General features: G+C 65.1%; 52 protein-coding genes (2 of these 52 running past the window's edge). 33 read left to right on the top strand and 19 right to left on the bottom strand.

Translation table 11 applies throughout. The features are described 5' to 3' along the window. Positions 1 to 1,195: the 3' portion of a 5-methylcytosine restriction system specificity protein McrC gene (locus AC5RVY_RS14755; RefSeq protein ID WP_493955451.1), read on the top strand. Its footprint begins 44 nt before the window's first position; only the last 1,195 of its 1,239 coding nucleotides appear in the window; its start codon lies off the left edge, out of view; the stop codon is at positions 1,193 to 1,195. A gap of 28 nt (positions 1,196 to 1,223) precedes the next feature. Here AC5RVY_RS14755 and AC5RVY_RS14760 read toward each other — a convergent pair whose 3' ends face one another. Beyond that, complete coding sequence (locus tag AC5RVY_RS14760) at positions 1,224 to 2,879, bottom strand: ATP-binding protein (protein ID WP_493955452.1); 1,656 nt, start codon at positions 2,877 to 2,879, stop codon at positions 1,224 to 1,226. Between the two features lie 94 nt (positions 2,880 to 2,973). Here AC5RVY_RS14760 and AC5RVY_RS14765 point away from each other — a divergent pair, with 94 nt between their 5' ends. Beyond that, positions 2,974 to 3,741: a response regulator transcription factor gene (locus AC5RVY_RS14765; RefSeq protein WP_493955453.1), complete on the top strand. Its 768-nt coding sequence runs from the start codon at positions 2,974 to 2,976 to the stop codon at positions 3,739 to 3,741. Here AC5RVY_RS14765 and AC5RVY_RS14770 read toward each other — a convergent pair. The 5 genes from AC5RVY_RS14770 to bioB all read right to left on the bottom strand — a co-directional run bounded on the left by AC5RVY_RS14770 (position 3,714) and on the right by bioB (position 6,699). Continuing rightward, complete coding sequence (locus tag AC5RVY_RS14770; protein ID WP_493955454.1) at positions 3,714 to 4,124, bottom strand: Hpt domain-containing protein; 411 nt, start codon at positions 4,122 to 4,124, stop codon at positions 3,714 to 3,716. The genes AC5RVY_RS14765 and AC5RVY_RS14770 overlap by 28 nt on opposite strands. A 303-nt stretch (positions 4,125 to 4,427) precedes the next feature. Beyond that, positions 4,428 to 4,880, bottom strand: coding sequence for a very short patch repair endonuclease (locus AC5RVY_RS14775; RefSeq protein WP_493955455.1), 453 nt, complete (start codon positions 4,878 to 4,880; stop codon positions 4,428 to 4,430). Positions 4,881 to 4,903: 23 nt separating this feature from the next. Beyond that, a complete protein-coding gene (locus tag AC5RVY_RS14780) occupies positions 4,904 to 5,332 on the bottom strand; it encodes a pyridoxamine 5'-phosphate oxidase family protein (protein WP_493955456.1) in 429 nt (142 codons plus the stop codon). Between the two features lie 60 nt (positions 5,333 to 5,392). After that, complete coding sequence (gene bsaP, locus AC5RVY_RS14785; RefSeq protein ID WP_493955457.1) at positions 5,393 to 5,689, bottom strand: biotin synthase auxiliary protein BsaP; 297 nt, start codon at positions 5,687 to 5,689, stop codon at positions 5,393 to 5,395. Then, on the bottom strand, positions 5,686 to 6,699 hold the full coding sequence (gene bioB, locus AC5RVY_RS14790) for a biotin synthase BioB (RefSeq protein ID WP_493955458.1): 1,014 nt from the start codon (positions 6,697 to 6,699) through the stop codon (positions 5,686 to 5,688). Before bioB ends, bsaP begins: the two co-directional genes overlap by 4 nt. Positions 6,700 to 6,910: 211 nt before the next feature. Here bioB and AC5RVY_RS14795 point away from each other — a divergent pair, with 211 nt between their 5' ends. From AC5RVY_RS14795 to AC5RVY_RS14810, 4 genes are all read left to right on the top strand, one after another. Then, on the top strand, positions 6,911 to 8,638 hold the full coding sequence (locus AC5RVY_RS14795; RefSeq protein ID WP_493955459.1) for a purine-cytosine permease family protein: 1,728 nt from the start codon (positions 6,911 to 6,913) through the stop codon (positions 8,636 to 8,638). A gap of 282 nt (positions 8,639 to 8,920) precedes the next feature. Continuing rightward, positions 8,921 to 9,508 (top strand): DUF6318 family protein, encoded by a 588-nt coding sequence (locus AC5RVY_RS14800; RefSeq protein ID WP_493955637.1) that lies wholly within the window; start codon positions 8,921 to 8,923, stop codon positions 9,506 to 9,508. Positions 9,509 to 9,510: 2 nt separating this feature from the next. Further along, on the top strand, positions 9,511 to 10,437 hold the full coding sequence (locus tag AC5RVY_RS14805; RefSeq protein WP_493955460.1) for a hypothetical protein: 927 nt from the start codon (positions 9,511 to 9,513) through the stop codon (positions 10,435 to 10,437). Between the two features lie 142 nt (positions 10,438 to 10,579). Further along, a complete protein-coding gene (locus AC5RVY_RS14810; protein WP_493955461.1) occupies positions 10,580 to 11,650 on the top strand; it encodes an alkene reductase in 1,071 nt (356 codons plus the stop codon). 230 nt (positions 11,651 to 11,880) lie between these two features. On the opposite strand, the gene AC5RVY_RS14815 is transcribed toward AC5RVY_RS14810, so the two are convergent. Next, entirely contained in the window at positions 11,881 to 12,177 is a 297-nt protein-coding gene (locus tag AC5RVY_RS14815; protein WP_493955638.1) for a hypothetical protein, read from the bottom strand. Between the two features lie 131 nt (positions 12,178 to 12,308). Between AC5RVY_RS14815 and AC5RVY_RS14820 the strand changes: the two genes are divergently transcribed. Then, positions 12,309 to 14,735, top strand: coding sequence for a Tex family protein (locus AC5RVY_RS14820; RefSeq protein WP_493955462.1), 2,427 nt, complete (start codon positions 12,309 to 12,311; stop codon positions 14,733 to 14,735). Here AC5RVY_RS14820 and AC5RVY_RS14825 read toward each other — a convergent pair. Then, the gene (locus tag AC5RVY_RS14825) at positions 14,661 to 15,200 is read right to left on the bottom strand and encodes a ZIP family metal transporter (protein ID WP_493955463.1); all 540 of its coding nucleotides are present in this window, start codon (positions 15,198 to 15,200) and stop codon (positions 14,661 to 14,663) included. The genes AC5RVY_RS14820 and AC5RVY_RS14825 overlap by 75 nt on opposite strands. 86 nt (positions 15,201 to 15,286) lie before the next feature. Between AC5RVY_RS14825 and AC5RVY_RS14830 the strand changes: the two genes are divergently transcribed. The 10 genes from AC5RVY_RS14830 (at position 15,287) to AC5RVY_RS14875 (ending at position 24,418) form a co-directional block, all read left to right on the top strand. Then, positions 15,287 to 15,622 (top strand): hypothetical protein, encoded by a 336-nt coding sequence (locus AC5RVY_RS14830; RefSeq protein WP_493955464.1) that lies wholly within the window; start codon positions 15,287 to 15,289, stop codon positions 15,620 to 15,622. A gap of 285 nt (positions 15,623 to 15,907) precedes the next feature. Further along, positions 15,908 to 16,705, top strand: coding sequence for a glycosyltransferase family 2 protein (locus AC5RVY_RS14835; RefSeq protein ID WP_493955465.1), 798 nt, complete (start codon positions 15,908 to 15,910; stop codon positions 16,703 to 16,705). 1 nt (position 16,706) lies between these two features. Beyond that, positions 16,707 to 17,702, top strand: a complete 996-nt coding sequence (locus tag AC5RVY_RS14840) for a glycosyltransferase family 2 protein (RefSeq protein WP_493955466.1) — start codon at positions 16,707 to 16,709, stop codon at positions 17,700 to 17,702. Between the two features lie 144 nt (positions 17,703 to 17,846). Beyond that, positions 17,847 to 18,938, top strand: a complete 1,092-nt coding sequence (locus AC5RVY_RS14845; protein WP_493955467.1) for a hypothetical protein — start codon at positions 17,847 to 17,849, stop codon at positions 18,936 to 18,938. 4 nt (positions 18,939 to 18,942) lie between these two features. Continuing rightward, entirely contained in the window at positions 18,943 to 19,764 is an 822-nt protein-coding gene (locus AC5RVY_RS14850) for a glycosyltransferase (RefSeq protein WP_493955468.1), read from the top strand. 23 nt (positions 19,765 to 19,787) lie between these two features. Beyond that, on the top strand, positions 19,788 to 21,044 hold the full coding sequence (locus tag AC5RVY_RS14855) for a lipopolysaccharide biosynthesis protein (protein WP_493955469.1): 1,257 nt from the start codon (positions 19,788 to 19,790) through the stop codon (positions 21,042 to 21,044). Further along, positions 21,041 to 22,819 carry a glycosyltransferase gene (locus AC5RVY_RS14860; RefSeq protein ID WP_493955470.1) on the top strand — a complete coding sequence of 593 codons (1,779 nt, stop codon included), beginning with the start codon at positions 21,041 to 21,043 and terminating at the stop codon, positions 22,817 to 22,819. Before AC5RVY_RS14855 ends, AC5RVY_RS14860 begins: the two co-directional genes overlap by 4 nt. Further along, positions 22,816 to 23,151 carry a hypothetical protein gene (locus AC5RVY_RS14865; protein WP_493955471.1) on the top strand — a complete coding sequence of 112 codons (336 nt, stop codon included), beginning with the start codon at positions 22,816 to 22,818 and terminating at the stop codon, positions 23,149 to 23,151. Before AC5RVY_RS14860 ends, AC5RVY_RS14865 begins: the two co-directional genes overlap by 4 nt. Continuing rightward, positions 23,148 to 23,366 (top strand): hypothetical protein, encoded by a 219-nt coding sequence (locus tag AC5RVY_RS14870; protein ID WP_493955472.1) that lies wholly within the window; start codon positions 23,148 to 23,150, stop codon positions 23,364 to 23,366. Before AC5RVY_RS14865 ends, AC5RVY_RS14870 begins: the two co-directional genes overlap by 4 nt. Next, a complete protein-coding gene (locus AC5RVY_RS14875; protein ID WP_493955473.1) occupies positions 23,363 to 24,418 on the top strand; it encodes a metallophosphoesterase family protein in 1,056 nt (351 codons plus the stop codon). The genes AC5RVY_RS14870 and AC5RVY_RS14875 overlap by 4 nt, the downstream gene beginning before the upstream one ends. Positions 24,419 to 24,437: 19 nt before the next feature. Here AC5RVY_RS14875 and AC5RVY_RS14880 read toward each other — a convergent pair whose 3' ends face one another. The 4 genes from AC5RVY_RS14880 to AC5RVY_RS14895 all read right to left on the bottom strand — a co-directional run bounded on the left by AC5RVY_RS14880 (position 24,438) and on the right by AC5RVY_RS14895 (position 27,740). Further along, the gene (locus AC5RVY_RS14880; protein ID WP_493955474.1) at positions 24,438 to 25,349 is read right to left on the bottom strand and encodes a glycoside hydrolase family 16 protein; all 912 of its coding nucleotides are present in this window, start codon (positions 25,347 to 25,349) and stop codon (positions 24,438 to 24,440) included. Between the two features lie 161 nt (positions 25,350 to 25,510). Continuing rightward, positions 25,511 to 25,906: a DUF1622 domain-containing protein gene (locus AC5RVY_RS14885; protein ID WP_493955475.1), complete on the bottom strand. Its 396-nt coding sequence runs from the start codon at positions 25,904 to 25,906 to the stop codon at positions 25,511 to 25,513. Between the two features lie 49 nt (positions 25,907 to 25,955). Continuing rightward, entirely contained in the window at positions 25,956 to 26,810 is an 855-nt protein-coding gene (locus AC5RVY_RS14890; RefSeq protein ID WP_493955476.1) for an SDR family oxidoreductase, read from the bottom strand. Positions 26,811 to 26,813: 3 nt separating this feature from the next. Next, positions 26,814 to 27,740 carry an MSMEG_6728 family protein gene (locus AC5RVY_RS14895; RefSeq protein ID WP_493955477.1) on the bottom strand — a complete coding sequence of 309 codons (927 nt, stop codon included), beginning with the start codon at positions 27,738 to 27,740 and terminating at the stop codon, positions 26,814 to 26,816. A 155-nt stretch (positions 27,741 to 27,895) separates the two neighbouring features. Between AC5RVY_RS14895 and AC5RVY_RS14900 the strand changes: the two genes are divergently transcribed. Continuing rightward, complete coding sequence (locus AC5RVY_RS14900) at positions 27,896 to 28,486, top strand: hypothetical protein (RefSeq protein ID WP_493955478.1); 591 nt, start codon at positions 27,896 to 27,898, stop codon at positions 28,484 to 28,486. Positions 28,487 to 28,638: 152 nt separating this feature from the next. Here AC5RVY_RS14900 and AC5RVY_RS14905 read toward each other — a convergent pair whose 3' ends face one another. Next, a complete protein-coding gene (locus AC5RVY_RS14905; RefSeq protein ID WP_493955479.1) occupies positions 28,639 to 29,280 on the bottom strand; it encodes a transglycosylase family protein in 642 nt (213 codons plus the stop codon). Positions 29,281 to 29,473: 193 nt separating this feature from the next. Then, the gene (uvrA, locus tag AC5RVY_RS14910; protein WP_493955480.1) at positions 29,474 to 32,029 is read right to left on the bottom strand and encodes an excinuclease ABC subunit UvrA; all 2,556 of its coding nucleotides are present in this window, start codon (positions 32,027 to 32,029) and stop codon (positions 29,474 to 29,476) included. Positions 32,030 to 32,077: 48 nt separating this feature from the next. On the opposite strand from uvrA, the gene AC5RVY_RS14915 reads away from it, so the two are divergent. From AC5RVY_RS14915 to AC5RVY_RS14925, 3 genes are all read left to right on the top strand, one after another. Continuing rightward, positions 32,078 to 33,139 carry an adenosine deaminase gene (locus AC5RVY_RS14915; protein ID WP_493955481.1) on the top strand — a complete coding sequence of 354 codons (1,062 nt, stop codon included), beginning with the start codon at positions 32,078 to 32,080 and terminating at the stop codon, positions 33,137 to 33,139. Positions 33,140 to 33,403: 264 nt separating this feature from the next. Further along, on the top strand, positions 33,404 to 34,336 hold the full coding sequence (locus AC5RVY_RS14920; RefSeq protein ID WP_493955482.1) for a pullulanase X25 domain-containing protein: 933 nt from the start codon (positions 33,404 to 33,406) through the stop codon (positions 34,334 to 34,336). A gap of 114 nt (positions 34,337 to 34,450) precedes the next feature. Continuing rightward, positions 34,451 to 34,780, top strand: a complete 330-nt coding sequence (locus AC5RVY_RS14925; RefSeq protein ID WP_493955483.1) for an acylphosphatase — start codon at positions 34,451 to 34,453, stop codon at positions 34,778 to 34,780. Between the two features lie 24 nt (positions 34,781 to 34,804). Here the strand turns inward: AC5RVY_RS14925 and AC5RVY_RS14930 are convergent, their stop codons facing one another. Then, positions 34,805 to 38,431: a TM0106 family RecB-like putative nuclease gene (locus tag AC5RVY_RS14930; protein WP_493955484.1), complete on the bottom strand. Its 3,627-nt coding sequence runs from the start codon at positions 38,429 to 38,431 to the stop codon at positions 34,805 to 34,807. A gap of 85 nt (positions 38,432 to 38,516) precedes the next feature. Next, positions 38,517 to 39,239 carry a GntR family transcriptional regulator gene (locus AC5RVY_RS14935; protein ID WP_493955485.1) on the bottom strand — a complete coding sequence of 241 codons (723 nt, stop codon included), beginning with the start codon at positions 39,237 to 39,239 and terminating at the stop codon, positions 38,517 to 38,519. Between the two features lie 192 nt (positions 39,240 to 39,431). Between AC5RVY_RS14935 and AC5RVY_RS14940 the strand changes: the two genes are divergently transcribed. The 6 genes from AC5RVY_RS14940 (at position 39,432) to eda (ending at position 46,250) form a co-directional block, all read left to right on the top strand. Next, on the top strand, positions 39,432 to 40,823 hold the full coding sequence (locus tag AC5RVY_RS14940) for an MFS transporter (protein WP_493955486.1): 1,392 nt from the start codon (positions 39,432 to 39,434) through the stop codon (positions 40,821 to 40,823). Beyond that, complete coding sequence (locus AC5RVY_RS14945) at positions 40,820 to 41,851, top strand: L-idonate 5-dehydrogenase (RefSeq protein WP_493955487.1); 1,032 nt, start codon at positions 40,820 to 40,822, stop codon at positions 41,849 to 41,851. Before AC5RVY_RS14940 ends, AC5RVY_RS14945 begins: the two co-directional genes overlap by 4 nt. 95 nt (positions 41,852 to 41,946) lie before the next feature. After that, positions 41,947 to 43,158: a D-mannonate dehydratase ManD gene (gene manD / locus AC5RVY_RS14950; RefSeq protein WP_493955488.1), complete on the top strand. Its 1,212-nt coding sequence runs from the start codon at positions 41,947 to 41,949 to the stop codon at positions 43,156 to 43,158. A gap of 35 nt (positions 43,159 to 43,193) precedes the next feature. Continuing rightward, the gene (locus AC5RVY_RS14955) at positions 43,194 to 44,177 is read left to right on the top strand and encodes a PfkB family carbohydrate kinase (RefSeq protein WP_493955639.1); all 984 of its coding nucleotides are present in this window, start codon (positions 43,194 to 43,196) and stop codon (positions 44,175 to 44,177) included. Between the two features lie 65 nt (positions 44,178 to 44,242). Beyond that, positions 44,243 to 45,631: a mannitol dehydrogenase family protein gene (locus tag AC5RVY_RS14960; RefSeq protein WP_493955640.1), complete on the top strand. Its 1,389-nt coding sequence runs from the start codon at positions 44,243 to 44,245 to the stop codon at positions 45,629 to 45,631. Next, entirely contained in the window at positions 45,624 to 46,250 is a 627-nt protein-coding gene (gene eda, locus AC5RVY_RS14965) for a bifunctional 4-hydroxy-2-oxoglutarate aldolase/2-dehydro-3-deoxy-phosphogluconate aldolase (protein WP_493955489.1), read from the top strand. The genes AC5RVY_RS14960 and eda overlap by 8 nt, the downstream gene beginning before the upstream one ends. On the opposite strand, the gene AC5RVY_RS14970 is transcribed toward eda, so the two are convergent. Both AC5RVY_RS14970 and AC5RVY_RS14975 read right to left on the bottom strand, forming a co-directional pair. Beyond that, on the bottom strand, positions 46,251 to 47,456 hold the full coding sequence (locus AC5RVY_RS14970; protein WP_493955490.1) for a TerC family protein: 1,206 nt from the start codon (positions 47,454 to 47,456) through the stop codon (positions 46,251 to 46,253). Between the two features lie 37 nt (positions 47,457 to 47,493). Beyond that, positions 47,494 to 49,197, bottom strand: coding sequence for a RecQ family ATP-dependent DNA helicase (locus AC5RVY_RS14975; protein WP_493955491.1), 1,704 nt, complete (start codon positions 49,195 to 49,197; stop codon positions 47,494 to 47,496). A gap of 238 nt (positions 49,198 to 49,435) precedes the next feature. Between AC5RVY_RS14975 and AC5RVY_RS14980 the strand changes: the two genes are divergently transcribed. Beyond that, on the top strand, positions 49,436 to 51,763 hold the full coding sequence (locus AC5RVY_RS14980; protein ID WP_493955492.1) for an FdhF/YdeP family oxidoreductase: 2,328 nt from the start codon (positions 49,436 to 49,438) through the stop codon (positions 51,761 to 51,763). Between the two features lie 70 nt (positions 51,764 to 51,833). Here AC5RVY_RS14980 and AC5RVY_RS14985 read toward each other — a convergent pair whose 3' ends face one another. Next, complete coding sequence (locus AC5RVY_RS14985) at positions 51,834 to 52,163, bottom strand: DUF6457 domain-containing protein (protein ID WP_493955493.1); 330 nt, start codon at positions 52,161 to 52,163, stop codon at positions 51,834 to 51,836. Between the two features lie 347 nt (positions 52,164 to 52,510). On the opposite strand from AC5RVY_RS14985, the gene fdhA reads away from it, so the two are divergent. The 5 genes from fdhA to AC5RVY_RS15010 form a co-directional block, all read left to right on the top strand. Continuing rightward, positions 52,511 to 53,728, top strand: a complete 1,218-nt coding sequence (gene fdhA / locus AC5RVY_RS14990; RefSeq protein WP_493955494.1) for a formaldehyde dehydrogenase, glutathione-independent — start codon at positions 52,511 to 52,513, stop codon at positions 53,726 to 53,728. A gap of 137 nt (positions 53,729 to 53,865) precedes the next feature. After that, positions 53,866 to 54,216, top strand: a complete 351-nt coding sequence (locus tag AC5RVY_RS14995; RefSeq protein WP_493955495.1) for a GNAT family N-acetyltransferase — start codon at positions 53,866 to 53,868, stop codon at positions 54,214 to 54,216. 119 nt (positions 54,217 to 54,335) lie between these two features. Continuing rightward, complete coding sequence (locus AC5RVY_RS15000) at positions 54,336 to 55,250, top strand: serine hydrolase (protein ID WP_493955496.1); 915 nt, start codon at positions 54,336 to 54,338, stop codon at positions 55,248 to 55,250. A gap of 48 nt (positions 55,251 to 55,298) precedes the next feature. Beyond that, positions 55,299 to 56,660 carry an MFS transporter gene (locus AC5RVY_RS15005; protein ID WP_493955497.1) on the top strand — a complete coding sequence of 454 codons (1,362 nt, stop codon included), beginning with the start codon at positions 55,299 to 55,301 and terminating at the stop codon, positions 56,658 to 56,660. A gap of 36 nt (positions 56,661 to 56,696) precedes the next feature. After that, positions 56,697 to 56,841: the 5' portion of a hypothetical protein gene (locus tag AC5RVY_RS15010; protein ID WP_493955498.1), read on the top strand. 62 nt of this gene lie beyond the right edge of the window; the window shows 145 of its 207 coding nt (coding positions 1–145); its start codon is at positions 56,697 to 56,699; its stop codon lies off the right edge, out of view.

The following is a 56,841-nucleotide window of genomic DNA, read 5'->3' on the forward strand; positions in this document are numbered from 1 at the left end:
GGATGAACTGTCCCGGGGCATCGTGGAACGGCTGGACCCGGCCAGTGCATCGTTCCTGAACTCCAGTGGCCTGGCGAAGGCGTCACCGATGGGTATGGGGCTGTACCGGATTGAGCCTGTGGGCAAGGTGGGCTCGGTGCGGACTCCCACACTGCAGCTGGACGTCCGGCCCAAGGACCGGCTGGGGCTCAGCCGGCTGCTGTTCCTGCTCAGCTACGCCGGTGAACAGGGTTTCCGCCCAGAAACCGTGGCAGCCACCGAGGACCGCGAGCTGTGGAGCGCCCTGGCTGAGTCCATGGCGCTGCTGGCCGAGCGGGCGCTGGGGCGCGGGGTCCTGCAGGGCTACCGCACCGTGGATGAGTCGCTCCGCACGGCCAAGGGCCGCATCCGGATTTCGGACCAGATCTCCCGACGGCCCGCCATGCTGGTGCCGCTGGAAGTGTCCTACGACGAGTTCAGCGAGGACATCGCCGAAAACCGGATCTTGCGGGCGGCGCTGGAGCGGATGGGTAAGGTGCCGCACGTCCGCCCGGAGGTGTTGAGCCGGCTGCGCCAGCTCGAGGGAAAGCTCGACGCCGTCACCCCCCTTCCCGCCGGCGCCCCGCTGCCGCCGTGGACGGCCACCCGGATGAATGTCCGCTACCACGCCGTCCTCCGCCTGGCGGAGCTCATCCTGCGGAACGCCTCCGCCGAAGCGGGCCAGGGCAAGCAGCAGACCGCGTCTTTTGTGGTGGACATGGGACACGTGTTTGAGGACTTCGTTGGCAAGGCGCTTCGCCATGCGATGGCGGCATACCCGGGGGAACTCCGGCTCCGGTACAACGCCCTCCTGAGCGAGGCCGTGCGGGACGCGGACCGGTTGTCCGTGCGGCCCGACGCTGTGCACCTGCTGGGCGGACGGCCGGTGGTGGTGTACAACACCAAGTACAAGGCCGCGTCGGACTTCGGCGCATCCCTCACAGCCGACCACTACCAGATGCTCGCCCACTGCACAGCGTTGGCCGTGCCCACCGCGTGGCTGGTCTATGCGGGTGCGGGAGAGGTCAAGCTGCGGCGCATCCTGAACACCGACATTGACATCGTGGAGTTCCCGCTGGACCTGTCCCGGCCGCCGTCGGAAATCCTTGCCGCCATCCAGGAACTGGCACGGCAGTCCTGGGGCGAGGTGATCCGGCAAGCCACCGCCGCGAGGTAAGGGTCTTAGGGTCGCTGGTGGGTGGGGATTAGACCGGCACCCGGAACGTGAACGTGGTTCCCTCGCCGATGGTGCTTTCCACGTCGATGGTGCCGCCGTGGGCTTCGACGATTGCCTTGCTGATGGGCAGGCCCAGGCCGACGCCGGGAATGGCAGTCCGGCGCACGTTGCTGGTGCGGAAGAACTTGGCGAAGACTTCTGATGCGTCCTCGGGTGTCATGCCCATGCCGGTATCGCTGACCCGGCAGGCTACGTGGCCGCCCTCCTGCGCCAGCGAAATCAGTACGTTGCCGCCGTCGGGGGAGTACTTGATGGCGTTGGACACCAGGTTGTCCAGGACCTGGGAGATGCGGGGCCCGTCCACGTGCGCTTCAAGCCGGTCCGGCGTCTTGGCTGACAGCAGCACACCGGACGCGGCCGCTTTGGGCATGGCGGAGGAAACACTGCTGCGGACCAGTTCGGCCACGTCCACGGCGTGGGGTGTGACGATCAACTGGCCGTTGCGGCTGGACAGCAGGTCTGAGACCAAGGTCAGCAGCCGCTCCGAGTTCCTGCGGATGATCTCCAGCATTTTAGCCTGCGACTCCTCGGGCTCGTCGCCCAGGAGGATCTCCACATAGCCAAGTATTGAGGTCAGTGGCGTGCGGAATTCGTGCGAGACGCTGGAGACGAAATCGTCCTTGGCAGTGAGTGCGTTGACGAGGTCTGTCACGTCGCTGAACGCGATCACGGAGCCGGCGAACTTCCCGTCGTTGTCCTTCATGGCCCGGGCGGTGGTGACGAAGGCACGCTGTTCCTTGCCGGAGCCCAACCAGACGAGGTAGTCGGTGAAGGTTTCCCCCAGTACGGCCCGGCGGACCGGGCGCTCCTGCACCGGCACCGGGGTCTTCCGGTCCGGGCCAAAGACCAGGAGTTGGGACTCGTTCGGATCGGCAATGTCCTTGGGCCGGGCCAGCTCGTGGTTGATCCGCTGCTTCCGGTTCATCAGGACGTCGTGCCCGCCGGCGTCCACGGCGAGGACGCCCAGGTGGACGGTGTCCAGGACGGTGTTGAGCAGCGATTCCTGCCGCTGGCTGATCCGCAGGTTGGCCTGCAGTTGGGCGTCCTTTTCTTCCAGCTCGCGCTGCTGCCGCATCATGCTGAGCGTCAGGACGCTCACGGAAACGCCGATGCCGAGCATCATCACCGGCAAAAGCAACGACCTCGCCAGGTCCTGCCCTGTGGGTGCGCCCTTGACCAGCAGGGGGACCCAGATGATCGCCAGCGGTCCAAGAAAGGACAGCCACAAGGAGGCCCGGGGGTAAAAGCCGGACGCGCACAACCAGATGACCGGGAAGACGGCAAGCAGGCTGATGCCCGTCAAGCTTTCCTGCCCGCCTTCCCGGCCCAATGAAATGGAGACGAAATCCAGCAGCGGAAGGATCAGGAAACTTGTGTACGGCAGCCGCTCCCAGGGAACCAGGTAGCACAGGGCCATGATGGCGATTTGTGACACCAGGAAGGCCACAAACAGCGGGTTGCCCATGGTGGCGGGAAAGAAGGCCCAGATGAGTAACGCCGTCAGCAAGGTGGTCACGAACAGCGGCATCTGGCTGAGGGCCACGCGCTCGGTCAGGCTGTACTCATGGAAGGGCCGCCGGAAAAACCTCAGTTTCCCTGTGGACCACGCGATGGGGTCAGTCATTGCGTGGAAACTTAGGGGGCAAGGTGCGCAGGGCCATAGCAGCAGGATATCGGCAGCCAGCTATACTTCTGACGTCGGCTGCTGAGGGGGCGCTATGAGTGATGCACGAGTGGGACTGGTCATCGAGGATGACCACGACATTCGGGAACTGGTCCGGACCGTGCTGACGCAGGCCGGCTTTGACGTGACTGTGGCCAGCAGCGGCGCCGAAGGCGTCCTGACTGCCAAGACCCTGAACCCTGATGTGATCACCCTTGACCTCGGCTTGCCGGACATCGACGGCTTTGAGGTGTCCCGGCAAATCCGCGAGTTCTCCGATGCCTACATCGTGATGCTCACGGCCCGCACCGAGGAACTGGACACGCTCATCGGACTCGAGTCCGGCGCAGATGATTACCTCACCAAGCCGTTCCGGCCCCGTGAGCTGCGTGCCCGCATCGCCGCCATGATGCGGCGCCCCCGTTCGGTTCCGGATCCGGCGGAAGCACAGGGCGTTGAGGCCTCAGCGGATGCTGCCGCGCATCCCGAGCGGGGAAACTACTCCCACAACGGACTGGACTTGAGCTATGCGTCCCGCACCGTGACCGTGGATGGCACAGAGATGAACCTGACCCGCACCGAGTTTGAACTCCTGCATGCCCTGCTCGAGGCTGGCCGGACAGTCCGGACCAAAGCGGACCTGGTGCGCCGGCTGCGGGACGAGGATTACGACGTCGGGGGCTACATCAGCGAGGCGGACGAACGGTCCGTGGAGGTCCACATGGGCAACCTGCGCAAGAAGCTCGGGGATTCACCGCAAAAGCCGCGATGGCTCCAGACAGTGCGTGGCGTGGGTTACAGGCTGGCGCCCGGCGAGCACTGAGCCTGCAGCCGGTGCATGGTTTGCCGGCTGCACTGGTTGATCGGCCACAGGAAGGACGCCGCGAGCCGGGGGAGTACGACGGCCACATCGGCGTCGTACGCTTGAGTGCGGATTACACCCTCCAGGGCCATTGCCAGGCCGGCCAGCCGTTCGGCCCCCACCATCTGGCTTGATGTCTTCAGGCTCAGGACCGCATCCACTGATCCATCCAGGTCCCCTGTGGTCAGGGCAAGCCGGAGTCGACCAATCCGGTGCGGGAGATACTCGATGAAGTTTCCCACGAAGACTTTGCAGTAGCCCTCGTTCTCGTCGAGTTCAGCACGCAGCCGGTCCAGGACTGACTGGTCCACGAGCGGCCTGCCGGCATCACCAGACGGCGTCATCACGGTCCTTTCGGCTGGAATTTTCCACCTTTGGGATGCGGCGGATATCACGGGAATTTGTTCTTCTTCAGATTAGGTGTGTTCCTTTTGCGCATAAGCGTTTCGCCGGAGAATTGTGGGTTTCTTGATGGGGACTGTGGACTTCTGCGGTTAATGCCCAAACCAGTGGATTCCGTCTAAAAGGCGCACGTCCGGGTGGAAAATGAAATGACCATTGCCGATAATCAAGGCAATTTATCCATTGTTCCGAAACTGCCTCAAGAATAGCCGCGACAAATCCTAAAGATTGCATCAAGAATTGCATCACGCCCGACTGGAATAGTGCCCCGGGCCGGGGGTTTCCAGGAATTGCACCAACTGGGTTTCGAGTGCTGAACCGTTCTTGAGACCGCACTCCCAGACGGTGAGCACCTCCCAGCCGGCCTCCTCCAACCGGCGGCGCTGGCTCGCGTCACGCTCGCGCGTGCGTTCCCGCTTCGCCGCCCAAAACTCGGCATTGGCTTTGGGCGCATGCTGGCCGACGCGGCAGTCATGGAAGTGCCAGAAGCAGCCGTTGACGAAGATCACCTTGCGGCGGCCCGCGAAAACCAGGTCGGGGTTTCCGGGAAGCCGGGTGCCGCCGGCCTGTCCGTGGAGGCGGTACCTATACCCCTTGGCGTGAAGGAGCCGACGCACCAGCAGCTCAGGCTTGGTGTGCTTGCCCCTGATCCGGGACATGTTCCAACTGCGTTGCTCCGGGGTGAGCTTATCCGCCATAGTTCCAGTCTAAAATCCCGGACTTAGCGCTCCGGCTGCTCCCCAAGCCGGAAATGGCGCCCGCTGATGGATGTGGGCTCGATCTCGACGTAGAAGTCCTTCAGCGTTGGTACCCACGATTTCAGCCCCAGCTCCTCCACCTCGGCCAGCTCCGCCGAAGTGTTGAGCACCCGCGCATTACCCCGAAGGACCACCGACCACGCCTCGTCCGAGAGGATGCCGTCAGCCTCGAAGAGCACGGCCGGGTTGATAGTCAGCTGGGCGAGTTTGTTGCCTGGCGCCGTCCTCAAATACAGCCTGCCATTGGCGCTGACGTAGTTGACCGGAAAGATGTCCGGCTCCCCGGCGACGGAGACCACCAGCCGTCCGTGCTGTGTGCTGTGGAGCAGGCGCCAGGATTGCTCGTCATCGAGTTCCAGGACCGGGTTTCTTTCTGCGTGTTCAAACATCATGGCGCCATTCTTCTACGTTATGTAGAAATGCGCTAGCCGTTTTCCGTCTTTTGGCTGCCGTCAGCTTCTTCCCTCTCCGTGTCGGGAACAGCTCGCCTTCCAGCCGAAGGGCGAAACCTGCACCTTGAGCCGCCGTCCGCACTCGGCGCAGTAGCGCGGTGGTTCCAGCTGGAGCCGAACCCCGCACCCTTGGTGAAGGTCCGACGGCGGCCCGCTTCCGCCGTCGGACGCTTCCGTTTCAAGAGGCACGCCGCAGAGGGCGCAAAAGCCGCCGGTCGTTGAGCTGGTCGACCTTGGGGCCGCGGCTGCCGGTTTGCGTCGCGGGGCATGCGGGGTGAGGGAGCCGGTGGGGATCATAGTGTCTTTTGCAGTTCCTTGATGGGCATGTTGAGGTCCACCAGCAGGTTGAGGTCTGCAGTTGCGGGGCGGCCAAGGGTGGTGAGGTAGTTGCCCACGATGACGGCGTTGATGCCGCCCAGCAGGCCGTCACGTGTGCCAAGGTCGCCGAGGGTGAGCTCGCGGCCGCCGGCGTAACGCAGGACCGTGCGGGGCATGGCCAGCCGGAAGGCCGCGATGGCTCGGAGGGCGTCCTTGCCGTCCATGATGCCCTGGTTTTCCAGCGGCGTCCCGGGCCGGGGATTGAGGAAATTCAGCGGGACTTCGTGGGGTTCCAGGGCGGCCAGTTGTGCGGCGAGTTCCGCGCGCTGCTCCAGCGTTTCGCCCATGCCGATCAGGGCTCCGCAACACAGCTCCATCCCGGCGTCCTTGACCATGGCGCACGTCTCCAGGCGTTCCTCGTAGGTGTGGGTGGTAACCACTTGCGGGAAGTAGCTGCGCGCAGTTTCGAGGTTGTGGTTGTAGCGGTGGACGCCCCAGTCCTTGAGCTGGTCCACCTGTCGCTGTGTGAGCATGCCCAGGGAGCAAGCAATGTTGATGTCCACTTCTTCGTTGATGCGGTCGATGGCGAACTTGATCTGGTTCATCAGCTTGATGTCCGGCCCGCGCACGGCAGCCACGATGCAGAACTCGGTAGCCCCGGTGGCGGCGGTTTCCTTGGCGGCCTTGACGAGTTCCGGGATGTCCAGCCAGACGCCGCGGACGGGGGAGTCGAAGAGCCCGGACTGGCTGCAGAAGTGGCAGTCTTCGGGACAGCCGCCGGTTTTGATGGAAATGATGCCTTCCACCTCCACGTCCTCGCCGCAGTGCCGGAGCCGGACCTGGTGCGCCAGGTCGAGGGCGGCGGGAAGGGCGTCGTCCGGGAGGCGGAGGATCTCCACCAGCTGCGCCTCGGTGAGCCCCACACCTTGCTCCAGCACTTGGATGCGTGCGGTCTCGAGGATGGGATGTGCCTGCGGTTCAGGTGTCATTGGCGTTCCTTAGGGTCTGGCGGCCTGTCTTTTGACCGTACTTCCGCGGCTGTTTGCTGTTTCTGTAGAGGGACAACAACTAGCGGCAGCCCTTTTTGTTGACAGAAAAAGTCAAGGATTAACGCCGAGGAAACAAGGCTGTGACCGGGCTGTCGCTGAGGCTGGATAGCGTCGCAGGCAGATCATTCCGGAAACGAAAGCGACGCAATCAATGAGCAATGACAAAGTAGCCACGCAATTGCTGGAGCCGACGGCGCAACCAAGCCCCGTCGTCGTCGGCAATCCAGAGGCGGGTGAAACGGCAGGCAACGCCGCGGCACTGAATGCCACCAGGGAAAGCCTGGAGGATTACACGCTCCGGTTCGCGCCGCGGTCATACCGGAAGTGGAGCGCGGCGGTGGTGGCGACCAGTGCGTTGGGCGGCATCGCATACCTGGCCGACTTCTCGATTGGCGCGAACATTGGCATTGCCTACGGAACCGTCAACGCCATCTTTGGCATCCTGGTGGCGGCCGTGATCATTTTCGCCACGGGATTCCCGCTGGCCTACTACGCCGCCCGGTACAACATCGACCTCGACCTGATCACACGCGGCTCCGGCTTCGGCTACTACGGGTCGGTGGTCACGAATGTCATTTTTGCCACCTTCACGTTTATCTTCTTCGCGCTGGAGGGCTCCATCATGGCGCAGGGGCTGGAGGTTGGGCTGGGCGTGCCGCAGTGGATCGGGTACGCAGCGTCCACCATCATCATCATTCCGCTGGTGATTTACGGAATGAACACGCTGGCCAAGCTGCAGGTGTGGACCACCCCGCTGTGGCTGCTCCTGATGGTGGTGCCGGTCGGGTACCTGCTGGTTTCGCATCCGGAGAGCATCAACAGCTTTTTTGCCTACACTGGCGCATCCGGCGCCGGCGGTCCGAACGTCGCGTCCGTCATGCTGGCCGCGGGTGTGTGTTTGTCCCTGATGGCGCAGATTGCCGAGCAGATCGATTACCTCCGGTTTATGCCGCCGCGTACCGCGGCTAACAAGGGTGCCTGGTGGCGCGCCGTGATCCTCGCGGGGCCGGGCTGGGTGATTTTTGGGGCGCTCAAGCAGATCGTGGGGCTGTTCATTGCCATCTACCTGATTGCCTCCCTGGATCCCGCCGCTTCCGCCACCGCAAACGAGCCGGTGCACCAGTTCCTGGGCGTCTACCGGGAGATGATGCCGGCCTGGCTAGCCATGACCCTCGCCGTGGTGTTGGTGGTCATTTCGCAAATCAAGATCAATGTCACCAACGCCTATTCCGGTTCTTTGGCCTGGACCAACTCGTTTACACGGATCACTAAGACCTACCCGGGCCGGATGGTTTTTGTGGTGGTGAACCTGGTCATTGCCCTCATTTTGATGGAAGCCAACATGTTCGACTTCCTCAACACCATCCTCGGCTTCTACGCCAACTGCGCCATGGCATGGGTTGTTACCGTCGCCTCGGACATCGCCATCAATAAGTACCTGCTGAAGATTTCACCCAAAGTGCCTGAGTTCCGGCGCGGAATGCTGTACGCAGTGAACCCGGTGGGATTTGTGTCCATGCTGGCCTCGGCCGGAATTTCGATTGCTGTGTTCTTTGGTGCTTTTGGGACAGCCATCCAGCCGTTCTCGCCGATCTTCGCGGTGGGCCTGGCGCTGGTCCTTCCGCCGCTGCTGGCTTTGGCCACCAAGGGCCGGTATTACCTGCGCCGCACTGACGACGGTATCGACCTGCCCATGTTCGACGCCGACGGGAACCCCAGCGATACCAAGCTGCTCTGCCACGTGACAGGGATCGAGTTTGAGCGGCCCGATATGGTCCGGTCCGCCCAGGATGCGCCCGACGGCGGCCCGCAGTACGTTTCGTCCCTCGCCCTTTCGACGGACAAGACGGGGGAGTTGGTCCTTCCCGCGCATCCCTAGCGCTACGAAGGTTCGTGGAGGCCGGCGCAGCAGGCGCGCCGGCCTCCTTTTTGACTTTCTGTTGGCCACCGCCAGTGGTAGAACCGGGGAGCGTGCCTGTGGATAACTCTTCTCGCTGAAATGTGACGTGGGCTACCCTTAAGTCACTGTCCGGAACATGCCGTCTTGAAACTACTGGGGGAATAGCGGCCCATGACATTGCACAACACTCGTACGTCCCGTGACTGGCGCCGCGGAGTCGCGGCCACCGCTCTCACGGCCTTCGTAGTTGCAGGCGCGCTCATGCTGGCCGCTTGTTCGGGCGGGGCGCCGGCTGATCCTGGCACTGCATCCCCCACAGCTGCGGAGTCCACTTCGTCCAGTGCCACGCCCACTCCCACCGCAACGCCCAGCGCCGTGTACAAACCGGCCGACGCGTCCGGCCCGGCGCAGAACGTCCCCGTTCCCGTGCTGCCAGAGGTGGCAAAGACGGAGACGAAGGAGGGGGCGGAAGCATTTGCGAAGTATTGGTTTAGCGTCCTCAGCTATTCCTACGAAACAGGTGACGCTGCGCTGTTTGAGAGCATAGCCCCAGTTCCATGCGAGTCGTGTCAAAAGGTAAGTAAGGTCATCAAGGACTGGCATTCCGAGGGCCGTTGGTTAGTTGGCGGTAGGTTATCAACCCCTGTGGCAGACACCACTTTTATCAAAGGTCAGGACGGCCACTATCAGGTGGCCGCTCAAGTTCACCAGGAGCCCTTGTCCTATTTGCGAGCTGATGGGACTGTAGCTCGTGTAGATCCGCAAGCGCCTGATCAAGGCAACCTGCTCATCCTTGCCTATGAAAACAACGGATGGTCAGTAGTTGAAGTCGGAAGCATTGTTGGTTAGCCGTGCTCGGCTCCAGACTGTTCAGCCTGCTCCTTGCAACGGTCATAGCTCTTGGTCTAAGTACTCTGTCTGCGGAAGGTGATGAGGGCGGGGACCCAGCATTTGGCGGTAAATGGGATCCTGGTCTCAGCATAGGTGGTCACGTCTGGGACAGTTCGAGCAACGCGTTTGTTCGAGCTGACCCTAATGCCCCGATCACCGACCCCAACGAGTACAAGTACGAGCTGCAGTGCCACCTCGGCGGGGGCGACTTCGATACCCCCTGCCTGGGCCGGCAGTTGGAGTGCAAAGACGGGCCGGATGGCGAAGACGGCATTCCTGTCATCTGGCACTCACGGCCGCGCGGCGTTCCGGGCGCCGTCTGGGCCATCCATTCCGGTCCAACCTGTCTCTACGACGCCAAGCCGGAGGACCTGCTGCCTCGAATCGCTGCCGACATCCAGCGCCAGTTCCAAAGCCTCCCCGTCAACGCCGGAGTGGTGGTGGCGCAGCCCAGCCCGCATACGCTGAGGGGTGCTGAGACCAACTTTTATGCCGAAGCCGCTGAGCAGCAGTTCGATGTCACCATGTTCGGGCAGCAGGTGCACATCGTCGCGACGCCCGTTCAATACACGTGGAACTACGGCGACGGTACTGTCTTTGGTCCCCAGCCCTCGATGGGAGGCCCCTTGCCGCAGGACCGATGGGGTGAAAAGACCAGGACAAGCCATGCCTATGGCGCCACCGGCGACTTCCAGGTTGTTTTGACCACATCCTTCCAAGGAACGTACTCGGTCAACGCTGGCCCTCCACTGCCCATCCCCGGTCAAGGACAGTTCAACGCGCCGCCGCAGACCATCAGCGTGTGGCGGTCCCTCACCCGCAACTACGCCGACGACTGCAACGCCAACCCGCAGGGCCAGGGCTGCCCGGGAGCCGGGGCGCGCTAAGAAGTTCAACCAACTCTCCGGGCGTGCCCTAAAGCAGCCGGCCCCGGGAAAAAGCACTGTGATCCGTGCCGCATCCGGAATAGTTGCATACGCCAGCCAGTTGGGCCTTACAGAACCGTTGAAACACCGAAAGGAACTGCGCATGCTGTTTTCCCCTCTGGCCCTTGGCGAACTTGAACTCCCGAACCGCCTTGTAATGGCACCCCTGACGCGGCTGCGTGCAGGCGAGGAAGGTATTCCCGGTCCTCTGCTCGCCGAGCATTACCGCCAGCGGGCCTCCCTCGGCTTGATCGTCAGCGAAGGAACCTACCCCAGCCCCGCGGGCCGTTCCTACCCGGGCCAGCCCGGCATCGTCACCCAAGAGCAGATTGCCGGCTGGAAGAGCGTCACGGATGCCGTCCATGCCGAAGGTGGGCGCATGTTCGCCCAGATCATGCACGGCGGCCGGGTTTCACATTCCGACATCACGGGCGGCCACGCCATCGTCGCCCCCAGCGCCGTTGCCATTGAGGGTGAGGTCCGCACTCCGCAAGGCAAGCAGCCGTACCCGGTGCCGCACGCGCTGACCACCGATGAACTGCCTTTGGTCAAGCAGGAAATCGTGGACGCCTCCCTGAACGCCATCGAGGCTGGCTTCGACGGCGTGGAGCTGCACTCAGCCAACGGCTACCTCCTGCACGAGTTCCTGGCGCCGAACTCGAACGTCCGCACTGACAGCTACGGCGGGTCGCCGGAAAACCGGGCACGGTTCGTCATCGAGACGGTCAACGCCGTGGTGGCAGCTATCGGGGCAAGCCGCGTTGGCATCCGCATCTCGCCCGAGCACAACGTCCAGGGCATTGCCGAGCTTGACGCCGCAGACGTCCGTGCCACCTACGAGGTGCTGGTGGACAGCATAGCCCCGCTCAACCTTGCCTACCTCAGCATTCTGCACGACGAGCCCGCTGGCGAGTTGGTACAGGATCTCCGTGCGCGCTTCGGCGGCACCTTCCTGGTCAACACCGGCTTCGGGGTTATTACCACCCGCGAGGAAGCCGTGGCCCTGGTGGCCGAGGGCCACGCGGATGCAGTGGTGGTGGGCCGTCCCGCGATCGCCAATCCTGACCTTGCCAGGCGCTGGAACGAGGGCCTGCCGGTGAACGAACCTAATCCGTCCACGTTCTACGCGGAAGGCGCCGAGGGCTACACGGACTATCCGGCATACGCAGGCTAGAAGCGCGGTCTCAAGCAACCGGCTGAGATGGACGACGGCGGCACCCGGCCTGGGTGCCGCCGTCGTTTGCTGCTCGGTGTGCTGTCCCGGCAGCGGGCGCCAAAGGACATCCGACGTTCTTTGGCTGGTGAAGTTGGCCCGCCGGGCTCCTCGGGGAAGCCGGCGGTGATCAGATGCTACTCCAGCAAATGGATTTTTGCCAGAGCCCGGGTTGGCCCCTCCGGAAAGGGCTACAGGACCGCCTCCCGGCCGGTTCCTTCCGTCAGAACAAGCTTCCCGTCCTGGATGTTAACGAGGACACTTTTGGGTTTTCCGCTGACCTTTGTGATGGCCTTCAGGCCCCGGTTGGTCACCTCAACACCAACATGGGCGCCCTTCGCAGGCAGCTCCACCGACACTTCGTTCGCGATGCCGAGGATCGGATTGGTGGAAACGTCCAGGTCCCGCCGGGCCTGCTTGCCGTTCACCGTCACGGTGATGTTTGCTTCCTCGAACCCCTCCTGAAACACAATAAGCAGTTCCCGCATCATGCCCTCTTCCTCGAGCGTTCGGTGCCTGTGACGGCATGTCAACTACAGCACTTTGCGGGCGGCAGCGGAATACCCTTGCTGGCAGCCGGGCAGTGGAGGCGCCCGTGCGCTTAGGGCAAGATGTTCTGGTGACCCCATTGCCGCAGCACCCTTCCCTTGTCCCGTCCACGCCCCGGAGGCGGGATGACGAGATCTACGCCCAGATCGCCGGCGAGCTGGGCGTCAAAGCCTGGCAGGTGAAGGCGGCAGTGGAAATGCTCGACGGCGGGTCCACCGTGCCCTTCATCGCCCGGTACCGCAAAGAGGCCACCGGAACGCTGGACGATACCCAGCTCCGTGAACTGGATGAGCGGCTGCGCTACCTCCGCGAACTGGAGGACCGGCGTCGTACCGTGCTGGAGGCTGTTGCTGCCCAAGCGCAGCTGACCGCGGAGCTGCAAAAAGCCATCCTTGCCGCCGACACCAAATCCCGGCTTGAGGACATCTACCTGCCGTTCAAGTCGAAGCGGCGCACCAAGGCGCAGATCGCCCGTGAAGCAGGCCTGGAACCTCTGGCAGACGCGCTGCTGAAACGGCCGGAGCTCAGCCCGGAGCGTGAGGCTGCCAAGTACCTCAACACTGAACACGCTGTTGGCGACCCCGCCACTGCACTTGCCGGTGCCCGGGCCATCCTGGTTGAACGCGCCGCGCAGGACCCTGACCTTGCCGCCACCCTGCGCGAACGGCTGTGGACGCAGGGCCGGATGGTATCGCGCGTCAAGAAGGGGAAGGAAACGGACGGGCAGAAGTTTGCCGACTATTTTGAGTTCGCGCAGGCCCCGGCTGGAATGCCCTCCCACCGTGTGCTCGCACTGCTGCGCGGGGAGAAGGACGGCGTCCTTGAGCTGGACCTCACCGAAGCAGATCCCGCCGACGACGCCGCCCTGGCCGCCGCACGCTCGCGGTACGAGTCAGCGGTGGCAAAGTGCCTCGGGGTGGCCGACCGTGGCCGCCCCGCCGACCCATGGCTGATGGAGACAGCCCAGGTGGCGTGGCGCTCACGGGTGCTGTCCCGGCTGACAGCGGACCTGCGCGCAAAGATGTTCGCCGCGGCCGAGGACGAGGCCGTGCGCGTCTTCGCCGGGAATCTTCGGGACGTGCTCCTCGCAGCGCCGGCCGGGAACGGGGCCACATTGGGGTTGGACCCGGGGCTTCGAACCGGCGTCAAAGTAGCGGTAGTGGACGGCACGGGCAAGGTGGTGGCCACCGATACCGTCTACCCCCACGCTCCCGCACGGAAGTGGGACGAAGCCTTGGCGACGCTGGAACGGCTGGCGCGGCAGCACGCCGTCGAACTCGTGGCCATTGGCAACGGAACGGCCTCACGGGAGACGGACAAGCTCGCCGCAGAGCTGATCAAGCGGCTGCCGGACGTGGACAGGAAACCGCAGAAATTGGTGGTTTCCGAGGCCGGGGCATCCGTGTACTCGGCCTCCGCACTTGCCGCGGCAGAGCTCCCGGGGATGGATGTGTCACTGCGGGGAGCTGTGTCCATTGCCCGCAGGCTGCAGGACCCGCTGGCCGAGTTGGTGAAAATCGATCCGAAGTCCATCGGCGTGGGCCAGTACCAGCACGACGTGACGGCGTCCAAGCTGGACCGCAGCCTCGACGCCGTTGTGGAAGACTGCGTCAACGCGGTAGGAGTCGACGTCAACACAGCGTCACCGGCGCTGCTGAGCCGGGTGGCCGGCGTCGGTCCTTTGCTCAGCGAAAACATCGTCTCCTACCGCAATGAACACGGCCCCTTCGCCAGGCGCACGGACCTGAAAAAAGTGCCGCGGCTCGGTGCCAAGGCATTCGAACAATGCGCCGGCTTTCTCCGGATTATCGGGGGACCGGAACCCCTGGACGCCTCGAGCGTGCACCCCGAGTCCTACCCAGTGGCGCGGAAGATCATGGTTGCTGCCGGCTCGGCGGCTGCCTCTGCCTCCTCCTTGGATCCTCGGGACTTTGCGGACGACACCTTCGGCCTGCCCACCGTCAAGGACATCCTTGCCGAGCTGGACAAGCCGGGCAGGGACCCGCGGCCCGCGTTTGCGGCCGCGGCCTTCTCTGAGGGGATCGAAAAGATCTCCGACCTCAAGCCCGGGATGATCCTGGAAGGGACCGTGACCAACGTAGCCGCTTTCGGCGCTTTTGTTGACGTGGGTGTCCACCAGGATGGGCTGGTGCACGTCTCTGCGCTCGCAAACCGCTTTGTATCCGACCCCCGCGAGGTAGTGAAATCCGGGCAGGTGGTGCGGGTGAAAGTCTTGGAGGCGGACCCCGAACGGAAGCGGATCTCCCTGACCCTGCGGCTCGACGACGAGCCTTCCACGGCTGCCGGACGCGGCCGTGCCCGCGGGCCTGAACGGCGCGGACGTCAGGAGCAGGGACGTCAAGACCAGGGGCGGGCGGGAAGCAAGCCGAACCGCAACGCGCCGTCCCCGGGGCGTACCCCGTCACCTACACAGCAGCCGGCGCCGGCCAATACTGCCATGGCGGAGGCATTGCGGAAGGCGGGACTCGGTAAGTAGGCGGTTGCTGGCTGCCGAGCGGCCTTGGCTGCGCATGGACGCCGAACCAACCAGCGCTTCGGGAAAGTTGGAGACGAAGATGGCCGCGAGAAGCGCGAGTCCGCCTGTCCCTTCGCCGAGTGAGATGCCAAGGGCGACGTTCTCCGGCACGCCGTCCAGGGTCACTGCAGCCAGCAGCGCCAGACCTGCGGCCCCACGGGTGGAGGCAGTGGTTGGGGCTTTTTCGGTTGCAGCTGCATTCGTATCGAGCTTGGCGCTTCCCTTGAACTCGTCGGCAGGTTTCGCTTGCTTTTGCTCGCCCGGCTGCGCCCACCGGTCAAGCAGTGCGCTGAGGACCGTGAACACCACAGCACCGGCGACCAGGCCGATGGCTGCACGGACAATGCCGCCGCGTTCGTAGGCGTCCTCAAACAGTTCGAACGCGAGGGCCGTGATCAGGGAGCCTGCGGCGAAGGCCAGCAGCATGGCCAGGAGCCGTTTGGGAAGTTCAAGACGGACTCCGATGACTGGTAAGCCTGCTTTTGATGATGCGATGTTTCTGCGAAGGTGGAATGATGACCTATTTCCTGGAGTACACCGTTCCCGCACCCGCAGACGACGCTGAGTTTGAGTTCCCCCACGATGAGATCAACACGGGCACTACCATCCCGTTGACCGAGACGGATGCCGAAGTGGTGCACACCCCGGAATTGCCCGCGCGCACGGGGATCATCGGAGCCACCGTCCCGGAAGCGAAACTGGAGGCCGAGCAATTGATTAACCACAGCCGCGCCACTGAGGCCTCGCTGTACTTCGACCCGTCCAACTCGCTCAACGCCGGAGTGGGAACGCTTGTGGCCACCTTTACCGCAGGCCGCGGCTGGCAGGACGTCCAGGGCAACCTGTAGGTCAAATGCCGCACCTGCAGGTAACCCCAAGGTACCTAACAGATTCATGCGGCATTACCCCTCCCCCCTCCAGCCCTGAGAGCACAAAATTCCCTACGTAGGAAGAGATCCAAAAGCGAGTACCCACTACTGATGCCTACCTAGATGGGCCTCTAATACGCTCAATCCACGAATTAGTCGCCCGGGCCGATATCGGTCACGGTTCTTCCAGGCCATGAAGTGGTGAGGCATTTGTCTATTTCAACCCAGCCCCCAAGTTCTTTCTCGAAACCGGCCATACCGCCGGTGAGGGCGTCCATAAGCGTCGTAATCCCAACACTAAACGAGGCGCAAAACATCCCTTGGGTCCTCCGTCGCATGCCGCTGTACGTGGACGAGGTGGTGATCGTAGATGGCCGCTCCACGGACAATACCGTTGGTGTGGCCAAGGCGGTCCGCAGCGACATCGTGGTGGTGAACGAGCTGCGCAAGGGCAAAGGCGTGGCGCTGCGCTCCGGATTTGCTGCAGCAACAGGCGACATCATCGTCATGCTGGACGCCGATGGAAGCATGGACCCGCAGGAAATCGGCTGGTTCGTTTCTCCACTCCAGCATGACTATGACTTCGTCAAAGGCTCGCGGTACGTCACAGGCGGGGGGTCCGAGGACCTGACACATCTGCGGCGTGCGGGAAACCGGGCGCTGACAGGGCTGGCCAACACTGTCCTGCACAGCAACTACTCAGACCTTTGCTACGGCTACATCGCCTTCCGGCGCGAGTGCCTGGAAGTCCTGCAGCTGGAATCCGACGGCTTTGAGATCGAGACGGAACTGATCGTCAGGGCCGCTAAGGCGGGACTTCGCATTGCCGAGGTCCCCAGCCTGGAACTCGACCGGATCTCCGGAGCTTCAAATCTCCAGACCTTCCGGGACGGCTGGCGGGTGCTGAAGACCATGGCCCACGAGTGTCTCCTCTGGGAGGCCCCCACTGCCGGCGCACGCCCCGAGGCCCTGCGCCGCGTGAAATACGCCTACGCCAACGTGAGCTTCCCCCGAACACCCACCGATCCTATGAGCGTTCTTCCCGCCATAAGCGTGGCATGAGATGACGTACCTTCCTTCCCCCACTGTCAGCGTGATCATCTGCGCCTACACCGCTGAGCGCTGGAGCTGGCTCCTGGACGTTATCGACTCCCTCCGCGTGCAAACCTTGGCACCCAAGGAAGTCCTGGTGGTCATCGACCACAACGAGGAACTCTACGAGCGGTTGACTGCGACCGTGGATGACGTCACCGTCGTGAGGAACACCGGCCCGCGTGGACTCTCCGGGGCGCGCAATACCGGCGTGGGCCTGGCGGACTCAGACGTTGTGGCCTTCCTCGATGATGACGCCGAAGCCGCCCCGGACTGGCTTGAACGCCTCATGGCGCTCTATGACGATCCTGAGGTGCTCGGGGTGGGCGGCCGGGTGGAACCTCTTTGGGAGGCCGGGCGCCCCGGATACTTCGGCGAAGAGCTCGACTGGATCGTTGGCTGCAGCCATAGGGGCCTGCCGCGGGTTGCCTCCGAAGTCAGAAATGTGATCGGCGCCAATATGTCGTTCCGGCTGGACGTCATACGGACGGTCGGCGGCTTCAACCACTCCTTGGGCCGCCAGGGCTCTACACCCTTGGGCTGTGAGGAAACCGAGATCTGCATCCGGTCGAAAATGGGCGCCCCCGGGTGCCGAATCGTCTACGAGCCCGCCGCGCTGGTGCGCCATCACGTGCCCGCAAGCAGGGGAACCGTCCGCTACATGCTTTCCAGGTCCTGGTCGGAAGGGATATCGAAAGCTCAAGTCAGCCACGTCGTAGGGCACAAACGGGCCCTCGGTCCGGAGCGCCGGTACGTCCGCAGCGTCCTGCCGCGGGCTGTCGTTACAAGCATCTACGACTGGACGCGCGGCGACCCGGCAGGCCTTGGCCGCGCGGCAGCCTTCGTGGCGGTGGTGGGCTTCACGGCGGCAGGCTACCTGCGGGGACGGCAGCTTGCCCATGTGCCTGGACGCCCTCTGAACCAGCCGGTTCTGGCCGGAGTCAGTCCATGGCGGGAAGTGAAGTGAACGGGGATCCCGTGCACGGCCGTGCCGCCACCGGTGCACCGCATCACCGTCACCGCGACGCCAGAACCGGCACGGCCGCCACAAGCGACGCCGGACACATTAGCCACACCATCCGACCGATATTCATCTAGACAGGGGACAACCATGCGCAACTCGCAATCCAAGGCACTGCAATTCGACATCCACGGCCGCGTCACTATCAGCGTGGACGCAAAGGCGCCGGCAGCCCATCAGCTCCGGACCATGCTGGCATGTTTCGCAACCGACGCAGAACGGCCGGCCGACATCGTCGTCGATGACCGGCCCGAGACGATGCCGGATGCGGGCCTGCTTGAGCACGAGCTTGCGTACACGGACACCAGCGTGCGTTTCAACGCCGATCGCGTCCAGGTGGTGAGGGATGCTGATCAATGGCGCGTTCACGGTGGGGGCGAACTGTTGACCTCCGTGGTCCCGGTTCTCGACGCCGCCATGATCGCTCGGGGAGCCGCCATGATCCATGCGGCAACGATGGCCTACCGCGGCCACGCGATCGCGCTTCCCGCGGCCGGAGGGACCGGCAAGACGAGCACCGCTGCCAAGCTCATGCGGCGCGACGGGTGGTCGTTCATGGGCGACGACTGGGCCTTCCTCGCCGAGGACGCCACACTCCTCGGTTACGCGAAGCCGATGTTCATCAAGCCGCACCACCGGAACATCTACCCCCACTTGTTCGAGGGTGTCCGGAAGCCCCTCGTGCCGCCACAGTTCTCACAGAGCGTTGGCCGGCTCACCACGCTGGTGCACCCGTACGTCATCCGCTATCCGCGCCTCGCCGACTTCTCCCGCCGGTGGTCGCCCGAGCACCGGATGGTTGATGCCGGGATGGCATTCCCCGGGCGTGAAGTGACCACTTCGGCTCCGCTTGCAGCCGCGATCTACATCGAACGCTTCGAGGGCACGCGGACCCGGATTGCCGAGAAGACCACCGATTGGATGGTGGACCGCATGATCGGCAACTTCCACATCGAGATGGCGGGCTTCTCACAGCGGGTCGTCACCGGCTTGGCAGCCACGTCCGTCGTCCCTTGGCGCGAGCACTTCGCGGCGAAAGGGCTCGTGCTGAACAAAGCGCTCGACGGACGTCCCTGCCACCTGCTGCAGGTGCCCGCCGCCTACTCGGCCGACGAGGCCTCGGACGACATCGTTCGGCACCTGGAGCAGCTGCTGCCGTCGGTCCTCGACGAGCAAGTCTGAGGGGGTGGACTCCGTGGGTCACAGCGTTGCCGAAGTTACCGCCGTCGTTCCGGCCCGCAATGCGGAGCACCTGCTCCCGCGCTGTCTGGAGGCCCTGCGCCAGTCCGGTGTCGCCGAGATCATCGTGGTGGACGGGCTGTCCACCGACCGCACTGTGGACATTGCACGGGACCACGGTGCCCGCGTCCTGAGCGATGAAGGGCGAGGCCTGCCCTGGGCTCGAACGCTCGGCGTGCGAAGCAGCAAAACCCGTTGGGTCCTGCTCGTCGACGCCGACGTAGTATTCGGGCCCTCAGGAGTCGCCGATCTGCTGAAGGAACTCCAGGAGAGCGGCTACGACGCCCTCCAGGCCGGCCTCGAGAGCGTGGCCGGACCAGGCTACTGGGGACAGGCGCTGGCACATCACCACCGCACGGGCCGCAGCCGCAATTGGTTCGGGCTCGTGGCGACCATCGTCAACAGGGACCTCATGCTGGGGCTCGGATTCGACGACTCGTTCAAGTCCGGGGAGGACATAGAGCTGCGTTGGCGGATGCGCCAGTCAGGACTGCGCACGGCGGTGTCACAGCGGGTCACCGTTGAACACCGCTTCGCCGCAGACGACTTCGACTTCGCGCTCGACCAGTTCCTCATGGACGGAACGGGACTGGGAAAGATGGTACGCAAGCACGGCTGGCGCGGCGCGAGGTTGGCGCTGCTTCCTGCCGCCGCGGCAGCACGGGGTAGCGCCCTAAGCCTTGCTTCAGGCCAGCCCCGGTGGCTCCGCTACTACGCCGCCTTCTGCTGGTACAACTACGCAGGTCTGGTGAGGGGTCTCTCGTCATGAGGCCCCTGCGAGGGACACCGGTCATGGAGTCCCCGCCGGTCCGACACTCTGCACTGCGCAGCTCCCTAGGCCTTATTGTGGCCAAAGGTGCCCAGACCGGCTCGGGTTTCGCCTTCTGGATCGTGGCCGCGCACGCGGCGTCCACCCGCGAGGTGGGGCTGACCACAGCCGCGGTGTCGGCGGTGTTGATCTGCGCGCAACTCGCCGTATTGGGCGCCGGATCGGCCGTCATCGTCTCCGTAGGGCGGGGGGAACCGCCGGCGCGCGTTCTTGACGCCGCGTTTGCCCTCGTGGGCGTATCCGGGACCGTGCTGGCCCTCGGCTACCTTATCCTGCAGTCGGTAGTGTCACCGGACACGGCCTCGCTTTCGGTCCTCTTCTGGCTCACGTTCATTGTGGCTGCCGTCACCGGGACAATGGGCACGGTACTGGACCAGGCGCTGGTGGCCCTGGGGCGCGGTTCCACTGCGACCCTGCGGTACACATTGGGCGGCGCGGTCTCACTGGGAGCCGCGGCGATCGCAGCCTGGCAGACGCAACGCGCCTCGGCGGACCTGCTGATGGCCTGCTGGACCCTCGGAACCGCCCTGACGTGCATCGTCGGTGCAATCCAGTTGCGAAGGCTTGTCGGCTATCGGCCTCGCCCGTCACTGCATCCGGCGCGCGGCCGGCCGCTCCTGGCAGTGGGCATCCCCAACCAGCTTCTCACCCTCAGCGAACGTGCCCCCGGGCTGTTACTGCCGCTGCTGCTGGCGCACATGGTATCGCCGGAGGCCGCTGCCTACTGGTATCCGGCATGGATGATGGCATGGGCCGCCTACACCGCTCCAATGCTGATCGGCATCGTCCAGTTCTCCGAGGGTGTCCGGGACCCCGGCCGCCTGGTGGCCACAACGTGGGCGAGCTTCCGTTGGTCCCTGGCGCTGGGAGGTATGGCTGCGATTGTCCTCGTCGTCTTCGCCCACCCGCTGCTTCATCTGCTGGGGGACCGGTACGCCAACTCCTCCACGGACGCCCTGCGGCTGTTGGCAGCCGGCGTAGTACCCTACGCGGTGCTTCAGGCCTACAACGCCGCGTGCCGGGCCCGCGGTCGTTACGTTGAAGCCATCGTGGTCGGCGTGGTGCTGGGGGTCGCACTCTGCGTCGCAGCGCTGACGGCGGCAGACAGGGGCGCCAGCGCCATGGCCCTGGCGTGGCTCGTGGTGCTCTCCATCGGGGCAGCGGCGGCCGGCGTTCGGCTCCTCGTTGTCCTTCGTCGAATCAGGCAGGAAACAAAATGACCGCCGTGCTTAAGGAACCAAGCCGCACCCGCGCAGGGTGGAAAGCCCGGGACATCTGGTGCGCTGTGGCAGGCGCCGTGTCGCTGGCGCTCGCCGCAGGGGCTGCTTCCACAGTCGCCGTGCCAGTGGACAGCGATCTGGGACTCGTCGCCGTCCTGCCCTACCCGTTCTGGATCGGGGTCCTGATTCTCAACGCCTCCTTCTTTGTAGCGTTGCGCGGGGACGCTGCGGGACCGGCACGCCGCCCCGTCATGATCTGGCTCGTCATGGTGCTCGTGCTCGTGCTTTTCGGGGCCGCAGCCTTCGCGCAGGACGTACCGCGGGGTGAGGTTGCCTTCCGGCATCTCGGCATCGCCGACGCCCTCACGGACATGAAGCGGATCGATCCGAACATCGACGCATACTTCAACTGGCCAGGCTTCTTCGCCCTCCTGGCCACGGTGCTCGGAGCTACCGGTCTCGACCCCGTGACCCTTGCCCTGTGGGCTCCGGTGCTCAACGTGGGGCTGTGGCTCACTGCCGTGGCTGTCCTCACCGGCTACCTCACGCGGGACCCGCGGCGGCGTTGGCTGGTACTCTGGCTCTTCTGCCTCGGCAACTGGCAGGACCAGGACTACCTGTCTCCCCAGGCCTTCGGCTTCTTCCTCTACCTCGTTGTGGTGGCGATGCTCGTCGGCCCGTTGGCGGCGCGGACCGTAAAAATGCACGGGTTCCGGCGCGCCGACCTGGCGGCATGGTGGCGGGAGCGGTCGCCGGCTGAGCCGCGGCCTGGGACACGGGTGGCTGCACTCGTCGTAACCCTTTTGCTGATCCCGGTTATTACCGCGAGTCATCAGCTGACGCCCTTCATCTTGCTCATGGTCGTTACCGTCCTTACCCTGAGCGGACGGGTATGGGCCAGCCGGCTGCCTTTGATTGTGGGCATAGTGCTGGTGCTCTGGCTCATTTATCCCGCCAGCACCTACTTGGCCGGACACCCACCCATGGAGGATGCCGGACTGCAGATCGCGGCCGAGGCGAACGTCGTCGAGCGCGTCAGCGGGAGCGCCGGGCATCTGCTCGTGGTGCAGCTTCGGGTGGCCCTCACTGTTGTGCTGTGGGCGCTCGCCGCTGTGGGCGCGTTCCGCGACTGGCGCAGGCGGCGCCTGGACATCCGGGTGGTCCTCCTGGCCGGCACGCCACTGCTGCTGTTCCCCGCACAGGCGTACGGCGGGGAAATGCTCATCCGCGTGTCGTTGTTCGCACTGCCCTTCATCGCCCTGCTCGCCTCCTCGGTCCTGCTTCCCGGGGACGGCAGCAAACACCCGTCCCCCCGCGCTGTGGGCGGCCTTGTGCTCACCTGTTTCCTGCTGGCCGTGCTGACAGTGACCGGCCGGTTCGGAAATGCGCAGTACGACATGTTCAGCGACAGCGAGATGGACGCCATCGCCGCCGTGGAGCGTATGGCGCCGCCCGGCTCGGCAATCCTCTCGGCCGCCCACCCGACACCGTGGCGCAGCGGGTCCTACCTCGAACACCGCTACCGGACCATGGACGACCTGTGCCGGGAGGACATGACGGCGTCCACCTGCGGCCCGATCGTCTACAACTACGCCCGGCACAACCAAGGTGGCGCCTTTATTCTCTTCATGCGCTCGACCGAGGCGAGTGTGGTGCTCCAGGGTGACAGCAGTGTGCAAGGTTTCGCGGAGTTTGAGGAGTGGCTTAGCATGCAGAACGGCGTGGAGCTTGTATTCAGCAACACCGACGCACGTGTATACGAGGTGACGCCATGATTCGCGTCAGCCGGTTCACCCTGACGCTTGGTCTGGCGGCCGTCGCGCTGTCACTCTTAACGCTCGTGGGGCTGCCGACACCCCTGCAGACAGTCGCCGCCGCAGCTATCCTCATCCTGCTCCCCGGGCAGGCGCTGGCCCGGCTCATGCCGGTTACGGACTTCGCGCTCGGCGTGCTGCTCGTCCTGGCCCTTGGCCTCGCCGCACTCACAGCCGTGTCCGCGGCGATGTTCTATCTCGCGGTGTGGTCCTGGCAGGCGTGCGTCGTCACGATGGGCGTCATCACCATCCTCGCGTGTCTCGCACGCGCACGGCAGGAGGCCGCGTCATGATAATGGATCTCGTGGGACTGTTCGCCGTTGCCGCGCTGCTGGTCACCCTCGTCGCACTCGAGGTCCGGCACGCTGGACCAGAGATGGGACAGTCCACCCGACCAGCGCTCCTGGGCCGCACGGTGAGCCGCAGAGTGAGCCGAACGGCTGTCGCCGTCCTGTGGCTGATCTGCCTGGTCCTCTTCCTTCCACGTCTGCTGGAACTGCTCACGTGAACCAGGCAGCGCGGTGGTGGCTCGTCAGCGACCTCCACCTCGGCGCGGCTGACGACGACGACCCCCGGCGCCCCGGCGAAGTGCTGTCCGATTTCCTGCGCAGCGAGGTGCTGGAAGCCCCCGGTGCACAGCAGCAGGTTGTCTTCGTGGGTGACACGTTCGAGTTGGCAGGGCTGACTGAGGATGAGAGCCTGGCCCGGCTGGAATCCATCATCTCCTGCCACCGCGATATGGTGCAGGCGCTTAAGGCGTCCGCGGCGCGCGGCGTGCAACTGCACTTCGTGTGCGGTAACCACGACGTGGAGCTGGCCAGGCCCTCCGTTTCCGCACGGCTGTCGGCGCTGCTGTCGCCCGACGAGCCCACGCGGGTCCGGGTGCACCCGTGGTTCCTGCACGTGCCCCACGTGCTGGTGGCCGAGCACGGGCACCAGCACCACGCGCTGCACCGGATTCCCGAGTTGCTCCGTACAGCGGTTAACGGCACCGATGAGCTGCACCTGCCACCGCTCGCGGCCTGGAACGCTGATCCGGCCGGCTCGCGGCTGACCCGTGCCGGGGCCGTTGCCCGGGCCTGCCTGGCATCTGAGCGGGCTGAGCGACGCGTCCGGGAGCCGGCGTACGACGAGCTGCTGCAGACTGAGTCGCTACGGCTCGCGCTCGATGGGGTAGCCGTTCGGGACCTGGCGCGCTTGTCCCGGTTCCGGACGGTGTCAGCGCTTCCGCGCACCGCCACGCGCATGGTGCTCGCGGCCGCCGGGCGCAGCATCGCCAGCGAGGAGGCTCCCGCGGCGGCGGGCCGGTTTGCCCGAACCCTCGAGGCGCACGGTTCCGGGGTGGCCTGGTACGTTTCGGCCCACACCCACAGGGCCCTTGAGTCCGTGCTTGAGGGCGGGTCCACCCGATACGTCAACACGGGCACATGGAGCTCAGACGTCCGCGGCCGGGGACCTGACCAGACGGACCGCCGGGCGTTCCCGTACGCCGTCGTCGACGTGGCCCACGACGGCACCACGAGCGGCGGGCTCCGGTACTGGCGCCCCGACGGTCACTAGCCTTGTGAACCCGGCCCGGCTAGCGCTTCTCCCAGATGGCCACCCAATCCACATATAAATGGCCGCTGGTTCCGGGCTCGGGGCACTCCGGTAAGCAGGATTCAGTCTGCAGCAGGTAGTGCATGGGTGTGTTCGGTGTGGCTGCTGTGCTGACGCCTATTGAACTGCCATCAAGAAAAAACTCAACCCGTCCCGGGGTCCACTCGGTGGTGGCGGTATGCCAGCTGGTGTAGGAAGACGTGGTGTGGAAAAGGTCTACCTGTCCGTCCGTTTTGCTGCCGATATGGTGTACGGCGGCAAAAAGCGATGCCGCGAGGTCCCCTTCGGGGAAGTCGATTTCGCCGTCCAGGGGCCACTGCTTGCTGTCGGGCCAAAGCAGCCAGGCAGTCTTAAAACCCGGCAGGGCATCGGATTTGAACCGCACAGAGTACCGCCCGGATAACTGGCTGTTGTAGGGGCGCTGGCTGGACTCACTGAGCTTAGGTGCCGGGGCCGCCCCCATCGACATCCCGTTTTCGGAGTGCAGATACATGTCCAGGACGCCGTCGTGGACGCTGAGGACCTTGGACGGAAAGTACCCGGACTTCGACTGGTACCACTGGGCAGCCGTATCCGGCGTGCCATCGGTGTAGTTTGCGCTCCACTTCGGCCCGTAGATTCCGCCCGGGAATCCGCCCACAGCCACGTTTCCGCTGACAAAGTCCTCGGTAAAGACCTGCTTCCAACCGGGCAGGTCGCCCACGGGCATGGCCTCCCCGCTGGGCGGGCTGGTATGTGGAGCACGTGAATCGGAAACGAAACTCAAGGAGCCATATGACAGAGCCGAGAAGAGGACTGCCAGGACCAGGAGGCGTACGCGCAGGTGGCGTCGGGGCTGCCCTGCGCCGCCACCCCGTGGCGGGGCCGCTTGGATGGTCCTGGATGCGTTCATGTCATTCAGATGCCCCTGAGGTGCGGACACCGGTCCGGGCCGTATGACCGGCATCAGAGCGATGAACCTGCGGAGAGATACACGCACTGTACCGCAGTCTGTACGGGCGGGGTACGGCCGTCCGCGGCGCCGACTGCCCGGGCGGCGGGGGCTCGCGTTCCCTAACCGGCAGGAGCCTCCGCGGGGACGCCGGACTCCCGGGACTCCTTCTGCCACGGCCAGCGGCCCGTAATTTCCAGCTCAAGGGAAAAACTGAGGAATGTCCGGATGAGCACGATGATGGCCAGGACTCCGACGGTCTCGAAGGTGGGGGTGACTGCCACCGTGCGGATGATGTCGGCGGCAACCAACAGCTCAAGCCCCAGCAAAATCGATCTGCCCAGGAGCTGGCGGTACAGGCGGTAAAAACTCAGTTTCCCCGTGCCGGCAGGAAGGTTCCGCGGCTGATGCCCGCGGAGCGCCAAGGGAACGGACACCAGGGCACCAATGACCATCACGGCTACTCCGGCGAAATCGACAACCTGCCCGCCAGTCTCAATAACTTCGCGAAAATCCACGTTTCCTGCCTTCCTCTGCCGAACGCCTGAACCGGGCCATTCAACCAGCCTACGGGTGGCGCACTCCCGTGCCGGCCAGGACGTCGCGGTAACCCTCGCGGAATGATGGAAACGTGAAGTCCAGTCCGGTGCTGCGGAGGAGCTTGTTGCTGCAGCGCTTGTTTCCGCCGCGTGCCGGACCGGCGTCACCCACCGCCGGCTCGGCCATGCCCAGCTCGGCGGCGAGGAACCGCAGCACGGTGCCAAGGTCTGCCGGGTCATTATCGACTCCCACATAGACGGGCGCCGGCGCAACAGGCATGGTGGCAAGGTGGACAATCGCAGCGGCAGCGTCGTCCCGATGGATGCGGTTGGTGTAGCGGGGGACATTCGGAACGATGGCGGAACCGCTGCGTACCTGGTTGACCAGCCGGGTCCGGCCCGGGCCGTAGATGCCGCCCAGCCTGAGCGCAACGGTCCCGGTCCCGGCAAACCGGGCACGCAGGAGCTCCTCGGCCTCCAGGAGGATCCGGCCGGAGAATCCGCCAGGAGCCGGCACCGTGCCCTCATCGACCCAGCCGCCACCCGCGTCGCCGTAAACGGCCGTGGAGGAGACAAAAAGCACACGGCCCGGCGTCACGCCGTCGCGCTCCAACGCATCAAGAACGTTGATGAGCCCGCGCACATACGCCGCGCGGTAGGCATCTTCCGTTGATGAATCGGCCGCTACGGCGATCACGACGGCGGTGGTGTCTGCGGGGACCGGCGGAAGGTTGGCTGCACTGAGGTCAGTCGCCACACCTTCGATGGCCGCCGGCAGTTTTCCGGGGGAGCGGCGCCATCCCACCACCCGGTGGCCCTGGGCAGCAAACCGTAGCCCTGCTTCGGTGCCGAGGTCACCGCAGCCTGCGAGGAGGACAGTCATGACCTACGGGGCCTCCACCGGGAAGAACACCCGCGGATCCTGCAGGAGGGCCGGATAGGTGAAAGCAGAGCGGTCAATGATCTCCGTGACTGTGAAGTTCCTGCCAAACCTGCCGTCCTCCAGCGTGATCGGCCGGCCCACTACCTGTCCCACGGCAAACTTGTGGCCGTGTTCGAACGGGACGGCGACGGGTGTTTTTCCGGGGAGAGTGGCGAAGGCTTCCTCCTGCGCCTGGCGTTTGCGGGTGGGCTTCTTCACCTGCGGCTTGGGCGGCGCCTTCCGCGGCTGCTTCGAGGGCCGGCGGGATCCGTCCTCGATGTAGACAGGGGAGTAGCCGTCATCCGGCTCGTCCTCAGCAGCAGGGGCGGCGGCAGCCGGAAAACCGTGCACCGGCGGCAGCGCCACCGTGTCCAGGGCCTGGGGGTCGACGTCCCGATGCGGCGAACGGAGGATCCAGAGGATATCGCCCTCGGGTTCCTGCGGCAGGAACTCGTGCTTCGGCTCCGGCCAGATGTAGTCCATGTCCGGTACCGCGTCCCCAAAGACCGACGTGTAGAACTTCGGTTCCTTGCGCACCAGTTTGGAGCGGTGGCTGAGGTGGAAATCCGGATCGCCCAGCCATGGCGGCATCGGAATCCTGGCGGCGTAGTCCGGGTGGGCTGCCTGCGGCGCGAACTCGGTGATGTTCTCGCGCGTCTTATCCGGGTGCCCGCGCGTGGTCCATTCATCCACCATCGCCAGCCCGTACATAGTGAGGGCGGGGACGTAACCCATCCACATCCGGATCGCAGGGTGGGTCTGCCAGCCGTATCCGGGAATCACCAGGGCGCGCAGTGTCTGCAGCGCTTCGACGCGCTGTTTGCCGAGCCGGGCAGTATCCAGGGCAGCGGCGCTCTGCCGGAAATCGGGGTACGGGAGGAAGGTTTGCATCCCTTCAGTCTGACGGCACCTCGCGGATGTGCCAATTGCAGTGCCGGCCGCCACACACGCGCGGCGGAAGTGTTCACATAGTGGACCTATGCATACATCGGCGAGCCGCAACCACTAAGATCACCGCAACAACCCACCGTTTCGGAAGCTCTCTCATGACATCAACGCCTGAAAAAACCGCCGGAATCTCCCGCTCCTTCGCGCCCCGCTACGGGCAGATGCTGAGTCCGGAAGCCAAGGGCATCCTGGTCCTTGACGAATTTACCATTGACCCCGAGGTTGCCCGGAAGGACCAGCACCGTTTCCGTGACGGTATCGCCGCCGTCGCCCGTACGGTGCGCCGGATCGCAGCACTCAGGGTGATCATCGCGATCGTGGCCATCGGCAACCTTCCGCTGTTCCTGCTCTCCAGCGGATGGTGGATTTACGGTGTGTCGCTCGCCCTCGTCCTCGCAGTGCACACCGCCGTCACACTGCTGAACCGGCACGAGCCCCGGCTCAAGCAGCAGTCGGAGCTGGAGCTGCACATGCACCGGGAGAAGAGCGCCAACTACCGCAAGGTCCGCGACGCCGTGAAGTACATGATCGACACCCCCAGCCGCATGAACGAGCACCTCTACCTGGAGCTCCTGGCAGTCAAGCGCGTCGCCCTCAACCTGGCCCACGGCACCGTTGCCCTCCTGGACACTAGCGACGAGTCGGCCTGGAAAGTGCGGATTGTGCGGGAGCTGCCCGCCAGCAGCTGAAGCCTCCGGCTCCTTCGGGAGCATTAAAAGTACGACGCCGGCGCGCCCCTTCTGGGGGCACGCCGGCGTCGTCTTTGGTCAACGGAATTTGTCTATCGCCGACCGGTTTGGGGAAGCCGTGCCGTGTTCTGGCACTGCAGTGCCGTCAATGGTTAGGCAGGCAGCTGGATGACCTGTCCCTCAAAAACGAGGTTCGGATCGGAGATGGTATCCAGGTTGGCGTCGGCGAGCTGCTGCCAGCCGCCGTTGATGCCCAGCTTGCCGGCCACGATGCTCAAGGTGTCGCCGGCCTGCAGTGTGTAGGTCTCGCCGCTCAGCGCCACCGCCCTGACGTGCTTGGCAACAGGAGCCGTGACGGGGGCAGCCTGGACTGGGGCGGCCTGAGCTGGCGCCGCCTGGACAGGAACAGACTGCACCGGGGCACTCTGCGGTGCTGTGCCGGTGGCGCCGCCGCTCAAGCCAAGCTGGGAGGAACAGGAGGGCCAGGCTCCCCATCCCTGGGCCGCCTGGACCTGCTCGGCTACAGCAATCTGCTGCTCACGGCTTGCGTCTGCAGCCGAACCAGTGCCGCCGTAGGCAGCCCAGGTGCTGGGGCTGAACTGCAGGCCGCCGCTGAAGCCATTGCCGGTGTTGGTGGCCCAGTTGCCGCCGCTCTCACACTGGGCCAGAGCGTCCCAGGTGGAAGTGCTCGTTGCGGCGTTGGCCGCGGTTGCCGACAGGGCGAGTCCTGCGGCGGAGATGGCGGCTACGGTGGCTCCGCGGCGCGCGGCAGTACGGAATCTGGTGTTTTTCATGATGGTTATGCTCCTGAAGGCCACCAGCGCTGGTTCCGTCCCCGGAGATCATCGCGCTACTGCCCACCCCTGACGAATTGAGGTCAATTTCGGTGGCTGCCTGCTGGGCAGTTCTGGTGGAGGCAGCACCTGGCATTCATGTTCGCCCGCTGGCCGGGCATGCATTTCACGCTAGGACATAGCACTGCCGTTATCAAATCGAGATTTTTTCTGGGCGTTGTCTGGCAGTTTCCTGACCGAGCGCAGCGGCCAAGTATGGGGCTGTACGGCTTTCAGGGGACTGGGCCACAACGGCCGGAGTCCCGGTTGCCATGATCCGCCCGCCTTTGTCCCCGCCGGACGGTCCGAGATCGATGACCCAATCAGCCCCGGCCACCACCGCCATCTCGTGTTCGACAACCACCACAGAGTTCCCGGCATCCACCAAACCGTGGAGCTGCGCCATCAACAATTCCACGTCCGCCGGGTGCAGCCCGGTGGTGGGTTCATCCAACAGGTACAGGGTGTGCCCCCGTTGCGCGCGCTGAAGTTCCGTGGCCAGCTTGATGCGTTGCGCTTCTCCGCCGGAGAGCTCCGTTGCCGGCTGCCCGAGGCGGAGATAGCCGAGCCCCACATCCTGAAGGCTTTTGAGGCTCCGTGCCGCGGCAGGGACCTGGGCCAAGAACTCCGCGGCAGCATCCACTGTCAGGTTCAGTACTTCGGCCACAGTCTTGCCCCGGTACTCCACCTCAAGCGTCTCGTGGTTGAAGCGAGACCCGGCGCATTCCGGGCACGGGCCGTAGCTGCCGGGCAGGAAAAGCAGTTCTACCGCCACAAAGCCTTCGCCTTGGCAGGTCTCGCAGCGGCCGCCGGCAACGTTGAAGGAGAACCTGCCGGCACCAAAACCCCGGTCCTTGGCTTGTCGGGTTGCGGCAAACTTCTTCCGGACCGCGTCAAAGAGTCCCGTGTAGGTGGCCAGGTTGGAGCGCGGCGTCCGTCCGATGGGCTTCTGGTCCACTGTCACCAGGCGGTCGATGCCGCCGCTCCCGGTAACGGTTCCCAAGGCCAACGGGTTGCCGGCTTCCCCTGCCTCATCGGGGGACTTGAGTCCTGAGGCCACCACCTCTCCCAGCACCCGGCTCACCAGGGTGGACTTCCCCGAGCCGGACACGCCGGTGACGGCAGTCAGGACGCTCAGGGGAAAGCACGCCTCCAGTCCACGCAGGTTGTGCCGGCGGACGTCCTTCAGCTCCAGCCATCCGGCGGGCTCCCGCGCCTGCCTTGCTTGGGCACCACCAGGGACCTGCGGCAAAGCGTCGCCGAACAGGAAGGGCCTGGTGACTGATGCTTCGATGTCAGCGAGCCCGGCAACGGGTCCGCTATAGAGCACCTCGCCGCCGCCCTGACCGGCACGGGGGCCCACGTCCACCAGCCAATCGGCCCGGCGCACCACATCCATGTTGTGCTCCACCACGAACACCGAGTTGCCTGAAGACTTCAGTTGCTCCAGCACCTCCAGGAGAGGCTCGGCGTCCGCCGGGTGGAGCCCCGCTGAAGGTTCGTCCAGCACGTAGATCACGCCGAAGAGGCCGGAACGCAGCTGCGTGGCGATCCGGAGCCGTTGCATCTCGCCCGGCGACAGCGTGGGAGTGGCCCGGCCGAGAGCCAGATAGCCGAGCCCGAGATCCAGCAGGACTGTAATGCGCTGGAGCAGGTCCCGCGTGATTGCCACCGCAACCTCGTTGGACTCACCGGCGAGCTGCCTGCGGGAGGCCGTACCGGGGTCGTGCAACTCCGAGGTGGGGCGGAGAATCTCCGCCAGGTCCGCCATGGGAAGGCGGTTGAGCTCCGCAATGGTCCTGCCCGCGAACGTGACGGCCAGGGCCTGCGGTGTCAGCCCGGTACCCGAACAGCGCGGGCATGGCCCCGACTCCATGTACGCAAGCACCCGTTCACGCATGGATGCACTCTGCGAATCTGCCAGTGTGTGGAGGACGTAGCTCCTGGCGCTCCAGAACCGCCCCTTGTAAGGTTTGGCAACCCGGTCGCGCTGCGGAGTTACCTCAACCACAGGCTGTTCCTCCGTGAAGAGGATCCACTCCCGGTGCTTCTTCGGCAGTGTGCGCCACGGGACGTCGACGTCGTACCCCAGGTGAGTGAGGATGTCCCGCAGGTTCTTTCCCTGCCACGCGCCGGGCCAGGCAGCGACGGCACCGTCGCGGATGCTCAAGGACGGGTCCGGGACGAGCGAGGATTCCGTGACAGTATGCGCGGTTCCCAGGCCGTGGCATTCGGGGCATGCCCCGGCGGCCGTGTTGGGGGAGAAAGCATCCGAGTCGAGTTGGATGCTGCCTGCCGGGTAGGTGCCCGCGCGGGAAAAGAGCATGCGCAGGGAATTGGAGAGCGTGGTGACGGTTCCCACCGTGGACCGGCTGCTGGGGGCGCCCCGGCGCTGTTGGAGCGCGACGGCGGGCGGCAGGCCGCTGATCAGCTCCACCTTGGGATTGTGCCCCTGTTGGATGAGGCGGCGTGCGTAAGGGGCAACCGATTCGAAGTAGCGCCGCTGGGCTTCGGCGTGAATCGTGCCGAACGCCAGGGATGACTTCCCGGAACCGGAAACTCCCGTGAATGCCACAATCGCGTCCCTCGGAACATCGACGTCCACGTTGCGGAGGTTGTTTTCGCGTGCTCCACGCACCCGGACAAAGCCGTCGGCTGCGTGGGCAGGAGCCGGATACTGCAGGTGGTCAGCGTGCTTGGCGTTCTGCATTGGTTTGACTCTAGTGGCGTTTCCGGGAGAGGGCATTATCCTGACCGGATGGATATCTTTGCCGACGGTACTGCCGCGCCTGAAACCGAGCCCGCTGGGGCCGAGCCGGACGTCCCTGCCAAGCCGCTCCCGGTGGCCGAACTGCACCTTCATATCGAAGGGACGCTGCAGCCTGAGCTGATCTTTGCGCTGGCTGAGCGCAACGGCATCACCCTGCCTTACACGGGGCTGGACGAGCTCCGGGAGAAGTATGAGTTCACGGACCTGCAGTCCTTCCTGGACCTGTACTACGCCAACATGGCGGTCCTGCAGACGGAACAGGACTTCGCGGACATGACCCGTGCATACCTGGAACGCGCCGCCGCTGCCGGGGTGCGGCATGCCGAGATCATGATGGATCCGCAGGCGCACACGTCCCGCGGCATTCCGTTGGAGACCTGCGTCAATGGCGTCGCCTCCGTCCTGGCCACTTCCCAGGAGGAGTTCGGGATCTCCACCCTGCTGATCGCAGCGTTCCTGCGCGACCTTTCAGAGGAATCTGCGCTGGAAGTCTTCGACGCGTTGCTGGCAATGAACGCACCCATCGGAGCCGTGGGGCTGGACTCCGCGGAGGTGGGCAATCCGCCGTCGAACTTCGAGCGGCTCTATGCCAAAGCCCGCGACGCCGGCCTGCGGCTCACCGCCCACGCGGGTGAGGAGGGACCGCCGTCGTACATCCTCGAAGCCCTGGACATCCTGGGCGTGGAGCGGATCGACCACGGCATCCGCTGCATGGAGGATCCCGACCTGGTGGAGCGGCTCGTCGACGCGCGGATCCCGCTGACCGTCTGCCCGTTGTCGAACGTCCGGCTCCGTGCGGTGGACACGCTGGCTGACCACCCGCTGCCCGCCATGCTCGCTGCGGGACTGAACGTCTCCGTCAACTCGGATGATCCCGCCTATTTCGGCGGCTACGTAGACGACAACTTCAGGCAGCTGGACGCTGTGTTTGAACTCTCCGATTTCGACAAAGCCCGCCTCGCTGCGAACTCCATCCATTCGTCATTCGCATCGGAGGAACGGAAGTCGGAGCTGCTGGCTGAACTGAACGGCCTTGACGTGGTGCGGTGACGCCACCTGTGTCTCAAACTACAACCGCGCCAACGAGCCGCTAAACTGGGTGCCGCAGGCGTGTCCGGAGGGGTGCAGGGCGGCATCTGTGAAGCACTCGAGGGTTGTGCAGCCAGCCCTACACCCGATACTCCAGACTCACTTGTCGATACTGTCCGCTTCATAGTCGGTCACGACACGCAGAGTTAACCAATTCAAGTCGCGCGATGTAACGGGCAGTTGGCAAGATGCCTAAGACCGATCGCTTTTTATAAAAGGGGAACCATGGCCAAGTCCACCGCAGAAAACACCTTCCTTCGACTCAAGACCGTGCTGGATGTCCTGACCGAAGGTGTGTGGTCCGGTGATGCACTGAACGCGGGGCAGGTCCTCGCGGAGGCTACGGCACGCGTGCCGTTCAACGAGCACGAGGCCGAACTGCTCAGCGGCGGGATTCCCCGCGGGCACAAGACGCTGACGTCCGCCACGGCAAAGCTGGTCAAGGCCGGCTGGCTGGTCAAGGGCCGCTCCGGCTGGACCATCACCGAGGACGGCATGCGCGCCACGGTGGCCTACCCGGACACGGTGTCCTTCGCCACCGCGCTCGACGCCGGCACACCCGTTCCTGCAAACACTCCGGTTCCAACCGCTCCCGAAGGGTTTGTCCGCAAGACCACCGCCGTTCCTGAAACTGCCGTTCCCGAAACTCAGGCGCCGGCAGCGGCCAAGGCTGAGGCCAAGAAGGCCACCCGGAAGACTCCTGCCAAGAAGGCCGCCGCGGCGGTGGGCAAGGCAGCCAAGGTGATCGAGGACGCCGTTGAGCCGGTGGTGAAGGCGGTGCGGGGCAAGGCTTCGGCCAAGGCGGATGAGACTGACGCAGCCGCTGAGCCGTTTGAGGGTCCGGACGTTGAGACGCACCCGCAGCCGGAGGCAGTGGCACTCGCCGGCGATTTCAACACCATCCTCGGTGCTCCCGAGAACTGGGCTCCGCAGTACGACGAGGCGCAGATGGAATTCGACTTCCTGGACCAGCTCTGGAAGAAGAGTGCGGAACTGCCGGCCGGTTTCTACACCTTCAAGATCGCCCTGAACCGGTCCTGGGACGAAAACTACGGCGCGTTCGGCACGTTCGATGGTCCCAACCACGAGCTGCACCACGACGGCGGCACGGTCACCATCCGCTACGACCACCGCACTCGCGACATCACCATCAACTAACCGCTCCGTCCTCCCAACCGGGTAGCGCCAAGTGTCGTTGTGGTGGGGACGCCCACAACGACTCTTGCTGCTACCTGGTTGGGCTTGGACCGCACCGACGGGGGCATGCACTTTATGGCCAGGCACGCAGGTTCATCACCGGAAGAGTCTGATCCGTCTGAGGCTGACGCCGGGGCGGTGCGGCTGACTGCCCGTGTTTTTGGTGTGGTGCAGGGAGTCGGCTTCCGCTTCTGGACCATGGGCAAGGCCGAAGAGCTGGGCCTGACCGGCGAAGTGAAGAATCTCGACGACGGTTCGGTCGCCTTGGTGGCCGAAGGGCCGCAGTGGAAGATCCACGAGCTCCGCGAATGGCTGAATTCTGACCGGACACCGGGGCGGGTGGAGCGGGTGGAGGACACCCTTTCCGAAGCTGAGGGTGCTTTCCGCGGCTTCAGCGCACGCTGACTACAGAACTTTTCTGGCCCGGTTTCACTCCCTGGGGCTCAGCCCGATGAAGGCGCCCAGTTCCTCCAGGGCTGCTGGCCGGTGCGGCATATAGCTGGTGAGCTCGGGCGAGCGGAGGATGACCGCCCGCCATTGGCCGCGGGAGACCGCCACATTGATGCGGTTCCTGTTCAAGAGGAACTCGGCGCCGCGGGGTGCCTCGCCGGCTGCAGAGCAGGCCATCGAGACGAGCACCACTGGCGCTTCCTGGCCCTGGAACTTGTCCACGGTGCCCACCCGAATTTCCGTCAGGCCGTCCTCCTCGAGGGCTTTGCGGATGAGGTGGACTTGGGCGTTGTATGCGGCCACTACCAGCAGGTCTTCCTGCCCTAGCGGACGTGATTCGGTGTCCGCATCCGGCCGCCACTTCAAGCCAAGGTGCCGCCGCGCCTGGCGAACCACCTCGGCGGCTTCCTCCTTGGACGCGGTGGCGTTGCCGCTATGGTTGACGAAGACGGTTTCCACGCCCGGAGGCAGCTGTTCCAGTCGGCGCAGCGAGGCGGCGGGTGCGGCGTGGAGTTTTCCTTCGTAGCTCAGCTGCGAGACGGCACGGCACAGTTCCGGATGCATCCGCCAGCTGTCCGCAAGGAAGTAGCCCAGGTTGGCTGGCAGGGTGGCATGCCCCGCTGCAAGCCAGCCCAGGGCTGATTCATCCACGGGCTCCGGGTGTGCGCCCTGCGTGACCTGTGGCAGTTGCTGCGGATCGCCGAGCAGGAGGAGCCGCTTGGCTGCGCGGGAAACAGCAAGCGTATTGGCCAGTGAGAACTGCCCCGCCTCGTCGATCACCAGCAGGTCCAGCGAGCCGGCCGGTACCTCCTTTCCTGTCATGACCCACGCCGTGCCCCCGATGAGGCAGCCGCCGGGGGAAGACAGGAGCCTGCCGACGTCGCCCTCAGCTCTTGCACTCCAGGGAACGTCGTGGGGGGTAACCAGCTTCTTCGCCACTACAGCCGGATTCACCCCGCCCGCAGCAATGGCGCAGCAGAGCAGGTTTTCCACCACATTGTGCGACTGGCCCACAACGCCGATCTTCCAGCCCTCCGCCACGAGCCGGCCGATGACGTGGGCGCCGACGTAAGTCTTTCCGGTGCCCGGGGGACCCTGGACGGCGAGGTACGAGTGCTCGAGATCGCGGACGGATTCGGTGATGGCGGTGGCGTAATCGGCGGAACCGTCAGGCCGGTGAGTGACATCGACTGGGCGCGGGAGGGCCCGGAAGCGCGGGGGACGTTTGCGCAGGATGTCCAGCCCGGGCTGGGCAGGCAGCGACGGAACAGACGCCCCCACGGCTGCCGCGATTTCAGTGATCGCCGCTTCAATGCTGTCCGTAGGGATGGGTTGGTCCTCAGTGAGCGCCACCGGCAGATGAGGGTAGGCGGTGACCTTGCCGGTTTCGCGCTCCGTGATGGTGATGATGGTGTGCTCCGGGTTGTCAGCAGCCGGTCCGACGTCGCTGATCCTGGTCCCGAAGGTGTACGCCCTTGCGCCGGGAGCTGTGCCGGGCGCGGCCATGCCCTCGGGTGGAGGAGCATCGTAGAGCCGGCACCACTTTGAGTCCGCTTTGAAGTCAGAGCCCTCGGACATGGTGCCACGAAGCCGCAGCACGCGGGTCCGCATCCGTTCGCGCGGCTTGGCCAGCGCCCAGTCCGAGGTGACTTCGGCCGAGGACACCACAAAAACGTTCCGCTGGTCCGACCAGTTCTCGACAGGTGCTTCCACCCGGTCGAAGTGTTGCCACCAGAACTGCTTGCGCTCCCGGCGGTGGTATCCGGTAGCTGCCGCGACCATGGCGATGGCCCGTTCGTCATGCGTCCAGGGGCGGTTGTCCGGCAGGCTGGCCAGGAATTCCCGTAGGCGGCGCTCCTCGGCAGTCTCGCCAGGTGCTGCCGGCCTGCCGCCTGTTTCAGCAACGGCGGGCGTACCGGCCGATGATTCTGAAGTAGCTGCCGAATCAATTCCGGTGGCGGACTGCCCGGCAATGTCCAGCAGCCAGTCGCGCAGCCGGAGGGTGGAGAGGCAGTCGTATTGGTTGTAGTCCGAGATGGACGCCAGGATTTCCGCCGCCTCCGCGGCGTTCCCTGCATCCCGGGCCGCACAGTAAGCGGCGTAGGCGACGACAGAAGCGCCGGCGTCCTTGACGTCGCCGGAGCGCAGGTTGTCTCCCATGTACAGCGGTTCCAGCTTCTTGATGGAGTACGACGCTTCGGAAATGCGCACTGATTGCCGGACAGTGGCATAAAGATCCACGAGCAGGCCGTCGCGGAGCCAGCCGTCCACGGTGTCCTCACCGGCCTGGTGCGCCAGGGAAAGGTTGCGCAGGGCGGTCTTTTCATAGGCGGCGTAGTGGTAGACGTGCATGTCCGGGTACAGGGCACGCCGTTTCTCGACGTAGTCCAGGAAGTCCAGGAAGGCCCGGCGTTCTTCGCTTCGGGAGTGCGCCCAGAACGGGCGGAAGACAGGATCGCCGGGATGGTCCGCAGCGGGTGCCTCGATCACACCGAAGAGGTACTCGATTCCCCAGGCTCCGGTAGCCGGGTCCTGCCAGAGCGGGTCACCCTCAAAATCGAAGAAGATGTCGCCCGGGCTGGGGGCGGGAAGTAAGGCGATGGTGTGCCCGGGCAGGACCGTGAATGAAACGGTGTGCGGTTGGCCGTCCTTGATGATGGTCCTGGATCCGGCTGCCGGGTCCAGGCCCAGCTGCATCCTTGCCTGGGCCCGGAGCCGGACCACCGAGTTCCGGGCATCCTCAGCAGGCATGGCTGCGAGCTGGTCGATGGTGGAAATGCCGGCAGCATGCAGCTTCCTGCGCTGCACCACGGACATCCCGGCCACCATCAGCAGGTCCCGATGCTCCTGTACCTGTCCGGCGCAGTAGTCGCACCGGCCGCAGTGGACGATCCCGGGTTGCTGCCAGACCACGGCGGTATCAGCTGCGCGGTGCTCCGCTGTCAGCTGGCGGAAGCGCCGGCGTCGTTCGCGGAACACAGGCAACAGGTCCGGAAGGGAGTGGCTGCTGCGGAGCCAGTCCTCACCAATGCGGGTTCCGAGCACCAGGGTCACCGTGGGGGAGGGTTCGAGGCCCATCCGGAGGAGTTGGTCCCCATAGGCTGCGAGTTGCAGCAGGGCTCCCACTTTGGCGTGCCGGGCCAGCTTGGTGTCCCAGACCTCGTACCGGCCCGAGCTGCCGGTGCCGGCGGCCTCATTGACCAGGAAGTCTGCGTAGCCGAGGAATTCGCCGTCAAAGAATGTGGCCTGGAAAACGACGTCTGCGCCGGAGCGCAAGGCGAGTTCGGTTTCGGCGTGCTTGGCCTGGAGCTCCCTGCGCAGGTTCTGCCCGCGCTCCAGCGAGTACACACCCGCGCCGCGGCTGGCATCCCACGCGCCGTATTTGGCGATCAGGCTGGCAAGGACGGTGTGCTCGTGCTTGTCACCCAGTTGGCCGGCGCGGACCTGCATGTCGTCCGCTGCAAATTCCGCCTTGGGGGAACGGCCCAGTTTTTCGTCCAGGATCCGGAGCGTGCGGTACTCACACTCACTGGCAGCCACCAGGTCGCTGGCGGAAAACACCAGGTCCGGCGGCGCACCGGCAGCCGCTGCTTCTAGCAAAAACACGGGGCCTCCCCATCGACAGCCGGGCCAAAAGTCGGTTCTCCCGGCCCTGGATCAAACCTAGCAAGAGGGACTGACAATGGGCGGTTCAAGCCAGGCGCGCGACGCTCCGCCTCGTGGGGCGCGCGGCGCCGTCCGAGAACAGCTCCGGCATGGATTCCTGGATCCGCTGGACGTCCTCAAAAACTGCGCGAAGGTGCAGGCGGAGGCTGCTGTCCGCATCGGCCAGGTTGTTGGCCTCCAGGGCGTCCACCACCGCTGTGTGCTGCTCAATCAGCGTGGAGACGGGCCGGGTTTCCAGCAGGCTCATGCGCCGTGCCCGGTCCAAATGGGCTTTGGCGGAGTTGACGGCCGTCCAAGCGGATTCATGTCCGGCCAGTCGCAGCAGCTCCCGGTGGAAGTCCTCGTCCAGCCGGAAGAATTCCTCCACATCGCCCTCGGCGTTCGCGTCAGTCTGGGCCTCCAGGATTTTCCGCAGGCCTGCAATTCCCGCAGTATCAACCGTCAGGTCCCGCAGGGACGCGCACTCAATGGCTTCCCGGACAAACTGGGCCTCTGAAACGCGGCCCAGATCCACCAAGGAAACGAAGGAGCCTATTTGGGGGAAGACCTGAACCAGCCCTTCCTCCCGAAGCAGAATAAGGCTCTCACGGACCGGGGTGCGGCTGACGCCCAGCTCCTGGGCTAGCTCGTTTTCTGACAACGGCTCGCCAGGGGGCAGCTGCAGCGAGATGATACGGCGGCGAAGGGACTCAAGGGTCTGGTCCCGCACCGAAAGTCTCGGGGCTGTGCTTCTTTTGTCCGTTGCCATGGCCCTAGTTTAGCCCCTTGACACACTAGAATGGTAGTGCTTGTATGGTAGTAGAAATTGACGTGCCGCCCATCACTGTTCCTTGATTCTTCCCAAGGAACCAAGGCAGGCGGCCACCAGCTTCACGCTGTTCATATCCCCTTCGAACGCTATCCATCCCCTTCGAATGCATCGCCTGCAAAGGAGCAACAGATGACCGAGAGCATTGCGCCGCCCACCAGCACGGCAGAGGCCCGGAACACCAAGGACCTCGCCAAGGTTGCCGTTTCCGGCTGGCTGGGCACGGCCATGGAATTCATGGACTTCCAGCTCTATTCCCTGGCCGCGGCCATCGTCTTTAACAAGATCTTCTTCCCGGACGTCAGCCCGGTGATCGGCCTGATCGCCGCCATGGCCACCTACGGCGTGGGCTACGTGGCGCGACTTTTCGGTGCGGTCTACTTTGGCCGGATGGGTGACCGGATCGGCCGCAAGAAGGTCCTCTACATCACCATCGCCCTGATGGGTGCTTCCACGACCCTGATTGGTGTTCTTCCCACATACGCCATGGTGGGCATCTGGGCGCCCATCCTGCTGGTGGCACTTCGGCTCATTCAGGGCTTCGGTGCCGGCGCGGAAATCGCGGGTGCCACGGTGATGCTGGCTGAGTTCGCCTCGGCCCGCCGCCGCGGCATCATCTCCTCACTGGTCTGCCTGGGCACCAACTCCGGCACGCTGGGCGCCTCGGCGTTGTGGGCCATCCTTGTGAGCTCGCTCTCCCAGGAGGACCTCCTGAGCTGGGGCTGGCGCATCCCGTTCCTGGCCAGCTTCGTCATCATGCTGTTCGCCGTCTGGATCCGCCGCTCCATCAAGGAAAGCCCCGTTTTCGAACAGCGCGCTGACGTTGTTGACGGCGTGGCCCTCCCCAAGGACAAGATCAAGAGCGCCGCGAAGGCCCCGGAACTCGCCGGCACCAGCACCATCGAAGCGGCCATGCATCAGAAGAAGGGCAAGTCTTTCCTGATCGCCCTGGGCCTGCGCTTCGGTCAGGCCGGCAACTCCGGACTCGTGCAGACCTTCCTGGTGGGCTACCTCGCCACGGTCCTGCTCACCGAGAAGAGCGTGGGCACTAACGCGATTATGTACGGCTCGCTCCTGGGCTTCATCACCATCCCGCTGGTTGGCCTCCTGGGGGACCGCTTCGGCCGGCGCCCGCTGTACCTCGCCCTCAGCACCCTGACCGCCGTCTACGCCATCCCCATGATGCTGATGATCACCAGCGGAAACACCACTCTCATTACCATCGCCATGGTCATCGGCCTGAACCTCGGCGTCCTGAGCCTGTTCGCCATGGAAAGTGTCACCATGGCCGAGTTCTTCGGGGCCCGCACCCGCTTCACCCAGCTGGCCCTGGCCAAGGAGATCGGCGGTATCCTGGCCACCGCCATCGGGCCGCTCCTGGCCGCCACCCTCACCGCAGTCACCGGACACTGGTGGCCCCTCGCCGCGATGCTCATCGGTTACTCCCTGATCACCCTGGTCTCCGCCGCCGTCGGCCCCGAGGTCCGCGGACGCGACATGGTCCGCCTGGAAGACGCAGTATGAAAGCCGTCGTAGTCCACGGCGCGAACGACCTCCGCATCGATGACCGGCCCGAGCCGGTGGCCGGGCCAGGGGAAGTAGTGCTCGACGTCGACTGGGGCGGCATCTGCGGATCTGACCTTTCGTACTGGCGCCACGGAGCTTCGGGAACGGCGGCGCTGAAGTCACCACTGGTCCTGGGCCATGAGGTGGCGGGCCGAATTGCACAACTGGGCGCCGGCGTCGAACACCTCGAGGTGGGACAGCCCGTAACCGTGCACCCCGCCGAGCTGGTGGGTGACGGCATCATGCCCGAACGCCTTACGGGCCGGACCAACCTGTACCCGCAGATCCGGTACTTCGGTTCGGCAGCCTTCGATCCGCACACCGACGGCGGCTTCAGCGAGCGCAAGGTGGCCAGGGCATCGCAGGTCCGCCCCCTGCCCGACGGCGTGGACACCCTCCGCGGTGCACTCGCGGAACCGCTCGCCGTCGCCATGCACGCAGTCAGCCGGGCGGGAAACCTGGCCGGACGGGACGTGCTGGTGAACGGAGCCGGGCCGATCGGATCCCTGGTGACAGCGGCCGCCAAGTTCGCCGGAGCAAGGACGGTCATCGCCACGGACATCAACGATGCCTCATTGCGGATCGCGCAGGCCATGGGCGCGGACGACGTGCTGAACGTGGGCGGCGGCGGCGCTCTTCCGCAGGATATGGAACTCGTGTTTGAAGCCACGGGCATCCCCGCCGTGCTCGGTGGAGTCCTGCGGGCCACCGCCCGTGGCGGAACCATCGTCCAGGTGGGCAACCTCCCGGGCGCTCCGTCCGCGGCAGCGCTGGGGGACCTCGTCACCAGGGAAATCACCTGGATCGGGTCCTACCGGTTCGTGGACGAGATCACAGACGCCCTGCAGGCGATGGCCGGCGGCCTGGACGTTTCCCCGATCATCACGCACAAGTTCGGCATTGAAGACGCGGAGGAAGCCATGCGGACCGCCGCGGATCCCGCCGCCGGCAGCAGCAAGGTCATGCTCCGCCTCTCCGCGGACTGACCACCCGACCACGCAGCAGTGAGTGTCGTTGTGAGCCCTCATAACGGCACTTACTGCGACCTACATCTGCACATCCACCATTTGAAGGACCCCCAGTGAAGATCACCGACGCACGGGTAGTGGTTTCGTCGCCCGGACGGAACTACGTCACGCTTGTTATTGAAACCGAGGACGGCATTACCGGCGTGGGCGACGCCACTCTGAACGGTCGCGAACTGGCTGTAGCCTCCTACCTGTCCGAACACCTGTGCCCGCTGCTGATCGGCCGCGACGCCCGGCGCATTGAGGACGCCTGGCAGTACTTCTATAAAGGCGCCTACTGGCGCCGTGGCCCGGTGACCATGACAGCCATCGCCGCGATCGACGTCGCGCTCTGGGACATCAAGGGCAAGGCCGCGGGCATGCCCGTCTACGAACTCCTGGGCGGGGCAGCCCGCGAAGGCGTGATGGTCTACGGCCACGCCAGCGGCACCACGCTGGAGGATCTCAGCGCAGATTTCCAACACCACCTGGACCTGGGTTACAAAGCCATCAGGGCGCAGGCGGCGGTGCCGGGCCTGGACAAGACCTACGGCATCGCGCCGGTGGACGGGAAGCTTTATGAGCCGGCCAGCAGCAATGTCCCGCAGGAAGACACGTGGGAAACCACCGCGTACCTGGACTTCGCCCCGAAGATGATGGCTCATGTCCGTGGGCAGTTCGGCTACGGCGTGCACGTCCTCCACGACGTCCACCACCGGCTCACCCCCATCGAGGCGGGCCGCCTGGGCGCGTCACTGGAAGAGTACCGCCCGTTCTGGATCGAGGATCCGACGCCGGCCGAGGACCAGTCCGCATTCCGGCTGATCCGCCAGCACACCACCACTCCCGTGGCCGTGGGGGAGGTGTTCAACTCCATCTGGGACTGCCAGCAGCTGATCACCGAACGCCTGATCGACTACATCCGCACCTCCGTCTCACACGCCGGCGGCATCACGCACCTGCGCCGGATCTTCTCACTGGCCGATCTCTACGGTGTCCGCTCCGGGTCGCACGGTGCCGGTGACCTGTCCCCGGTTTCCTTCGCCGCCGCCCTGCATGTGGACATGAGCATCCCTAACTTCGGCATCCAGGAATACATGGGCCACCGCGACCCGGCCAACGAAGTCTTCAAGACTTCCTATACCTTTACCGACGGCTACATGCACCCCGGTGAGGCTCCCGGGCTGGGCGTAGAGTTCAACGAGGAGGCGGCCGCCTCCTACCCCTTCGACCCCAAGTACCTGCCGGTCAACCGGCGCCTCGACGGATCGGTGCACGACTGGTGAACGCTACGGCCCAAGATACTTTTGATGTGGTGGTGATGGGGGAGATCCTCGTCGAAGTCGCCACCGACCTGCCCTTCCGCCACGGGGTCCCGGCGCAGCTGGGCATTTCCGGCGACGCCCTCAATGTGGCGGCGGCTGCCGCTGCGGCCGGGGCCGAGGTGGGGCTGCTGTCCGTCCTGACCGACGACGACCTCGGCCAAGCCATCGCGGCCCGCATTGCCGAACTGGGCATCTCCACCGATCTCCTGAAGTTCCGCCGCGGCCAGCAGGGCGTCTACCTGGTGCACAGCGACCCCGCCGGCGAGCGCGAGTTCTCCTACGCCCGCAGCGGCAGCGTCGGGTCCACCCTGGGACCGGACGACGTCGACCCGGACGTTTTCGAGGCCGCCGGCGCCGTGGTGGCGGGCGGCATCGCCTGCGCCATCTCTGCGACGTCACGCGCCGCCGTCATCAAAGCAGCCTCCTTGGCCCGGCGCTTTGTGTTCGACCCGAACTTCCGCCCGCGCCTCACCTCGGTGGAAGAGGCGACGGCGGTGCTCGCCGAGCTGGCGCCGCAGGCCTTCCTGGTCACACCCTCCTTCCCGGGCGAGACAAACGCGCTGCTGGGCGTGTCCTCCGCGGTGGACGCGGCGGCAAAACTCCGCTCCCTGGGCACCGACACCGTGGCCGTCACCTGCGGGGCCGAGGGAAGCCAGCTGGCCTGGGGCCCCGAAAACGACACGCAGCATGCATGGATTTCCGCCATTCCTGCCCCTGCCGTGGTGGACCAGACCGGCGCCGGGGATTCCTTCGTGGGGACGCTGACAGCCCGGCTGGTACTGGGCGACAGCTTCCCGGCGGCGGCCCGCCTCGCCGCGGCCGCGTCCTCACTGGTTGTGGGAGGCAAGGGCGGGACCGGCTTCATCCCCACCTTCGAGCAGACGCGCGCGCACGCCGCAGTTTCCGGCGGCAGCACACCGGCTAAGGACACAACCGCCGTCGGCGCCACGGCAGAGGGAGCACTCCCATCGCACGCCTGAACCGCTCCGAACTGGCGGCCGGCGGCCGTGAGCCGAAGCTCCAGCCGGATAAGCTCCAGCCCGGTATCGTCCACCTTGGCCTGGGGGCCTTCGCCCGGGCCCACACCGCCGTCTTCACCGAAGACGCCATGGCCGCCACCGGCGACTACGCGTGGGGAATCATCGGTGTTACCCAGCGTTCAGCTACCGTGGCCCGGCAGCTCGCCCCGCAGGATGGGCTGTTCACCGTGGCCGAGCGCGGCGAGGGGGCCGCACCTTTGCGGCTGGTCTCAAGCATCGTCGAGGCCATTTCGGGGCGGGAGAACCCGCAACTTGTTGTTGACCGGATCGCCGCGCCGCCCACAAAAGTGGTGACCCTCACCATCACGGAAAAGGGATACCGCTTCGATCCGCAAACGCGCACCCTGGACCTCACGGACGCAGAGGTGCAGGCGGACCTCACCGGCCGGGCCCCGCACACTGCGATCGGACAAATTACCCGAGGCCTCCAACAGCGCGCCCGTCTCGGCGCCGGACCGGTTTCCGTGGTCTCCTGCGACAACCTGCCGGGCAACGGTGAACTCACCGGCACACTGGTAGCGGACTTCGCCGCCGCATTGCCACCGGCTGAAAGCGGACCCCTGCTGGCCTGGCTGAAGGAGAACGTCACGTTCCCCAGCACCATGGTGGACCGCATGGTGCCGGCCACCACCGAAGCCGACCTGGCCGCCGTCGAGCAGGAGCTCGGACTCCGGGACGAAGCAGCCGTGGTGGCCGAGCCCTTCAAACAGTGGGTCCTCGAGGACCGCTTTGCCGCGGGACGCCCGCGCTGGGAGGATGCCGGTGCCCTCTTCAGCAACGACGTCGCCGCCTGGGAAGCTGCCAAGCTGCGGCTGCTCAACGCCAGCCACTCCATGCTCGCCTACCTGGGCCTCACCGCGGGCAGGGAAACCATCAGCGACGCCGTGAACGTGGACCCCTTCCGGGTAGCCTGCCGGCGGATGATGCTTGAGGAAGCCCTGCCCAGCATTACCCTGCCGGCCGGGCTGGATGGGGAACAGTATTGCGCGGAGGTCCTGCGCAGGTTCGCCAACCCCGCCTTGGGGCACACCACGGCGAAGGTGGGCAGCGACGGCTCGCAAAAAATCGGACTGCGGTTGCTCGCCACTATCCGGGGCACCTTCGACGCCGGCGGGGAACCGAAGTGGGCCGCGCTCGCCGTGGCCGCCTGGATGCACCACGTGGCCACCAGCGCCGAAGCTGACCTTAATGACCCGCTGGCGGCAGACCTGCAGGCGGCACTGCCTGCCGGCCGCACGGCGGACAGTGTGGTGCCTGCCCTGCTCGGGTTCCGCCCCGTTTTCGACCAGGACCTGGCGGAGCACGAGGGGTTCAGGAAACTGGTCCTGGACTGGTACCGCACCATCGAGACTCACGGGCCGGACGGCCTGGGAAAGAAGATCAACCATGGCTGACGCATCGAGCGTCCTTCGCATTTCGCCCGTTATCCCGGTGGTCACCATCGACGATCCCCAGGACGCCGTTCCCCTCGCCCGTGCCCTCGTGGACGGCGGCGTTGGCATCATCGAGCTCACGCTCCGCACCGACTCCGCGCTGACCTCCCTGAAACTGATTGCCGAGGAAGTGCCGGACATCCTGGTGGGCGCCGGCACCATCCTTGCTCCCGGCCAGGCAGACGCCGCAGTTTCGGCAGGGGCACGGTTCCTGGTCAGTCCCGGAGTTACCCCGGCCCTGCTGGCCCACATGCTTACGCTCGACGTCCCGGTGCTGCCTGGAGTGGCCACCGTGGGCGAGGTCATGGCAGTCCTGGAGAGCGGGTTGGACGCCATGAAATTCTTCCCGGCAGGACCTGCGGGTGGGCCGTCCTACCTTGCGGCCATCGGCGCGCCCGTACCGCACGTGCAGTTCTGCCCCACTGGCGGGATCAGCCTGGCCACCGCACCGGACTACCTGAAGCTTCCCAACGTGTCCTGCGTGGGCGGCAGCTGGCTGACGCCGGCGGACGCCGTTGCGGCCAAGGACTGGGCCCGCATTACAAGCCTTGCGGCCGGGGCGGCGGCGTTGGCCAGGTGATCAGCCCCCGTTCGTTGCGGCGCGCACTTGGGCTTTGTCGTGCTCGGCGTGCGCGCTGCGCAGCAGGGTCATGAACTCGGTCTCGTTGCGGATGAGCTTCTTGTACTTCTCGGGCAGCTTACGGATCTGGTCCTCCTCGCGGCACATGGCGGCGAAAATCTTGTCCCGTTCCGCCATGTCCGTCTCGTAGTTGAGGTCCAGATATTCGTTGGCGTGCCGCTTGGCGCCGGAGACGGCGTTCTTGGCCTTGCCCTTGGAGCTGAAGACGGAGGCCAGGATGGTCACCACCAGCACACCGAGGATCACGGCCAGGGAAACACCCGTGCTGACTTCCACCACATTCACGTGCTGGCCGTCGTTGATGAACGGCAGGGTGTTCTCGTGCAGGGCGTGCAGGATCAGCTTCACGCCGATAAAGCCCAGGATGACCGCCAGGCCGTACGAGAGGAAGATCAGCCGGTCCAGCAGACCGTCAATCAGGAAGAACAACTGGCGCAGGCCCATCAGCGAGAAAGCCGTGGCCGTGAAGACGATATACACGTTCTGGGTCAGGCCGAAGATGGCCGGGATGGAATCCAGCGCGAAAAGCAGATCCGTGCCGCCGAGGGCCACCATTACCAGGAGCATCGGGGTGAGAACGCGCTTGCCGTTTTCGATGGTGAAGAGCTTGTCTCCGTCGTAGTGTTGCGAGGCCGGCAGGAACTTCTTGGCGAGCCGCACCACCAGCCCGTCCGCGTCCTCGTCGTCATGGTTTTCGGGCCGCAGCAGGTTTCCGGCGGTGATCAGCAGGATGAGGCCGAAGAGATAGAACACCCAGGCGAACCTGTTGATCAACGTGGCGCCGACGAAAATAAAGGCCGTCCGGGCGATCAGCGAGAAGACGATGCCGAACAGGAGCACCTTCTGCTGGTGCGCCCGAGGCACCCTGAAACTGGCCATGATGATGAGGAACACAAAGAGGTTGTCGACGGAGAGCGCCTCTTCCGTAACGTAGCCGGCGAAGTACTCGGTGCCCATCGTTGGCCCGCCGAACACCAGCACACCCAGCCCGAAAACCAGCGCAATCCCCACATAAATCGCGGACCACGTGGCGGATTCCTTCAGCGAGGGCGTATGGGCCTTCCGCACATGGAAAAAGAAATCGAAAGCCAGGAGGCCAACAATCCCCACGATGGTCAGCGTCCAGACATAGGAGGGTACGTCCATGGTGCATGCCTTTCGTTGGAGTCTCCCCCCAGCCTACTCAGGCAGGCTTGAGGAGTTCATGCTCCACGACGGCGGTACGGGACAACGTCTTGTAGCCCTCCTGTTCGAACAGAACAGTAATAACGTCGTCCTCGTGCCGCATCACCAGGCCCGGTCCCCATTCCTTGTGGATCACGGAGGACTGCAGCGGGAACGGCTCGTCGGCAATTTCGGCGGCCTGCCCGCCGGGCCCCGGCCCGCCGTCATCGTTAGTGTCCTTTGGGGCGCCGTGCGACTCCGCCTGCTTGGCGGCTTCAGCGCACGCGTCGCAGTTGCCGCACGGCTCGGGCAGTTCCTCACCGAAGTAGCCCAGCAGGAACTGCCGCCGGCAGCTGTCTGTCTCCGCGTAGGCGCGCATCATGGTGAGCCGCGACTGGTCCACGCGTTGCCGGGCCTCAGCGAGTTCGACGGCGCGCTGGACCAGGGCGGACAGCTTGGCTTTGGACGTGAGGCGGATCCCTCGCTTGCCTGACGTGACCGCTCCGGCCTCCTCCAGCTGGTTCACCAGGCCGGTGACACGGCGCACCGGGAAGTCTGTCAGCTCAGCCACTGACGCTTTCGGAGCCGGCGCTCCCGCGGACTTCAGGACCTTCAGGACGGCCAGCAGCCGGTCCGGATCGGGGGAGTGGGTGCCAAAGAACTTCCGCAGGCCAAGGTCCTCGGCGCGGTAATGCAGCACGGCTTCGGCAGGCTCACCGTCGCGCCCCGCCCGGCCGATCTCCTGGTAATACGCGTCCAGCGCTTCAGGAATGTCCGCGTGCACCACGAAACGGACATTCGGCTTGTCGATGCCCATCCCAAAAGCCGTGGTGGCGACCACCACATCCAGCTGGTCGTCCAGGAACAGCTCGTGGATGCGCTCCCGGTCAACAGCCGACCGGCCGGCGTGATAGGCCTCCGCGCGGAGTCCTTCCTTGGCCAGTTTTGCCGCGTACTTCTCGGTGTCCTTCCGGGTGGCGGCGTACAGCAGGCCCTGGCCCCGTTCCCTGGCCAGGCCCGACACCTGTTCCAGCACGGCCTTCCGCTTGCCCTTGTCCTCCTGGTGGCGGACCACATCGAGGCTGATGTTGGGCCGGTCGAAACCGTGCACCAGGATCAGCGGATCCTCCATGCCCAGCCGCTCGGCGATCTCGTCCCGCACGGGCGGTGATGCGGTGGCGGTGAGCGCTGCCACCGGCGGGCTGCCCAAGTGCTTGCGGACATTGCCCAGGTTGAGGTAGTCGGGACGGAAATCGTGGCCCCAGGAGGAGACACAATGTGCCTCGTCCACCACAAAGATGGAGATATCCAGCTTCCTGATCCGGTCCACGGTTTCCTGTTTGGCGAGCTGTTCAGGGGCAAGGAAGAGGAAGGTGGCCTTGCCGGTCTCTGCCGCCTGCCACGCCGCTTCAAGCTCCGAGCCGGTGTGGGAGGAGTTGATGGCGACGGCGGCTTCGTCACCGAGGTCCCCGGACAGCCCGTCAAGCTGGTCCTCCTGCAGGGCGATGAGCGGTGACACCACGACGGCGGGGCGTCCGGTTTTGTCCTTAAGGTACTCGGCAGCCACCTGATAGATGGCGGATTTACCGTAGCCGGTGGGCATGACGGCCAGGACGTCGCGGCCGCTGGCCAGGGCAGCCATGCCCGCCAACTGGCCATGACGGAGGTGGGGGAGGGAAAAGGAAGACGCCGCCAGGGCGGCAAGGGCGTGATCGTCGGACATAAGAAGCGGCTCCCACAGTGAATCCTGCGGCCGCTTGCTTCAGCCGAGGTAACCAGCCTAGCGCGGCCGGGACGCGCCGTCGTCAATGTGCGTCACTATGTGGAAAGCCTCCGCTCTTGTAGTGCACATATCCGTCGCTGTCCTTGACTTCCCGGCCACCCTGAACAAGTGTGGGAGGAACCGGCCCCGCGGCGCACGCACTGCATTTTGGGGCCGGGATAAGCGAGGAGAGTGCAGCGTGACGCGCAAAAATCCGAAGGTCGAAGAAGCCGACGAGTCTGAGCTTGAAGTGACCGGACACCCCAAGACCTGGGCTGCGGGAGTCCCCGGCGTCTACCACTCGATGCAGCCCGCCATCAAGCACATGGGTGTGGAGCGGTCGCGGAAAACCCTGCTGGCACTGAACCAGAAGGATGGGTTCGACTGCATGAGCTGCGCGTGGCCGGACCCGGGCCACCGCAAAACGTTCGAATTCTGCGAAAACGGGGCGAAGGCCGTCACCTGGGAAGCCACACCTGTAGTGGTCTCCTCGGAATTCTGGGCCGAGCATCCGGTCAGCGAGCTCCGGGAGCGGTCAGAGTACTGGCTGGGGATGCAGGGCCGGCTTACCGAACCCGTATACAAGCCGGCGGGCGAGGACCATTACCGGCCCGTGGGCTGGGACGAGGCGTTCGGCATCATCGCGGACAAGCTGACGTCCCTGCCGAGCCCTGACCAGGCAGCCTTCTACACCAGCGGCCGCACCTCCAATGAGGCCGCATTCCTGTACCAGCTGTTCATCCGCGGGTACGGCACCAACAACCTGCCGGACTGCTCCAACATGTGCCACGAGTCCTCCGGTTGGGGCATGGGCCAGACCATCGGGGTGGGCAAGGCCACCGTCTCCTACAACGACTATGCCAAGGCCAGCCTGATCATCATTCTGGGACAGAACCCGGGCACCAACCATCCGCGGATGCTCACCGCCCTGGAGGAAGCCAAGGAGGCCGGCGCCCAGATCGTAGCGGTCAATCCGTTGCCCGAGGCGGGACTGATGCGCTACAAGAACCCGCAGCGGGTGAAGGGCATCATCGGGCATGGCACGGACCTGGCCGACCAATTCCTGCAGATCCGGCTCGGCGGCGACATGGCGCTCCTGCAGGCCGTGTCCAAGCGGGTTCTCGAGGCAGAAGCCGCAGCGCCGGGGACCGTCCTGGACCAGCAGTTCCTTGAGGAGCACTGCCAGGGGCTTGAGGAACTCAAGGCACACCTTGCCACGCTGGACGAAGCCACCGTCCTTGAAGCCACCGGGCTCCGCTCGGAAGAGATCGACGAACTGGCGGACCGCTACCTTCGGGCGGACAAGGTGATCATCACCTGGGCCATGGGCATCACCCAGCACAAAAAGGCCGTGGCAACCATCAAGGAGATCATCAACCTGCTGCTGCTCCGCGGCAACATCGGCAAACCCGGTGCCGGTGCCTCGCCTATCCGCGGACACAGCAATGTCCAGGGCGACCGGACCATGGGAATCTGGGAGCAGATGCCCCCGGCGTTCCTGGACGCCCTCGGCCGGGAGTTCAGCTTCGACCCGCCGCGGGAGCATGGCGCGGACGCAGTGGAAACCATTCGGCAAATGCGCGACGGGCGGATCAAGGTTTTTGTGGGCCTGGGCGGCAACTTTGTGGGCGCCATGTCAGACACCCGCGCCGCGGAGGCTGCGATGGAGAACACTGAGTTGTCCGTCCAGATCTCCACGAAGCTCAACCACTCCCACGGTGTGACAGGGGCCGAAGCCTTGATCCTGCCCACCCTGGGCCGCACGGAAATAGACCGGCAGGAAACCGGCCCGCAGTTCGTTTCCGTGGAGGACACTGTCTGCGCGGTTCACGCCTCCCACGGAACGGTAGAACCGGTGGCGCCCGGGCTGTTGTCCGAAGTGGCGATTGTCAGCCGTCTTGCCCGGCGTGTGCTGGGCGACCGGATCGCCGCCGACTGGGTCGGCTTCGAAAAGGACTACGACCTCATTCGGGAGCACATCTCCCACGTGGTGGTTGGCTGCGAGGACTACAACCGGAAGATCCGCCAGGAGGGCGGGTTCATCCTGCCCAACGGGCCCCGGGACTCCCGGACGTTCAACACCCCCACGGGCAAGGCCATTCTCACCGTAAACGAACTCGAAGCCGTGGAACGTCCAAAAGGCACCTTGATCCTGCAGAGCTTGCGCTCGCACGACCAGTTCAACACCACCATCTACGGCCACAATGACCGTTACCGGGGCATCAAGAAGGGCCGCGAGGTGGTGTTCGTGAGCCCGGCGGACCTCGCCGAACTGGGGCTTGAGGACGGGCAGCATGTGGACATCCGGGGCGTTTACCCGGACAACGCGGAGCGCGTCCTGCGGAACTACCGGGTGGTGTCCTACCCCACGGCCCGCGGCTGCGCCGCAGCCTATTACCCGGAAGCCAATGTCCTGGTGCCCCTGGAGAGTGTGGCCGAGGGCAGCCAGACCCCTGCGTCCAAGGCCGTGATTGTAAAGCTCGAGCCGGTTCCGGTACTCGAAGAGGAGCCGACCGCCGCGGGTTAGCCGGTGGTTCAGCCTGTCGGAACCGGTCCGGACTCCGGCGGGCTCCACCTCCTACTGCCGTGGTGTCCGCCTACTGCGCAGTGTCCGCCCAGCCCTGGCTGGCGGGACCGCCGTCGTGCCCGTCCTCGCACAGGCCGAAGGCAACGTCCGCTGCCCGCTGTACTGCCGCACTGGAGGCATCCCGTGACCCTGCGCTGCCGGTCCCGGCTTCCAAGCCTGCGGCATAGCCCACCAGGAACGTGGTGACAGGAGCGGCCGGGTGGATTATCGAATCGGCGGACCGCCTGGCCAGGTCAAGGAGCAGCTCGTTATCCACCTTGAGGTCCAGGATCTGCAGCGCCTGGGCAAGCCTGTTGCTCCACTGGTCCAGCACTTGCGCTTCCTCGTCACTGACTGCCATTGGTCCGCTCCTTCGTCAACATTGGCCTGCTCGCTCTTCCGGTGCCGACACTACAAGGCTTCGCCCCGGAAGTCATCGGGGCACCAAAACCCCTAATCACAAAGAGGGTAGAGCCACCTCCCTTCAGGCTCTGGCACAGCCGCATGCCCCTGCCTAGACTGGGCGGACCCCAGCGCAGAAGCCCCGGCAAGACCAGGCGGCACATCAACCGTTAAGGGATCAACCGGCACCGGGCCACGCCCGCCATGGAATCATCTCCGGCCGAAGCAGGGACCTGCAGGGGTACTTCACCTACCCAGGATCACGGCGGCCGCCCTACCGGGCAGGCCTGACGACAGGAGAAACAGATGACAGGGAACAAAGCCGTTGCCTACAAGGAGCCAGGCAAGGTTGAAGTAATCGACATTGACTACCCAAGTTTCGAACTCAAGGACGGGCCGGGCGTCAACCCCGCGAACGTGGGGCGTGCCGTCAACCACGGGGTGATCCTTAAGACCGTGGCCACCAATATCTGCGGCTCGGACCAGCACATGGTGCGCGGTCGGACCACGGCTCCGCCCAACCTGGTGCTGGGGCACGAGATCACCGGTGAGGTAGTGGAGGTAGGGCGCGACGTCGAGTTCATCAAGGTGGGCGACCTCTGCTCCGTGCCGTTCAACATCGCCTGTGGCCGGTGCCGGAACTGCAAGGAGCGTAAGACCGGCATTTGCCTGAACGTGAACCCGGACCGCCCCGGCAGCGCCTACGGGTACGTGGACATGGGCGGCTGGGTGGGTGGCCAGGCCAACTACGTGCTGGTGCCGTACGCGGACTGGAACCTGCTTAAGTTCCCGGACAAGGACCGGGCCATGGAAAAAATCCTCGACCTGGCCATGCTCTCGGATATTTTCCCCACCGGGTTCCACGGCGCGGTGACGGCGGGCGTGGGAGTCGGGTCCACCGTGTACATTGCCGGAGCTGGTCCCGTGGGCCTCGCAGCGGCCACCAGCGCACATTTGCTGGGCGCCGCCGTCGTGATTGTTGGGGACCTCAACGAGGAACGGCTGGCGAGGGCGCGCAGCTTTGGCTGTGAAACGGTGGACCTTACCAAGGGAGGCCCGGCGGAGCAGATCGAGCAGATCCTCGGCGTGCCGGAGGTGGACTGCGGTGTGGACGCGGTGGGCTTCGAGGCGCGGGGACAAGGGCATGGCAAGGACGCCGAAGAGGCACCCGCCACCGTGCTGAACTCACTGATGGACATCACAGCGGCAGGCGGCGCGCTCGGCATCCCCGGACTGTACGTGACGGGCGATCCGGGCGGCATCGACGAGGCTGCCAAGAAAGGCTCGCTGAGCCTGAGCCTGGGCACTGGCTGGGCCAAGTCGCTGAGCTTCACCACAGGCCAGTGCCCGGTAATGAAGTACAACCGGCAGCTGATGATGGCCATCCTCAATGACAAGGTCAACATCGCCAAGAATGTCAATGCCAAGGCGATTCCTCTGGAAGAAGCGCCGAAGGGCTATGCGGAGTTCGACGCCGGTGCAGCCACCAAGTACATCCTCAACCCGAACGGATACCTGAGCTGACCGAACCGGTCCATTTTAAAGGGGAGGCGCACGGCGGACGGTGGTCTGCAAGGGAAACATCGATGCGGAAATAAGGGCCGCCCGGGCCGGGTTAGGCTTTGCAAGGGCAGCAACGCAACCGCATCGAAGGAGTCCCCTTGAGTGAGATCACCGTCCGCCACAACACCGGCCGCCAGCGTTTCGAGATCCTGGACGCCGGCAATGTGATCGGCAAGGCAGCGTATAAGGACTACGACGGCGGCGCTTCACCCCAGCGGATTTTCTACCACACCGTGATCAACGAGGAATACGGAGGCCAGGGCTTGGCGGGAAAGCTCGCCACAGCGGCCCTGGACGAGACGGCGGGCGCAGGGATAGGCATCGTTCCGGTCTGCCCCTTCATCAAAAAGTTCCTTGCCAAGCACCCGGAATACGCCGGCAGCGCCGTGGGTGTTGCGCCGGCCCACCTCGAATTCCTGGATGCGGCACTGGCGGCCCGCACCCGCTAAGGCTCGCCGGAGAGGCTTACAGGCAGCTCCCAAACTTCGATGATCTAATCAACATCGCATCGCGTGCACTGGGGCCCGCAGGATGCGGATCAGATTGTTTAAGTGGGACAGGAGCCCCTATGTCGGTGGACCAAAGACTGCGTGCGGTGCGGCAGGATATCCCGCATCCGCGTGCCCGGAAAAGGCTGGCGCTGCTGTTCACGGCGGTGGCGCTAGTGATCGTGGCCACCATCGTTCTTGCCGTGGTGCGGTCGGGGCCGCCGAACGGCATCACCACCCCGGTTCCGGCAGCTGTTCCCCAATCTCCCGTGGCCGTGGCTCCGGATTCGCTCCAGGACAACATCCAGTCCGTCCTTGACGACAACCCCGATTACCGGATCGGACTGGCCATGGCCGACATCACCGGTGACGCGGCACGCACGTTCGGGGACCAGGAAACGTTCACCGCCGCCAGCACGGCGAAGATCATCACGGCCGCCGCGTACTACCACCTGGTGGAAACCGGGGAAGCGGGCCTGGACGACCCCCTGGGGGACTACGACGCCGCGTTCCAGCTCGAGGCCATGGTCAACGAGAGCAACAACGATTCCTGGCTGCTGTTGATGGATGCCGTGGGCTACCCGCGGCTAACGGAGTACGCGGCCTCCATCGGCGTGGCCTACGACCCGGAGGAGAACCAACTGACTCCTGCCGGAATGGCCCTGGTCCTGAAACAGCTGTACGCCGGAGAACTGCTGAACAAGGACAACACTGCGCAGCTGCTGAGCTACATGCAGGACACGAACAACGAGGAACTGATTCCCGCCGCCTCCCAGGCCGGGATCGAGGTGTTCCACAAATACGGTGAGATCGACGGCGAACTCCACGACGCGGCCGTCCTGGCCTACCGCGGTTCCAGCTTTGTGCTCGTGATCTATACCGAAAATGCCGACGGCGTCCAGGACGAGGGGCAGGCTGAGGTCATCAGGGAGCTCACCGGCGTCGTCGAAAAAGCCTTGTTCCCTCCTGTCCGGGCAGGGAACAACGCACCCTAGGAGCGACCAAAGTCGCTAACGAATGCACCGGTGGGTAAGACTGTTTCCGTGAGCAACAATCCCCGGACTGCCCTGGCCGTCGCCGGCCTCAGCCTGGGCACGGCACTGAACCCCCTCAACTCCTCCATGATCGCAGTGGCCCTGGTGGTTCTCCGCGCCGACTTCGGGCTCGACGTCGCCGCGGTTACCTGGGTGATCACCTCGTTCTACCTGGCATCGGCAGCAGGGCAGCCCGTGATGGGCCGGTTGGCGGACCGTTTCGGGCCCCGGCGGATGTTTATGCTCGGCATGGCTTTGGTCGCCGTCACCTGCGCCCTGGCGCCGCTCGCGCCGAGCTTCGCCCTGCTGTGTGTTGCCCGCGCCGTGATGGCGTTGGGCACGGCAACGGCCTATCCCAGCGCGGTGGTGATGGTGGGGGCGGTAGCGCACCGGGCCAAAGTGGACTCCGCCCGGCCGTTGGGCCAGCTGCAGATGGCAAACACCTCTGCCGCGGCAGTGGGGCCGGTCGTCGGCGGGCTGCTGGTGAGCCTGGTGGGCTGGGAAGCACTGTTCCTGATCAACGTGCCGCTGGCGCTGGCCGCGCTGTTCATCGTGCGGCATGCAGCCCCCAGAGACGAGGCCCGGGAGCGCGGCAGCGTCGCCGAGCTGGTCAGGGACTCGGACATCCCCGGGATCCTGGCTTTCGTCTCCGCCCTGCTGCTGGTGATGATGGCGGCCCTGAACGTGGCGCCCGGCTACCGCTGGTGGATGCTTGCCGGCGGCACCCTGATAGCGGCCGTGTTCGCCTGGCGTGAGCTGCGCTTCAACCGGCCGTTCCTGGACCTGCGGCTGCTGGGTCGCAACCGGCCGCTGATGCTGGTGTACCTGGGCTTCGCGGTGTTCAGCAGCGTCTACTACTTCGTCTTCTTCGGCCTGCCCCAGCTGCTGCAGGAGGCAGGCAATTACAATCCCGGCGTCGTCGGCCTGCTGATGCTGCCGCTCGCCGCCATGTCGGTGGTGGCAACCCCGTGGGCCGTCAAGGCCATGGGAAGGTTCGGTGTGCGCGGGGTGCTGCTTGCCGGCGTCGTCCTTCTGACAGTGGCGGCCGCGCTGATGTGGCTGCTCGCCGGCACCCTGCTGATCCCGCTGGTGGTGGTGCTGACAGCACTTATGGGTGTCCCGTACGGAACGGTGAGCATCGCCACCAACCAGGGCATGTTCCTCTCCACCCGGCCGCAGGAGCGGGGCGTGGCGGCGGGCATCTACCAGACCTGCCGGTATGCCGGCGCGATCACCGCCACCGTGATGATCGGTGTGTTCGCAGCGGACGGCGTGCACCAGGAGAACTGGGCCCGGATGGTCCTGGCCATGCTGGTCCTGTGCGTCGTGACGTTCGGCGTGTGCGTGCTGTGGAGGCAGCGGACGGACTAGGCGGTCCGCGTGGCGGGCCGGGTTTATCGTGGAGATATGGCTTCTCCAAAGGTGCAGTTGTACCTCGACGTCACCGCGAAAGGCTTGTGCGTCCTGGGCGCGGCGTTGATGATCTTCGGCCGGGGCGCATGGTTCTACGTAGGCGTGGCCACCGTTGTCCTGGGCGTGCTGTTCATCGGCG

Source organism: Arthrobacter sp. Ha26 (assembly GCF_059091705.1).

Bases quoted from the DNA above. Each gene is read 5' to 3' on its own strand.
- AC5RVY_RS14860 (WP_493955470.1), top strand. From the start codon at position 21,041: ATGACCGCCGTGCTTAAGGAACCAAGCCGCACCCGCGCAGGGTGGAAA.
- AC5RVY_RS14905 (WP_493955479.1), bottom strand. From the start codon at position 29,280: ATGAAAAACACCAGATTCCGTACTGCCGCGCGCCGCGGAGCCACCGTA.
- AC5RVY_RS14795 (WP_493955459.1), top strand. From the start codon at position 6,911: ATGAGCAATGACAAAGTAGCCACGCAATTGCTGGAGCCGACGGCGCAA.
- AC5RVY_RS14880 (WP_493955474.1), bottom strand. From the start codon at position 25,349: ATGAACGCATCCAGGACCATCCAAGCGGCCCCGCCACGGGGTGGCGGC.
- AC5RVY_RS14915 (WP_493955481.1), top strand. From the start codon at position 32,078: ATGGATATCTTTGCCGACGGTACTGCCGCGCCTGAAACCGAGCCCGCT.
- AC5RVY_RS14840 (WP_493955466.1), top strand. From the start codon at position 16,707: ATGACGTACCTTCCTTCCCCCACTGTCAGCGTGATCATCTGCGCCTAC.
- AC5RVY_RS14975 (WP_493955491.1), bottom strand. From the start codon at position 49,197: ATGTCCGACGATCACGCCCTTGCCGCCCTGGCGGCGTCTTCCTTTTCC.
- AC5RVY_RS14855 (WP_493955469.1), top strand. From the start codon at position 19,788: ATGGAGTCCCCGCCGGTCCGACACTCTGCACTGCGCAGCTCCCTAGGC.
- AC5RVY_RS15000 (WP_493955496.1), top strand. From the start codon at position 54,336: ATGTCGGTGGACCAAAGACTGCGTGCGGTGCGGCAGGATATCCCGCAT.
- AC5RVY_RS14870 (WP_493955472.1), top strand. From the start codon at position 23,148: ATGATAATGGATCTCGTGGGACTGTTCGCCGTTGCCGCGCTGCTGGTC.
- AC5RVY_RS14895 (WP_493955477.1), bottom strand. From the start codon at position 27,740: ATGCAAACCTTCCTCCCGTACCCCGATTTCCGGCAGAGCGCCGCTGCC.
- AC5RVY_RS14890 (WP_493955476.1), bottom strand. From the start codon at position 26,810: ATGACTGTCCTCCTCGCAGGCTGCGGTGACCTCGGCACCGAAGCAGGG.
- AC5RVY_RS14775 (WP_493955455.1), bottom strand. From the start codon at position 4,880: ATGGCGGATAAGCTCACCCCGGAGCAACGCAGTTGGAACATGTCCCGG.
- AC5RVY_RS14810 (WP_493955461.1), top strand. From the start codon at position 10,580: ATGCTGTTTTCCCCTCTGGCCCTTGGCGAACTTGAACTCCCGAACCGC.
- AC5RVY_RS14945 (WP_493955487.1), top strand. From the start codon at position 40,820: ATGAAAGCCGTCGTAGTCCACGGCGCGAACGACCTCCGCATCGATGAC.
- AC5RVY_RS14985 (WP_493955493.1), bottom strand. From the start codon at position 52,163: ATGGCAGTCAGTGACGAGGAAGCGCAAGTGCTGGACCAGTGGAGCAAC.
- AC5RVY_RS14865 (WP_493955471.1), top strand. From the start codon at position 22,816: ATGATTCGCGTCAGCCGGTTCACCCTGACGCTTGGTCTGGCGGCCGTC.
- AC5RVY_RS14760 (WP_493955452.1), bottom strand. From the start codon at position 2,879: ATGACTGACCCCATCGCGTGGTCCACAGGGAAACTGAGGTTTTTCCGG.
- AC5RVY_RS14920 (WP_493955482.1), top strand. From the start codon at position 33,404: ATGGCCAAGTCCACCGCAGAAAACACCTTCCTTCGACTCAAGACCGTG.
- AC5RVY_RS14900 (WP_493955478.1), top strand. From the start codon at position 27,896: ATGACATCAACGCCTGAAAAAACCGCCGGAATCTCCCGCTCCTTCGCG.
- AC5RVY_RS14970 (WP_493955490.1), bottom strand. From the start codon at position 47,456: ATGGACGTACCCTCCTATGTCTGGACGCTGACCATCGTGGGGATTGTT.
- AC5RVY_RS14935 (WP_493955485.1), bottom strand. From the start codon at position 39,239: ATGGCAACGGACAAAAGAAGCACAGCCCCGAGACTTTCGGTGCGGGAC.
- AC5RVY_RS14925 (WP_493955483.1), top strand. From the start codon at position 34,451: ATGGCCAGGCACGCAGGTTCATCACCGGAAGAGTCTGATCCGTCTGAG.
- AC5RVY_RS14815 (WP_493955638.1), bottom strand. From the start codon at position 12,177: ATGCGGGAACTGCTTATTGTGTTTCAGGAGGGGTTCGAGGAAGCAAAC.
- AC5RVY_RS14955 (WP_493955639.1), top strand. From the start codon at position 43,194: ATGGGGGAGATCCTCGTCGAAGTCGCCACCGACCTGCCCTTCCGCCAC.
- AC5RVY_RS14845 (WP_493955467.1), top strand. From the start codon at position 17,847: ATGCGCAACTCGCAATCCAAGGCACTGCAATTCGACATCCACGGCCGC.
- bioB (WP_493955458.1), bottom strand. From the start codon at position 6,699: ATGACACCTGAACCGCAGGCACATCCCATCCTCGAGACCGCACGCATC.
- bsaP (WP_493955457.1), bottom strand. From the start codon at position 5,689: ATGATCCCCACCGGCTCCCTCACCCCGCATGCCCCGCGACGCAAACCG.
- AC5RVY_RS14765 (WP_493955453.1), top strand. From the start codon at position 2,974: ATGAGTGATGCACGAGTGGGACTGGTCATCGAGGATGACCACGACATT.
- AC5RVY_RS14800 (WP_493955637.1), top strand. From the start codon at position 8,921: ATGCTGGCCGCTTGTTCGGGCGGGGCGCCGGCTGATCCTGGCACTGCA.
- fdhA (WP_493955494.1), top strand. From the start codon at position 52,511: ATGACAGGGAACAAAGCCGTTGCCTACAAGGAGCCAGGCAAGGTTGAA.
- eda (WP_493955489.1), top strand. From the start codon at position 45,624: ATGGCTGACGCATCGAGCGTCCTTCGCATTTCGCCCGTTATCCCGGTG.
- AC5RVY_RS14830 (WP_493955464.1), top strand. From the start codon at position 15,287: ATGATGACCTATTTCCTGGAGTACACCGTTCCCGCACCCGCAGACGAC.
- AC5RVY_RS14825 (WP_493955463.1), bottom strand. From the start codon at position 15,200: ATGCTGCTGGCCTTCGCCGCAGGCTCCCTGATCACGGCCCTCGCGTTC.
- AC5RVY_RS14770 (WP_493955454.1), bottom strand. From the start codon at position 4,124: ATGACGCCGTCTGGTGATGCCGGCAGGCCGCTCGTGGACCAGTCAGTC.
- AC5RVY_RS14780 (WP_493955456.1), bottom strand. From the start codon at position 5,332: ATGATGTTTGAACACGCAGAAAGAAACCCGGTCCTGGAACTCGATGAC.
- uvrA (WP_493955480.1), bottom strand. From the start codon at position 32,029: ATGCAGAACGCCAAGCACGCTGACCACCTGCAGTATCCGGCTCCTGCC.
- AC5RVY_RS14940 (WP_493955486.1), top strand. From the start codon at position 39,432: ATGACCGAGAGCATTGCGCCGCCCACCAGCACGGCAGAGGCCCGGAAC.